This window comes from Lachnoclostridium sp. An138 (assembly GCF_002160765.1).
Classification (GTDB): Bacteria; Bacillota; Clostridia; order Lachnospirales; family Lachnospiraceae; genus Laedolimicola; species Laedolimicola faecalis.
The window spans coordinates 57672-113945 of the sequence record NZ_NFLF01000005.1 but is presented as its reverse complement, the minus strand read 5'-3'; the positions used below and the strand labels follow the sequence as shown (position 1 = coordinate 113945).

Genomic DNA, 56274 nt, shown 5'->3' with positions numbered 1-56274 from the left:
CGACCGCATCGCGGTGCTCAATGGCGGCGTAGTGGACCAGTACGACTCGCCGGAACAGATTTATCATCATCCGGCTACAGCCTTTGTGGCGCATTTTGTGGGGAAATCCAACTGGCTGTCTGACACGGAATTTTTCCGGCCGGAGGCTATGGGACTGGAAGCCCGGGAAGGCTGGCGGCATTATGAGCTGCCGGTGCAGGATATCCAGTATCTGGGAGATACCTATGAGATTACACTGTCCTATGAGGGAAAGACCTGGATGCTTCATGGCAATCACAAAGCTGTTCCGGGAGAAACACTTTCCGTTTACATAGATCCAGAACAAATCATTTCATGTGGGAAGGAGAACTAAAAAAATGAAAAAACGTGTTTTTGCTTTATTACTTGCAGGAGCTCTCTGCGCAGGACTGGCTGCCTGCGGACAGAGCATACAGGATACGACGGCTGCTGCGGATACAGCGGCAGAGGCTGACACAGAGGCGGCCGCTTCTGAGGACGCTGAGGCGGCTGACACAGAAGCTGCTGACGCTGCTGAGACTACCGGTTCCGGTAAGGTGACGGTCTATATGCCCAGCCCCGCAGGTCTGGCAGACAAGCTGGCGGAAGCATTCACAGCTGAGACCGGCATTCAGGTAGAGCAGTTCCAGGGAACGACCGGAGAGATTCTGGCCCGTCTGGAGACGGAAGCTGCCAATCCGGTGGCTGACGTAGTTATTCTTGCCTCCTGGTCTGACGGCCTTACCATGAAGGAGGACGGACAGATTATGAGCTATACGCCCGCAAACGCAGATCTGGTCAATGAAGGCTGGATCGATGAGGACAGCATGCTGTTCGGATACAGCGCTTCTGCGGTAGGCGTCATCTACAATACGACCATTTATCCGGAGCTTTCTGCTGACTGGGCTGATCTGGCCGGGGCTGATTACACAGATGATATCGCGATTCCCGATCCGGAGAAGTCCGGCGCCTGCAAGGATTTCCTGGCAGGCATGGTGACAGGACTGGATAACGGTGAGGAGATTATGCAGTCCTGGGCTGACAATGGACTGACCGTTCCTGGCGCGAACTCTGCGGCACTGGAGTCTGTAACCACCGGTGAAAAGGGAATTCTGATTGCCGGCGTAGATTACAACGCATATTCTTCCATGGCAGACGGCGAGCCCTTAAGCATCTACTATCCGGCCAGCGGCACGGTGGTAAATCCCCGTCCGGCTATGATTATGAATACGGCTCCCAACGTGGACAACGCAAAGGCATTTATCGATTTCCTGTTCAGCGATGAAGCGCAGCAGATGGTAGCAGACGCGTATCTGCTCCCGGGACGCAGCGACATCCAGTGTGATGGACGCACCAACCTGTCTGATATCCCGCAGATTCCTACAGACTGGACTGCCATGATGGATATCGCAGATGACACAGCTGCCAGACTGAATGAGATTTGCCAGTAACAGCTGAGCGGAGGAACTTATGAAACAATCGGCAACCTGGAAAAACAAAGGTATTTTATGGATACTTCTTGTAATTCTGGCCGGTCTGATCGTTTGTCCCCTGATTATGGTATTTGCCGAGGCGGTTATCATTGATGGCCGCCTCGATTTGCATCAGGCCTGGTCCATCATTGCGGACAGTGAAAACCTTCAGACTATCTGGAATTCCCTTCTTCTGGGAGTGTGCGTAGTGCTGTGCTCCACGGTATTTGCCGCTCCCACAGCCTATCTGCTGGCACGCACGCAGCTGGCCCGGTATAAATGGCTGGATATCGTGTTTATGGTGCCCTTTATGACGCCGCCTTATATTGCGTCCATGGGCTGGATTCTGTTTATGCAGAAGCGGGGACTGTTTCAGCAGCTTTTCCCGTTTACGGGCTCATTTTCCGAGGGCTTCTTCTCTTTCGGCGGCCTGGTGCTGGTCATGACGCTGAACGTATTCCCGTTCATGATGACCATCTTAAAGAATGCCATTTTGAACATTCCGGCCAGCCTGGAGGAGAGCGGAGCAGTTTTCGGGGCGGGATTCGGACTTCGGCTGCGTAAAATCTTCGCGCCTCTTCTGACCGGTAACTTTGCCATCGGAGCGCTGCTGGTCTTCGTTAAGACCCTTTCCGAGTACGGCACGCCTTATACTCTGGGACGCCGTATCGGTTTTTACGTATTTACGACGGACATTCACCGATATTCCACCACAGCCCCTGTAGATTTCGGAAAATCCGCCAGCCTGTCCTCGGTGCTGATCTGCATCTGTATGGCCCTGTGGATGCTGCAGAACTATATTACAAACAAGAACAGCTACCGTCTGGTGAGCGGCAAGGGAACCCGCCCGGCCCGGACAAAGCTGTCTAAGGGCGGCCTGGCCGGAGCCTGGTGCTGGATTGGGCTGGTGCTGGTGATCGCCATCGGCATCCCCTACTTTTCCATTATTGCCAGCTCTCTGATTAAGCTGCGCGGCTATGGCCTGGCCCCGGGCAACTTTACGCTGGCAAACTACATCGAGCTGTTCACGACGGACAGGAGTCTGAACGCCATTGGAAACAGCCTCTTTCTGGCCGTGTCTTCTGCCTGCATCTGCTCGGTGCTCGGCACGCTTGCTGTTCTGGCAGTGCGCCGCAGCAAAGGACGCCTGGGAAAGATTGTGGAAGGAGTCAGTATGCTGCCGGAGATGCTGCCGGCCATTGTGCTGGTCATCGGTATCATGCTGTTCTGGAACGCCATTTACAAGGTGATTCCCCTTTATAATACCATGGGAATCATGGTGCTGGCCTATGTGGTGCTTTATCTGCCCTACACGGTCCAGTATGTGACCTCATCCTTTACCCAGATCAACGACAGCCTGCTTCAGGCCGGCCGGACTTTCGGCGGAAGCCCCTTCTATGTGTTCCGCCGGGTGACTCTTCCCATGATTTCCAGGGGAGTTCTGGCGGGCTGGATGATGATTTTCATTATTGCTTTCCGTGAGCTGGTCACAGCCAGCCTGATCGCGCCTCCCAATGTGCTGGTGGTCTCCACCTACATCAACCGGGAATTCGAGCAGGGAAGCGTATCTCTCGGCATGGCCATGGCCGTGCTCTGCGTGCTGATTACCACCACGGCGCTGTTGATTATGAACACAGTGACGGAGAGGGAAAAGAAATAAGATATCGGAAAAACAAGAAACCGGATACCGTAAAAATCATTCATATGGGTGATTTTCACGGTATCCGGTTTCTATTTAATGGCCCTTGTGGTAGAATGATTTTGTATTCAGAAAGATTTGTGGAAGGCAATAATAAAAACGGCTGTTAATCATACAGAGGGTCTGCTATGAACAGAAAGAAAAAAATTATAAAAATTCTGCTTGCGGTAAATGCAGTGCTTTTGTGCTGTGTTTTTCTGCTTCTCACAGGTATCATCCGGGATATTCCAAACGGCATGACGGAAGCAGTCAGGGATGCGCTGGGGCGGGATGTGGAACTTGTAAACAGAGAAAATGGTATTTATACATATAAGACGGCTGTCTCCGTTCCGACGGAAGGCTCCGTCAGCTTTCAGGCCATAGATGACGAAGGACTCCGCACCAATTATACACAGCAGATGTTCCGGTACATTGGAGAAGCCTATTTTCAGGCGGATGAGATATACTGGGAAGGGGCAGAAGTCTGGGGGCTTCCCGCCTGGAAACTGACCGTTGTATATCCGGCGCAGGCCGGGCAGAGTATACAGGATTTCTGCGAATATATAGGAGAGTTTGCAGATCTTTGTATGAAAAGTGACGCCTTTACGCGAAACGGACATATGGTGAACGCATTTCCCGCTATCCGTATTCAGCTGGAGGAAAGCGGCAGCGTATGGGAATTTTCCTATAATTGCTATAGTTATCCCGGATATACGCGGGAGGCTTTTGAGGAAGAGCTATATGATTTTGTGAGCAAAAAAGCAGCGGAGACAGATCCGGAAGTCCTTGCTTCCAGAATTGAGAAAGAGCATCTGGAATGGCTGGAAAAGAGCAGAAGGTATATAGAGGAGCATCTGGACGATTATTTGAGCCGAGAAGCAGATATGGTTTTTGAACTGGAGGATGGGCGGGAATACAGAATGATTGTAACAGATTATATAATGGGGGACTGCTTTTATATTCTGCTGGGAGTAGAGGCAGATGGCACAGATGTTTTTCTGCTGAATCCGGACCCTTTCAATCAGGATATGGGTTATGTTCAGTGGATGATTTTTGTGGATGAAGAACTGGGATTTGCCTGCTTAAGCGGGGACGCGCTGGAAAGCGGGGACTTATACCGGACTGTGGACGGAGGAGAATCCTTTGAAAATATAGAATGGCCGCAGGTGGAAGGCACGATGGAGGACGGGACTGTTATCTATCCGTTTGACTTTGCGGAGGAATTGTATGAAAAAGATGGGAAATTGTATCTGATTGTGAACCAGGGCATCACGAAATCCTATCAGAATCAGGCAGGCATCAGCCCGAAAGCACTGTTTGTTTCAGAGGATCGGGGAGAAAGCTGGAGCTTTGTGGAGGAGATTGCGTGACGGGACGCGGGTTTATGTAGATGACGTCAGATTGGAAGCCAAAAGATTACAGCAGCAGAAGCAGGCGGAACTTTTTCCCGCCTGCTTCACATTTTACCGCTTCTCATAGACCAGGTCCGTAATTCCGTTATAGCTCTGGGTTTTCACAAGACGCAGCTTCTGTTCTTTTTCCAGCGGCCCGAAGAGCCGGACACCGTCTCCGAGCAGGGTCGGAATCACAGAGATGTGCAGGGTGTCAATCAGATCCGTTTCCATCAGCTGGCGGACAATACTGGCCCCTCCGCAGATCCAGATGCCATTTCCTTCTTCTTCGCGGAGTCTTTTTACCAAATCACAGGGAGACTCCGAGGTAAAACGAATCCGTTCTGTAGAAAGAATTTCCCGATGGGTGATCACAAAGCTTACCTGTTCCGGATAGACCCACTCTTCCGGCGACAGCTCCGTAATCACCTGATGATAGGTATTCCAGCCCATAATGATGGTATCGATGGTTTTGATAAATTCTGAATAAGTATCCGTATTTTCGCCGTTTTCCTCCTGGCCGTTCAGCCAGTCCACGCCTCCGTCTTTATCTGCGATATATCCGTCCAGGCTCATTGCGATAAATAAAGTTACCTTTCGCATAAATCAATTCTCCTCTCTGTGCACATACATACGAATCATTTCCGCCTCGCCGTCTCCCTGTACCATACACAGATACTCCCAGCCGTACCGTTCATAAAACGAAGTATGATCGGTAATAAGATAGAGAACGGAAATTCCTCTGCTCTTCATATCTTTGCAGGCATAGTCCAGAAGCCTGCCGGCGATTCCCTGGCAGCGGTATTCCGGTTCCACATACAGGGCGCAGAGATTCGGAGCCAGGTCCTTTCTGTCATGAAAGTCATTTTCAATGATGCCTGTTCCGGCGATAACCTTCTCCCCATCCAGAACGGCGTACCACTGGGGGACCGGCTCTTTCCCGCCGAGACACTCCTCCATGCTTTCAAGATAGGCTTCCTTCGGGATGCTCCATTTCCGGTGAAACCAGTCCGCAAGCCGGTCCTTTAAGTCCGGCCTGTCCGTCAGTGAAATAATAGAATAATCCTTCATAAAATAAGAGCAGTCCTTTCTTGTTTGTGCAGATGCTTCCATAATACAGGAATGTACTGCCTGATTCAAGGCAGGGCGGGCAAGATTTTCTCCCTTGCAAAAGCTCGAAAACTCCTGTACTATAGAAAAAGACAAAACACCTTCAGACATCAGAGATACCAGTGTCTTTGCTGCCTGAGGGCTAAGGCTGTGCGCTCTTACACTGCGCCCGGCTTTTGATATTCTGGTGCAATGCTTATACGAGAACCAGCTTTCCGCTTTTGGATATCGCAATGAAAGAGTATCTCGAGAGTCGCTCTCCGTTTTCAGATATCTCAATGCGGATTGTCTCGAGAACCAGACGGCCGGTTTCTGATATCTCAATGTACGGCCTCTTCGTGGACGCCTGTATGATTACGGCGGACTGTTTGTCCGTCCGGAAGTATACAGGCGTCCACGAAGGGACGAACATGAGATACAGAAATCCGGCATGCGTCCCTCGAAGAGCCACCCATAAAAATACAGAAAAAGGAGCCCCCACATGTACTTGATAGCAGGACTGGGAAATCCCACAAAACAATACGAACACACCCGCCACAACATTGGTTTCGACACCATCACATATCTGGCGGATCATTATCATATAAGTATGAATACAAAGAAGTTTCAGGGAATCTGCGGGAGCGGATACATCGAGGGGCAGAAGGTGCTTCTCCTGATGCCGCAGACCTATATGAATTTAAGCGGACAGAGCGTCAGCGAGGCGGCGGCTTTTTATAAACTCGATCCGGCTGCGGAAGTCATTGTGATTTATGACGACATCGCGCTGGAGCCGGGAAATATCCGTGTCCGCAAAAAAGGAAGCGCCGGCGGGCACAATGGAATCAAGAATATTATCGCTCATCTGGGAACGCAGGAATTTCAGCGCATCCGTATAGGCGTCGGTGAGAAGCCGAAGGAATATGACCTGGCGGATTATGTGCTGGGCCGTTTTTCTGCGGAGGACAGAAAGCTGGTAGAGGAAGCGTTTGCAAACGCGGCGGACGCCGTGCGTCTGATGGTGCAGGGAAAGACAGACGAGGCCATGAATCTGTACAACAGAAAGGAGCGGAGATGAAAGCCTTTCTGGAACCATTTCAGCAGCTGGGAATATATGAAGAACTGGAAAAGCACCTGAAAAAGAACAGGGGCGTTCTTTTGCTGTCCGGATGTGTGGACTCGCAGAAGGTCCACGCGACCAGCAGCCTGTGGCAGGGGTTCCCCCGGCGGGTGATCCTGACCTACAGTGAGCAGAAGGCCAGGGAAATCTATGAAGACTGCCGGTATTTTGACAGGGAAGCCGTGCTGTATCAGGCAAAGGATTTCCTCTTTTTCCATGCGGATATTCAGGGAAATCTGCTGGTGCAGCAGAGAGTGCGGGCGCTGCAGGCTCTTTTGACGAAGAAAGAAGTTACGGTCATCACCACCTTTGACGGACTGATGGACCGGCTGCGCCCTCTGGAGCGTGTGAAGGAAGAGATCCTGACGATTGGACAGGACAGCATTGTGGAGATCGAGGCGCTGGCCAAAAAGCTGGTCCGGCTCGGCTATGAGAGGACGGGGCAGGTGGAGGCGCCGGGCCAGTTCGCGGTCCGGGGCGGTATCGTGGATATTTTTGCGCTGACAGAGGAAGCGCCCTGGCGTATCGAATTCTGGGACGACGAGGTGGACTCCATCCGCAGCTTTGACGCGGAGAGCCAGCGTTCCATGGAGAATCTTGAGGAGATTGTGATTTATCCGGCGGCGGAGCCGGTGCCCGGGGAAAAAGAGGAAGCCGTCAGCTTTCTGGATTATTTTGATACGGAAGAGACCGTGTTTTTCCTTGATGAGCCCACGCGGCTTCTGGAAAAGGGAAGGACGGTCGAGAAGGAATTTGAGGAGAGTATGGCGAACCGGGCGGAGCGCGGAGAGACCCTGCCGGAGGAAGCCAGGCTTCTGTATGGAAGCGAAGAGATTGTAGCCCGCCTGAACCGGAAAAACTGTGTGGCCCTGTGCCTGATGGAGCAGAAGGCTCCGGAATGGGAAGTAAAAGAGCGGTATCAGGTGGAGGCCCGGTCTGTCAATCCCTACAACAACAGCTTTGAGATGCTGGTGAAGGATCTGAAGCGCTGGAAACGGGAAAAATATTCCGTGATTCTGATGTGCGCCTCCGGGACCAGGGCCAAAAGACTGGCGGCGGATCTGCAGGAGCAGGAGCTGAACAGCTTTTACTGCGAGGACCCGGACCGGGTGGTAAATCCATCGGAAATCATGGTGGTGCACGGAAGCCTGCACAGGGGCTACGAATACCCGCTGATCCGCTTTGCGGTGCTTTCCGAGACCGATATTTTCGGACGGGAAAGGAAGAAACGGAAAAAGAAAAAGGTCTATGAAGGCCAGAAGATACAGAGCTTTTCCGAGCTGAAGCCCGGAGACTACGTGGTCCATGAGAATCACGGCCTTGGCATCTACCGGGGAATCGAGAAGGTAGAAGTAGACAAGGTCATGAAGGACTACATCAAGATCGAGTACGCCAAGGGCGGCAACCTTTACATCCTGGCGACCCAGCTGGAGATGATTCAGAAATACGCCGGATCGGATGCCAGAAAGCCGAAGCTGAACCGGCTGGGCGGCAGCGAGTGGACGAGAACGAAATCGAGAGTCCGGGGAGCCGTTCAGGAGGTGGCGAAGGATCTGGTGCAGCTCTACGCAGCCAGGCAGCAGAAGGACGGCTACGCCTACGGGCCGGATACGGTCTGGCAGACGGAATTTGAGGAATTGTTTCCCTTTGAGGAGACGGCGGATCAGCAGCTTGCCATCGAAGCCACCAAGAAGGACATGGAAAGCACGAAGATCATGGACCGCCTGATCTGCGGCGACGTGGGTTATGGAAAGACGGAGATCGCAATCCGGGCGGCTTTCAAGGCAGTCCAGGAAAACAAGCAGGTGGTCTATCTGGTGCCGACCACGATTCTGGCCCAGCAGCATTACAACACTTTCGTCCAGCGTATGAAGGATTTCCCGGTGCGCGTGGACCTGCTGTGCCGTTTCCGGACGCCGGCAGAGCAGAAAAAAACGATAGCGGACCTGAAAAAGGGCTTTGTGGATATCGTGATTGGAACCCACAGGGTGCTGTCCTCAGACGTGGAGTTCAAGGATCTGGGACTTCTGATCATCGACGAGGAGCAGCGCTTCGGCGTGGCTCACAAGGAGAAAATCAAGAAGCTGAAGGAAAACATCGACGTGCTGACGCTGACAGCTACGCCGATTCCCCGGACGCTCCATATGAGCCTGATTGGAATCCGGGATATGAGCGTGCTGGAGGAGGCGCCCCAGGACCGTCTGCCGATTCAGACCTACGTGATGGAGTACGACAGTGAGATGGTGCGGGCGGCCATCAGCAGAGAGCTGGGAAGGGGCGGTCAGGTTTACTATGTCTACAACCGTGTCAATAATATCGCGGAGGTTACGGCGCAGATAGCGGAACTGGTGCCGGAGGCAAACGTAGCCTTCGCCCACGGACAGATGAAGGAGCATGAGCTGGAAAAGATCATGTATGACTTCATTTCCGGCGAGATCGACGTGCTGGTATCGACGACGATTATTGAGACGGGACTTGATATTTCCAATGTAAATACCATGATTATCCATGACGCGGATAATCTGGGCCTGTCCCAGCTTTACCAGCTCCGGGGCCGCGTGGGACGTTCCAGCCGGACGGCCTATGCCTTCCTGATGTACCGGAAGGATAAGATGCTCAAAGAGGTGGCGGAAAAAAGGCTGGGGGCCATCCGGGAATTTACCGAGCTGGGAAGTGGCTTCAAGATCGCCATGCGGGACCTGGAAATCCGGGGAGCCGGAAACCTGCTGGGAGAACAGCAGCACGGGCACATGCAGGCCGTGGGATATGATCTCTACTGCAAGATGCTCAATGAGGCCGTCAAGGAGGAGAAGGGAACGGCTCTTCCCGAAGACTCCTTTGAGACCATGGTGGATATGGAGCTGGACGCTTATATCCCCGATACCTATATCCGGAACGAAAGCCAGAAGCTGGATATCTACAAGCGGATTGCGGGCATCGAGTCCCGGGAAGAATGCGAAGATATGCAGGATGAGCTTCTCGACCGTTTCGGAGATCTGCCGCGTCCTGTGCAGAACCTGCTGGCGGTGGCGGATCTGAAGGTCAAGGCCCACCACGTCTATGTGAAGGAGCTGGTGGAGCGGCCGGATGAAATCCGTCTGGTGCTTTATGAGAAGGCGCGGCTGAACCCGGCAGCCTTTCCGGCTTTCATCGAAAGTTTTGGCGGCAGGATGAAATTTGTGACGGGTGAGAAGCCTGCGCTCTATTACCGCAGGAAGAAGAACAGCCGAGGGGAAGAGACAGACGCCATGAAGCTTCTGGGGGAGATTCTGGAGAACATGCAGGCGCTTTTGGAGGAAAAAGGATGATACGAAAGAAAACAGGAAAGTTTATGACAGTGCTTCTGGGAGCGGCCCTGCTGGGCACAGCCGCTTTTGCCTCCGGCTGTTCTTCCGCGCAGCCGGACAGCCAGGAAGACGGAACAGTAGTGGCCCATGTGGGAGAAAATCCGGTGTACCTTGACGAAGCCGAATTTTATACCAGGATGCTGCAGGAGCAGTGGGAAGCGGCCTATTATCAGAGTTTTGGAAGCGAAATGTGGCAGGCGGAAGCCACAGAGGACGGCCAGACGCTGGAGCAGGTTCTCAAAAGCGACGTGATGTCCCTTCTGACAGAGCTTCACCTTCTCTGCGCCCATGCGGAGGAATATGGAGTGGAACTGACGGAGGAGGAACAGGCGGTTATCGCGGAACGGGCGGAAAACTTCATGGAGAGCAATACGCCGGAGGTTCTGGAAGCTGCTGGCGCTACGGCGGAGCGTGTGGAACGTTACCTTACGCGGAACGAGTTGGCCGGGAAAACGGCGGAGCAGATTCAGAGCAGTTACGAGCCGGAGATTGACGAGGAAGCCGCCAGGGTAGGAAAGCTGACCTATTGTCTGTTCTCTGTGACAGGAACCTATGACGCGGAAGGAAACCACACGCCGTTTACTGACGAGGAGATTGCGGAGACGGGGCGGCAGGCGGAAGAATTCGCGGCGAGAGCGCAGGAGCTTGGCGATATTTCGGCGGCGGGCGAGGAAGCCTCCCGTACGCTGATAGACGCTTATTTTAACGACAGCACAAACGGCGGAACTCACGAAAAGGTGGCAGAGGCTGTCCGCGGCATGGAGACAGGCCAGGTGTCGGACCCCATCGAAACAGAGGACGGCTGGTATGTGGTTCAGCGGGTGTCAGACTATGACGAGAGCGCCACAGAGGACAATCTGGAGGCTATGGAGGTTCAGGCTAGGAAAAATTACCTTATGGAGCTGGAACAGGAGTGGCAGCAGGAGGCTCCTCTTGTGATCGAAGAGGAGGTCTGGGACACCGTGCAGATCGATCAGATGCTGACGGAAATGTGAAAATTTTATATCCAGAGCAAGAAAACCTTGCCCGGAGGGAAAAAAGCGTCTATAATAGACAATAAATGTTTTACAGATAGGAAGGATTTACAGATATGAGAAGTAAGAAATCAGCGGTTCTGATTCCGGTTCTGGCTCTGACGATTGCCCTTGGCGGCTGCGGACAGGAAGTGGTGCTGGACGGAACCGAGACGGCAGCCACTCTGGATGGCACGACAAATATGACGCTGGGAGAGTTTAATCTGCTGCTCCGGTATCAGGAGGCTCAGATGGAGACTTATTACGGCTCCATGTTCGGGACCTCCAATATTTACGCGCAGGATATGACAGGCAGCGGCACGATATACGGAGAGACGGCGAAGGAGACTCTCATTGATCAGTTCCGTGAGATGTATGTGCTGGAGGCGGAGGCGCCGAATTACGGCGTAGAGCTGACGGATGAGGAAAAGAGCGCCATTACAGAGGCGGCAGCGAAGTTCCTCGAGGATAACACCGAAGAGGTAAAGAACGATCTGGGCGTGGACCAGAATTCTGTGGAGCGTTTTCTGACGCTTGCGGCGATACAGGACAAGATGTATGACGCGCTGACAGCTGATGTGGATACGGAAGTATCTGACGAGGAGGCTGCTCAGAAGAGAATCGCTTATGTTTATATATCTGCTTCCGGAACCGAGACAGATGAAAATGGAAATACCATTGAACTGACGGACGAGGAAAAGGAAGCAATTAAGGAAGAGCTTCAGGCGATCCTTGATTCAGCTGCGGAGAGCGGCGATCTGAACGCGGCAGTGGATGAGGCAAATGAGAGCCGTGACGAAGATAACCAGCTCAGTGTCAGCGAGATTACTTATGGCGCGGACAGTACGACTCCTGTAGAGGAAGTGCGGAACGCGGCAGACGCGCTGGCGGACGGAGAGGTTTCCTCTGTGGTTGAGACAGATACCGGATATTACGGAATTCAGATGGTAAGCACCTTTGATGAAGAAGCGACTCAGACAGAGAAAGAGAATATCATTCAGGAGCGCCGCGACACTCTTTATCAGGAGCAGTGCGACGCCCTTGTGGAGCAGCATACCTTTGAGACGGTAGACAGCGCGCTGGACAAGCTGAACTTTAACAGAGTGTACTATCTGGATACGACTGCCGGAACCGAGACGGATACAAGTACGGAATCCGAGACAGATACAGGCGCAGAGAGCGAGTCTGAGGAAGACGCAGAAGCGGCCGCAGATTCCGAAACAGCGGCAGACGCGGAGTCCGGAACAGAAGCAGAGTCTGAAACAGAAGCAGCTGCAGAGTAATATACAGAAAGACAAGGAGGGGCTGGAGGCTGAAAGCAGCTTCCGGCCTCCTGTTCTTAATACTGCCTGAAGAATATACTTCCTATTTTCGCAGCGTGATCGTATTCGGCACTATGCGGATATTGGAGGATGATGGTGAAAAACGGAAGGCCGTTGAAAAGCTGGCACGGAATGAAAAAGAAAGAGCATTGCAGGTGTTCAATACTGCTCTTCTGTATTTTTGACTGTGGGGATCGTCTGCTGCTTTCTGATCGTTCTGTTTTCCCGGTATTTCTTTTCCATCTTTAATCCGGTATACACGATAAAGGCATTATCTGGCTCTGCCATTCTTTCAGTGAAGCCATAACTGCCTGCATTGCCTTTGCTTGGCTGACGAAAAGTAAAAAACAATAATTTCCGCCGTTTTTTCTGCCGCAAGGAAATGGTTGCCATCAGACAGAGACGGTGCTATAATAGTTGCAGCGGATTTATCTGAAAATTGAATGAAAACAGTTGGTGCCGCAGGAGACTGCGGAGAATAGGGAAACAGGTGAAAGGCCTGTGCGATCTCGTCACTGTATGCAGGAGCAGACTGCCAATATGTCACTGAGTAATCGGGAAGACGGCAATGTGCGCCAGACTGCGAGCCAGGAGACCTGCCAGCTGTGGTACGGGGATGACAGATTCCAGATCACGAGGTTTGATTGTACCGAAATACGCTTCCGGCCAGCAGGAGCATGTACCTGCCGGTGGAAGGCAGTTTCCTGCAATCCAACTGCTTTATGCGTTGGATTTTTGTTTTTCGTCCCTTTTTATACCGGTATCTGGTATTGAAAGGGTATTTTTTTGCCCGTTTGAGAGCAGATGCCGGAGATATCGGACAGTCCGCAAGATAAATTTCCAGGGAGGAAAAAAGGAATGAAGAAAAAAATCGTAGCTTTATTGTGTACGGCGGCGGTTACATGCACGCTGCTGACAGGCTGTGGTTCAAGTGCCGCAGATACTGCGGATACCGCGGCTGAGACGATGGAAGAGACAGCGGACGCGGCAGAAGAGACAGAAGAGGCAGATTCAGCGGACGAGACGGAAGCGGTTTCGGATCAGGAAGCGGCAGACAATGTGGCGGCGCTGATTGACGCGATCTACGTCCAGCAGAGGACGGATGAGACGGACGCACAGTGCGCTGCGGCAAAGGAAGCCTGGGACGCTCTGACGGATGCGCAGAAAGAGCTGGTGGCAGGTGAGAATGCAGATCCGGATTATTTCGGCAGGGATACCGGCGACGCATCGCTGGACGATCCCCGCAATCAGGATGAAATCGGCGAGAATGAGCTTTTGGTCGTAAGCTTCGGCACATCCTTCAACGACAGCCGCGTGGAAGACATCAAGGCGATTGAGGATGCGCTGCAGGAGGCTTATCCGGACTGGTCTGTGAGAAGGGCTTTCACAGCTCAGATTATCATTAACCATGTGCAGGCCCGGGACGGAGAAGCCATTGACAATATGGAACAGGCGCTGGAGCGCGCGGTGGCAAACGGCGTGCAGAATCTGATTATACAGCCCACCCATCTGATGCACGGCGCAGAATATGATGAGCTGGTGGAAGCTGTGGAAGCTTATCAGGATCAGTTTGCATCCGTGGCAGTGGCTGAACCCCTTCTGGGTGAGGTTGGTTCTGACGCGACTGTGATCAATGAGGACAAGCAGGCTGTGGCAGAGGCTCTGACAGCAGAGGCCGTGGCAGGAGCAGGATATGACAGCGCGGAGGCAGCGGCAGAAGACGGAACCGCCTTTGTATTTCTGGGACATGGAACCTCCCACACAGCGAACGTATCCTACAGCCAGATGCAGACACAGATGACAGAGCTTGGATATGACAATGTGTTTATCGGAACTGTTGAGGGAGAGCCGGAGGGAACAGACTGCGAATCCATTATCAGCGCAGTGGCCGAGGCCGGATATACGAAAGTGGTTCTCCGCCCGCTGATGGTAGTGGCAGGTGATCATGCGAACAACGATATGGCAGGGGAGGACGCCGATTCCTGGCTGAGCATGTTCAACGCTTCCGGAAATTTTGAAAGTGTAGACGCGCAGATTGAAGGACTGGGACGGATTGAGGCCATCCAGGATCTCTATGTGGCCCATACGGCGGCAGTAATGAGCGAGTAAGGAAGCAGGAAAAATGAAGAAAAAAATGTTGACAATCCTGTGTGCGGCCATGCTCGGCTGCGCCCTGCTGGCAGGCTGCGGTTCTGGCGGTTCAGCCCCCGCAGGCAGTGAGACAGAGACACAGGAAGAAGCTGGCACAGCAGAAGAGACAGAAACAGCAGCAGAGGCTGAGACAGCGGAAGAGGCGGAAAACCCGGCACCTCTGGAGGACGGCGTATATACGGCTGATTTTGACACGGACAGCGGCATGTTCCACGTGAGCGAGGCCTGCGACGGAAAAGGCACTCTGACGGTGGAAGACGGAAAGATGGCGATCCACATCTCTCTGGCATCAAAGAATATTGTGAATCTGTACCCGGGCCTGGCGGAGGACGCGCAGAAGGAAGACGCGGTTCTGCTGGAGCCCACGACGGACAGCGTCACCTACAGCGATGGAATCACAGAAGAAGTATATGGATTTGACGTTCCGGTGCCTGCGCTGGATGAGGAGTTTGACCTGGCGCTGGTGGGAACGAAGGGAACCTGGTACGATCATAAGGTTTCTGTGTCGAACCCGGAGCCTGCCGGTGAAGAGCAGGCAGCGCAGTAACGGCGGAAGGCTGCAGGAGGGGCTGCCGCGGACCTGAGGTCCGCGGCGGCTTCCGGCTTTTGTAAAGCTTCCGCATAGGGAGCCGCAAAGGATGGAGAGACAGATTATGGAAACGATGGAAAGCAAAAAGGAAAACGTCATCCTGCCGGAGGATGGGGAATATACGGTGGAGGTAACGCTGGAAGGCGGCTCCGGAAGAGCGCAGATCACTTCTCCGGCGGAGCTGCTCATAGAGGACGGAGAGGCGTATGCGCGGATTGAGTGGAGCAGTTCCCATTACGACTATATGAAGGTGGAGGAGGAGATGTATCTTCCGGTCAATGAGGAAGGAAATTCCGTATTTGAGATCCCGGTTACCGTCTTTGACGAGCCCGTTGAAATTCTCGCAGAGACTACGGCCATGAGCAGGCCTCATGAGGTGGAATATACTCTGACCTTTTCGTCAGAGTCGATCTCTTCCGCAGGGGGGACAGGCCTTCCGGGCGGAGTTGTCTGGGCGGCGGCGCTGATTCTTGCTGCAGCCGCAGCAGTATGTCTTGTAAAGAAGAGGAAGAAGGAAAGCTGAATGAGGAAAAGAGGGATGGTTCTGCTCTTAAGTCTGCTGCTGCTCCTTACGGCGGCCTGCAGCCCTGGAGAAGGCGGGGCAGACGAGGAGCGGAATACGGACATCAGCGCAGAGCTGGAATATGAAGACAGCATGGAACTGCTTTATGCAGAAAAGTTTTCGGTTGATTACTATACGGGAGGCTTCTCTCTGGTCACAGTCAATGGCAGCGAACGGTATCTTGTGGTTCCGGAAGGGAAGGAAAGTCCCGGAGATCTGGCAGAGGATATTACGGTGCTATACCAGCCGCTGGATCGGATCTATCTGGTGGCTTCCGCGGTGATGGATATGTTTATTTCCATGGATTCTCTGGATGTGATACGGTTTACGGGGACAAAGGCAGCGAGCTGGTATCTGGAAGAGGCCAGGGAGGCGGTGGAGACAGGGGATATCCTTTATGCGGGAAATTATTCCGCTCCGGATTATGAACAGATTCTGGCAGAGGGCTGCGATCTGGCCATTGAAAATACGATGGTATATCACACGCCCGAGGTCAAGGAGCAGCTGGAAAAGTTCGGGATTCCTGTGATGGTGGATTATTCCAGCTATGAGACAGAGCCTCTTGGAAGAACGGAATGGGTGAAGCTGTACGGCCTTCTGGCGGACCGTGAGGAAGAGGCGGCAGAGGCTTTCGCCGGGCAGCAGGAAGCCTTTGCGTCCATCGGGGATGCGGAAGACACCGGAAAGACCGTGGCCTTTTTCTATATCACCAGCAGCGGCGAAGTCAATGTGCGCAAGGCTTCTGACTATCTGCCGAAAATGATTGAGCTTGCAGGAGGACATTACGTCTTTTCGGATCTGGGGGCGGAGGATGACACGGCTTCCTCCACAGTCAGTCTGCAGATGGAGGAATTTTATGCGGCGGCCAGGGAAGCCGATTATCTCATTTACAACAGCACCATTGACGGGGAGCTCTCTTCTGTGGAGGAGCTGTTTGGAAAAAGCGAGCTTCTGGAGAATTTTAAGGCGGTCCGGGAGGGAAATGTGTACTGTACGACGAGAGATCTGTATCAGTCGTCCATGGAGCTTGGAACCATGATTGCGGATATTCACGGAATGCTGAACGGAGAGGAGGACGGCCTGACCTACCTGTACAGGCTGGATTAGAACATGAAGCAAAAACGGTATGTCCTGATATTTCTTTGCCTGGCGGCGGCCATGCTTCTTCTGATGGCTGCAAACGTGTGTATCGGCAGCGTCAATATCCCGTTTGCGGAGGTTCTGCGGATACTGGGAGGAGAACGGGGAGCAGATGTGTCGGCGGATATCGTGCTGCAGATCCGCCTTCCCCGCGCTCTGGCCGCCGCCATTCTGGGAGGAGCTCTGGCTCTCTCAGGCTATCTTCTGCAGACCTTTTTCCACAATCCGATTGCGGGCCCCTTCACCCTGGGAATTTCTTCGGGGGCCAAGCTGACGGTAGCCCTTGTGATGGTCTTTTTTCTGGAAAAAGCCCTTCGGGTCAGCTCGCTGGTGCTGATTCTGGCCGCTTTTGTGGGAGCGATGATATCCATGAGCTTCGTGCTCTTGATGTCGAGGGTGCTGAACCACATGTCCACGCTGATTGTAAGCGGCGTTATGATAGGCTATATCTGTACGGCTGTCACGGATTTTGTGGTGACCTTTGCAGATGATTCTGATATCGTAAACCTTCATAACTGGTCTCAGGGAAGCTTTTCCGGCATCAGCTGGGACAACGTGGCGGTTATGACGGTGGTAATATTTCTGACGTCTGCCTTTGTGTTTCTGCTGTCCAAACCGATCAGCGCTTACCAGCTGGGAGAGGCCTATGCGCAGAATATGGGACTGAATATCCGGCTGTTCCGGGCGCTTCTGGTGTTGCTTTCCAGCCTGCTTTCCGCCTGCGTGACCGCGTTTGCAGGCCCGGTCTCCTTTGTGGGAACCGCAGTTCCCCAGATTGTGAAAAGCCTTTTTCATACAGCCAGGCCGATCCTGATGGTTCCGGCCTGCTTTCTGGGAGGGGCTGTGTTCTGCCTGTTCTGCGATCTGCTGGCCCGCACGTTGTTCTCTCCCACAGAGCTGAGTATCAGCACGGTGACGGCAGTGTTTGGCGCTCCTGTGGTGATCGTGATTCTGCTGCGGAGCAAAAAGGAAGGAGCGTGAGGGGCTGTGGACGAATTCTACTTTTACACGAAGGGAATGACCGTGGGGTATCATGGGACGCCCCTGATCCGGAACATTGAACTGAAGGTCCGGCGCGGGGAGATTCTGACCCTGATCGGGCCGAACGGCGCGGGAAAAACCACGATTTTAAAAAGCATCATCCGACAGCTCTCCCTGCTTGGCGGCGCGGTGTATCTGGATGGCGCCGATATGGGCTCCTTTACCGGAAATGAGCTGGCCCGCAGGCTGTCGGTGGTTCTCACGGAACGGGTGAAGCCGGAGCTGATGACCTGCGAGGATGTGGTGGCCGCCGGGCGGTATCCCTATACCGGACGTTTCGGCATTCTCAGCGAAGAGGACAAACGAATCATAGAGGAGTCCATGGATCTGGTGCACATCCGGGAACTGAAGGACCAGGATTTCCGGAAGACGAGCGACGGACAGAAGCAGAGAGTGATGCTGGCCCGCGCCCTCTGCCAGGAGCCGGAGGTGCTGGTGCTGGACGAGCCCACCTCTTTTCTGGATATCCGTTACAAGCTGGAATTTCTCTCCGTCATTCAGAAAATGTCCCGGGAGAGAAAGCTGACGGTGATTCTCTCCCTCCATGAGCTTGATCTGGCGGAGCGGATCTCGGATCGGATTGCCTGTGTGCGCGGCGACTGCATCGACCGCTTCGGCACGCCGGAGGAAATCTTTTCCAAGGGATATGTCCGGGAGCTCTACGGGATGACCGCAGGGGCTTACGATGAGCTTACCGGCAGCCTGGAGCTGGAGAAAACGCCGGGAGAACCGGAGGTCTTCGTCATCGCCGGCTGCGGCGCGGGAACGCCCATCTTCCGCAGGCTCCAGAGAGAGGGCGTCCCCTTTGCCGCCGGGGTCCTGTGGGAAAACGATCTGGACTATCCGGCGGCCAGGGCCCTGGCTGCAGAGCTGGTATCTGAGAAGCCCTATCAGTCCTTTTCGGAGGAAAAAATCAGCCAGGCAAAGAAGCTGATAGACGGATGCAGACAGGTGATCTGCGCGCCCGGCCTGGAGATGGAAGGCAGCCTGGCGGAGGGACTGCGGGTTCTGGCTCGTTATGGGCAGGAGCAGGGAAAGCTCTGAACAAAAGAGGCGGTATCGGGAGGGCAGAATAAAAATCAGATTTTTCCCCGGGAATGAAAATCCTCTTCTCATAAAAAAGACAGAAAAAACAGAAAAATCAAGGAATATTCTGTTTAATTACAGAAAAGTATGCTATAATAAAGCATCTTTATTTATGAGATTGGGGGAAGAAAAATGAAAAGTGTACAGAGGAAGAAACCTGCAGGCAGAATGCTGTCGGCAGCGGTTGTGTTACTGGCGGCGGCGACCCTTTCGGGCTGCGGAGAAAAGGTGACGGCGGAAGGGTTGATGCAGGAAGCGGCGGAGAAAATGGCCGAAGTCAAATCCATGAAAGGCGTCTATGACATGGATATGACGATGGGAGTCAGCCAGTCCGGAATTTCCATGGATATGGATGTAAGCGCAAATATGGATTTTGAATCCACGGCAGAGCCGTCAGCCATGCACTGCAATATGGTGATGGATATGGGAATGCTCGGACTCAGTGTAGAGACAGAGATGTATGTGATGATGGAGGAGGATCAGGCCGTCAGCTACGTCTGTATGGGGGATCAGTGGATGAAGCAGTCGGCAGCGATGCCGGATACAGCTTCGGACACCGGTATGGTTCTGAATCTGGATACCCTGTTCGGAGAAAATGCCGCACTTACGCTTCTGGACGAGACAGAGGAGGAGAACGGAAAAGAGGTTTATGTCATTACGGGAACCGTTTCTGCGGAGGATATTGATATGGAACAGTTCAACGAGATTATGGGAAGTACGGGAGCGGCCGGACTGGATGATCTGGGACTGGATCTGTCGGGGCTGCAGATGGATGTGGCGCTCCGGCTCTATACGGACAGCCGCCTTCCGGCTTCCGTGAGTATGAAGAGCAGCGGAGACGGGGAAGTTTTCACGATGGAAATGGAGGGCGTCGAGACAACGCTGGATTCTCTTTCCTATGAACTGAAAATTGAGGAATATGACACAGTAGATGAGATTGTACTCCCGGAGGAGGCGTCCGGCGCCATCGACCTGAACTCGGAAGAATTTCAGGTGGCTCCTGCCTATGGAGCCGAGGAAATCTACTAGATCTTGTTCTCAGGTGCACCGGCGCTGAGGTAAGAAAAACAGCGATGGAAAGCGGAAACTTCGGATTCCGCTTTCTTTTGCCGTTTCTGGAAACATTTACATCGGTGTTATGTCAACATTTTTCCCTGAAAAGGTTGAAAACAAAGGAAAAGAATGATATACTACTGTGGAAAATGACTGAGAAATCACCATGAAATGTGGATAAAAAATAAGGCAGAGTGCAATGCAGGAAGAGGAGTGAAAATATGAATGGAAAAAGAGTGGGGGCAATGCTGCTCTCAGGACTTCTGATAGTGTCGATGCTCGGCGGCTGTGCTTCCGGCCAGATTACGGAAGATATGATTCCGGCAGTGACGGATCTCCGGGCGGACGAGACGGCAGCGGAGGCAAGCGCGATTGGACTTGCCATGAATAAATCCTATGTGGCGGAGCTGACCCGGCTGGACGGGGACAATACCCAGGTGGCTGTGGTAGATGAAAAGGAAGTTCCCGTGGTTCTGAAGGCTACTTCCGTAGATAAGGATCTGAAGGTAAAGATCGTAAACGAGAGAAACGGAAAGGTCATCACCGGCACAGCCTTTGAAGTGTCCGTGACGGATTCCGCAAAGAAGACAAGCAGCTATACGGACAGCGACAAGGACGGAATTATCTACATCAAATCCATGACGCCCGGAAAGTGCACTATTTCCATGAAGGCTTCCGGCAGTTATGCGGCTCCGGCGGATATTACCACAGAGGTAAAGGCGAATATCGACTACAAGGTCGTGGATATTACGGATGAGATCAAGAGCGAGAGCGAGATCAACGTAGCCAAAGAGGATTCCAATACAAACGGGAACGCGGACGCGGGAACGGCGCAGGTGCTGACGGATACCGTAGAGTATGTGGAGTCTTCCAAGACAGAGGTGAAGGAAGAGGTCAAGACCCAGAAGAAAGACGCCTGGGGACAGCTGGTGTACTCCAAGCTGCAGAAGGATGATTTCGGCAATGATATGTATGCGAAGATCATTTCAGAGCCGTCGGCTTATCATAAAGACGGCAACGGCGACAACAAGTGTGACCGCTGCGGCGCGGATCTGACGCCTGCTCATACGCATGTGTATGACCAGCAGGTTGTGACAAAAGAAGCGACCTGTACGGAACCGGGTACATATGAGATGCGGTGTGCCGCAGACAACGCGGTAGGTTCTACCGGAGAGATTCCGGCGCTGGGACATGTGGATACGAACCCGGCAGACGGTATCTGTGACCGCTGCAAGACGCAGCTTTCCCAGCCCTCTACTCCGGATGGAGAAGGCGGAGAGAACAGCGGCAGCAGCGGAGACGGCGCTGATACCGGAACGGGCGAGACCGGTGGAAATACAGGAGACGGAACGACAACCGGAGGAACAGAAAATCAGGGCTCCGCTCCGGCTGAGCAGAATCTGGAAGGAACTTCTTCTGCTGACGTGCTCACAGTCGGCATGAGAGTGCTGAAAGCGGCTTCCTCTGAAGTGATTGTATATGATACAACCAGCGCTCCTGTATACGATACAAGCAGTGAGCCTGTCTATGATATTACCTACGAGGTGACAGGATACAAGTATACCGGCTGGCAGACCATCGACGGCGCCACCTACTACTTTGACAAAGACGGCAATAAGGTGACCGGTTCCCAGGTTATCCAGGGAATTCAGTACAACTTCAGCGACGAGGGCGTGCGTTCCGGCACCATCGGTATAGATGTGTCCAAGTACCAGAGAAATATCAACTGGCAGAAGGTAAAGAACGCGGGAATCAATTTTGTTATCATCCGCTGCGGATACCGGGGCTATGGTTCCGGCGTGCTGGTTCAGGACCCGATGTTCGCGTCTCATATCACAGGCGCGAAAGCGGCCGGACTGCGCGTGGGCATCTACTTCTTCAGCCAGGCGATTTCCGAGGCAGAGGCTGTGGAAGAAGCAAGTATGGCAGTGAAGCTGGCAAATCAGTACGGCATCAACATGCCGATTGCCATCGACAGCGAGTATGCGGCCGGAGGAGCCGGACGCGCGGACGGACTGTCCAAGTCCGAGAGAACGAAGATCACCATCGCGTTCTGCAACACAGTAGCCAACGCAGGCTACAAGCCCATGGTATACGCAAGCAAGAACTGGTTCTCAGAGCATCTGAGCGTATCCCAGTTCCCGAGCAGTTACCGTATCTGGGTGGCACATTATGCCGCGACCTGCGGATACACGGGCCGTTACGACATCTGGCAGAATACTTCCAAGGGTTCTGTGGATGGCGTAAGCGGAAATGTAGATATGAATATCAGTTCCATTTAAGGACTGTTCCGAGGAGGGACAGGCGCCGCGGGAGCGGCGCCTGTTTTTTTCGTGAAGCCCCGGAACTGACGAAAATTTTAAGGAAAAAAATAAAACGGATTGACAAACTGGAAAATATCGCTATACTGAAAACATATTTTTTGGAACAAAGGCGTTTCACCTTTCGGGTGAGGCGCCTTTTCTGATCGGGAGGAGCGGCTGTTTATGATTAAGCTGGAGAATGTGAATAAATATTTTGGAGATCTGCATGTGCTGAAGGATGTGAATCTGGAGGTGAAGGAGGGGGAGAAGCTGGTTATCATCGGCCCCTCCGGCTCAGGAAAATCCACCACAGTGCGCTGCATGAATTTTCTGGAGGAGCCTACCAGCGGCCATGTATATATAGACGGCAAAGAACTGACTCATAAAAACAGGACGCATCTGGTGAGGGAGACGACCTCTATGGTGTTCCAGCAGTTTAACCTGTATCCGCATATGACAGTACTCCGGAACCTGACGCTGGCGCCCATGAAGCTGCACCATAAGAGCAGAAAGGAAGCAGAGGATACCGCTTTCCATTACCTTGATGTGGTTGGCCTGAGAGATAAGGCTCATGCCTATCCATCTACTCTGTCGGGCGGACAGCAGCAGAGAATTGCCATAGCCAGAGCGCTCTGCGCGCAGACAAAAATCATACTGTTTGACGAGCCGACCTCGGCCCTGGACCCAGAGACCATACAGGAGGTTCTGGATGTGATGATTAAGCTGGCAAAGGAAAATATTACGATGGTGGTGGTCACCCACGAGATGGGCTTCGCCCGGCAGGTGGCCGACCGGGTGGTATTTATGTCAGACGGCCAGATCATTGAGGAGGGGACGCCGGAACACTTCTTTCAGAATCCTGAAAACGAACGTGTAAAGCAGTTCCTGGGAAAGATTATCCGGTAGAAATACCGGGGAGATCTTTGAATGTTCCTGCCGGAAGGCGGGCATTTTGAGATAAATTCCAGATAAGAAGGAGGAAACGTTATGAAAAAGAAATTGGCAATTCTGCTTGCGGGAGTCATGGTATTGTCCATGCTGGCAGGCTGCGGTTCATCCGGCAGCGATACTGCGGCAGATACCGCGGAGGAAACCACAGCAGAGGAGAGTACAGAAGAAAGCGCGGAAGCGGACACAGAAGCAGAAGAGACTGCGGCAGCCGATACGGAATGGCCTGAGGATGTACAGGCGATTATCGACAGAGGCGTGCTGCGGGTGGGAGTAAAGAGCGATGTCATCGGCTTCGGATATCAGGACCCGCTGACCGGTGATTACAGCGGAATGGAAATTGATCTGGCTCAGATGATCGCAGACGCGCTGGGCGTGGATGTGGAATATACGACTGTTACGGCGGCTACCAGAGGAGAGCTTCTGGATTCCGGCGATCTGGACTGCGTGCTGGCTACTTTTACGATTACAGACGAGAGAAAGGAAAGCTGGGATTTCTCAACGCCCTATTACACTGACGCGGTTACGGTTCTGGTGGAGGATTCCAGTGGAATCACTGATTTAAGCGGACTGGCCGGCGCCACGGTGGGAGTGTCCTCCAGTTCTACTTCCGCGCTGGCTCTGGTGCAGGCCATGATCGAGCAGGGACTGATAAGCGGCGATAATTTTGATTCTGAGACCTTTGACGCCTCCACCTGGACGGAGGGCGTCAGCTTCCGTCAGTACAGCGATTATCCGGCTATCTCCACAGCCCTGAGCGCCGGCGAGGTGGACGCTTTCTGCGTAGACAGATCTATCCTGAATGCTTACAGGACGGAGGGACGCTCCTATATCGAAGATTCCTTCTCCCCCCAGGAGTACGGCGTAACGACAAAGAAGGGCTCCGGCTTCTCCAGCGTATGCGATGAGCTGATTACCGGCTGGCTGGCAGACGGAACGATCGACGGCCTGATTGAGGAATACGGACTGTAAGGGAAGGAAGGTAAACGGCAGGTCATGCGGACCTTACCGCCAATTCCGGCAAGGCCGTATAAGATGGCGGGTGTCCCGGCGCCTCAGGCCCGGGATGCTCTCCTGTCTTTTGGGACGCTTTTTATCAAAGAGCAGGAAACAGGAAAATTCCTGTTTTTTGATAAGAGGGAAATAAACAGCAGGGAGGAATTGTTATGGGAGGATTGTTTTCAGCAGACGCATGGGAGACGGTGTGGCGCTATCGGAGCACTTTTCTGCACGGTCTTGGCAACACGGTGCAGCTTGCCGTTTTTGCGCTGCTTCTCTCTCTTATGCTTGGAATTCTGTTCGGGCTCATGTCAGCCGGAGGGAAAAAAGCGCTGCGGGCCGCAGCGAGAATCTATGTGGAATTTATTCAGAACACGCCTCTGCTGCTTCAGATGTGTTTTCTGTATTATGCCCTTGCGTTTTCCGGAAACAGTATCGGAATTCTGAGGACAGGAATGATTGCGCTGGGCGTATACCACGGGGCCTACATGTCTGAGGTCATCCGGGCAGGCATTCAGGCAGTCCCGAAGGGGCAGACAGAGGCAGCCCAGTCGCAGGGCTTCGGCTATATAGGGAGGATGTATTACATCATCCTGCCCCAGAGCATTAAGATCATTCTTCCTCCCATGGTAAACCAGGTGGTGAATCTGATTAAGAATACTTCCTGCCTGTATATCGTGGGAGGAGCGGATCTGATTTCCGTCACCTACAGCTTTGTGACGGGAGCCAATACGGGCGGCGCCTACGCTCCGGCCTATATCGTCAGCGGAATCCTGTTTTTCATCGTGTGTTTTCCGCTGTCCACACTTGCCAGCGTATGGGAGATTTCCCTGAAAAAGAGGGACGCCCAGGCAAATAAAGCCGCTGTGGCCGGCGCTGCGGCCGGAGCGGAAGAAGGGATGGTGCAATAACGTATGGATACTTTGGAAGCGAGCCTGTCGATGCTGACAAATCAGGCAATTCTGACCTATATTTTCCGGGGAGTGGCATTTACGCTGGTGATTGCCGTGACTGCCGTAATACTGGGACTGCTCATCGGCTCCGTGCTTGCCCTGGTGCGCAATTACTGCAATAAGGGGACAAACCGGATTTTCAAATGGATAGCGGCTGCCTACATTGAGATCTTCCGGAATACACCGCTGCTGCTGTGGATTTTTATCTGCATTGTATTCTGTCCGGTGCCGGAACTCCTGTCTCATTCCATGTTCGGCCTGTCCTCTGTTGAAACGACTCTCCTGTACAAGGCGGTGGTGGCGCTGGTGCTGTTTACCTCGTCCGTGATTGCCGAAATTGTGCGGGGAGGGCTGAACTCAGTGGCTCACGGGCAGTTTGAGGCGGGACATTCCCAGGGGTTCGGTACTGTGCAGATCATGCTTTACATTGTACTGCCTCAGGCCTACCGGAATATTATTCCCACCCTTCTGAGCCAGGTCATTACCACCATCAAGGATTCTTCCTATCTGGCAAATGTGGCGGTGATCGAGCTGATGGCCAGAATTGGCCAGATTATGAGCGCGGCCGGCCGGTACAACGGGACGGGAACGACAAACGTGTCGGATGTATTTGTGCTGTACGGTTTTGCCAGCCTCATCTATTTTGTGATCAATTTCGCGCTGTCCTGTCTTGTGCGGTATATCCAGAAGCATAAGCTGAAAGCGCTGCCTGCGGGAACGTGAAACCATGCGCAGAATCAGGAGGGATAAAGATGAAGCCTTATGTGATTACCATTTCCCGGCAGTTTGGCAGTATGGGACGCTCCATCGCCCAGGCCCTTTCCCGGGAACTTCAGATTGATTTTTATGACCGGGATATTGTGGAGGAGACGGCAAAACGGCTGGGAATGCCGGTGTCCGTGATCAGTGATACGGAAGAAAATTCAAAATCCATCTATTTCAGACGGATGTATCCGCTTGGAATGGGGATAACGAGCTTTAAGGACGAGGTTTTTCTGGTCCAGAAAAATATCATCCGGGATCTGGCGGAAAAAGGTTCCTGTATTATTGTAGGCCGGTGCGCAGAAAGCATCCTGGCGGATAAGGGAAACCGCCTGAGCGTCTATATTTACGCGCCCTACAGCGCCCGGTTTAAAAACTGTACGGAGAAGCTTGGAATGGATGAAGCCACGGCGAAGAAAATGATCCGGGAGGTGGATCGTTCCCGGGAGCTGTACCACAGACGCTACTGTCCCGAATTCCGGGACGCCTTTACCGACCGGGATCTGATGATTGACAGCAGCCGGTTTGGCGTGGAGGGAACGGCGCAGCTGCTGGCGCATCTTGCGAGAGCAATGTTTTTGGATTAAGACAGAGTAAAAGGCCCTGTCGGAAAGCAGTATGCAGACAAAGCATGATCGGAATGCTGCTTTCTGGCAGGACCTCTTTTTTATCTCTGATATGCGTAAGTCTTTCTGGCTACGCCCAGCTCTTCATTTGCCGGGATCACATGAATCTTTACAGGAGAGCCGTCCCGGGAGATGATGGTATTGCTTCCGGTACAGTTCCGGTTCTTTTCCGGGTCCAGCAGGATTCCCATATGGCTAAGCTGCCCGCAGACCTTTTCCCGGATGTTCGCGCCGTGCTCCCCGATGCCTGCGGTAAATACCAGGTGATCAAGGCCGCCAAGCTCCGCGTAGTAGGAACCGATATAGCGGACGATGCCGTTGCAGAATACGTCGATGGCGAGCTGTGCCCGCTGATTTCCCGCGACCGCGGCTTTTTCCACATCCCGCAGATCGTTGCTGACGCCGGAAATACCCAGGAGACCGCCGTGCTTTGTCAGCCCTTCCAGCACTTCATCCAGACTCATGCCTTCTTTCTGAAGGAAGGGAACGATAAAGGGGTCGATATCGCCGCAGCGGTTGGACTGAATGATTCCCACCTGAAGGGAAATTCCGAAGCTGGTATCCACGCTCTTTCCGTCGTCAATGGCGCACAGAGAGCCGCTTCCGCCCAGATGGCAGGAGATGGCTTTTCCGGTGCTGCCGTACATTTCGGCCAGCGTCTCCGCCACATAGCTGTGGGAAGCCCCGTGGTAGCCCAGACGCTCGATCCCGTATTTCTCATACCATTCATAGGGAATGCCGTAGATTTTGCGCTCCATCGGAATTGTCTGGTGGAAGGCAGTCTCAAAGGCGCCTACCAGCATGGCGTCAGGCGTCAGCTTCTGAAACTGGCGGATGGCCTCCAGATAAGGTTTATTGTGGGCGGGAGCCACCACCATGTAATCTTCCATGCCCTGGAGCACATCGGGAGTCAGTTCATGGATGCCGTAGTGGCCCTTGGAAAGAACGGTCTTGAAGCCTACCCGCTCCAGCTCGGCCAGGCTTCCCAGCACGCCGTGTTCTGCGTCCAGAATATCGTCCAGAAAAAGCTGAATGCCTTCCGTATAGGTAGGGATAGAGAGATTTTCCTTGAAAATACGGAAGCCGTCAGGCTTTGAAAAATGGTAGATGGCTCTGTCTGTGCCCACGCGCTCTACCTTGCCTTCCGCAAGGACGGTCTCTGCGGGCATATCGAACAGCTTGAATTTCAGGGAAGTGCTCCCTGCGTTGCACACTAATAATTTCATGTAAAACCTCCAATACATTCTCAGATGAGGCGCCGGCAGCATCGGGCCATACTTTCGGGCAGGGCCCCTCCGGCAGATGTCGTGCGGCACCATATGATTCCATATCAGTATATCAGAATACCGGGTCCTGCACAATATCAAGCAGGGAAGACCTCGCTCAAGCTGCGCTGACCGGACCGCGGAGAGACGGAACCGCGCAGGGCTGCCGGATTTTAAAAATCTTCCGTCTGCTCTGTGCAGGCCTGGGCCATGATTAGACCAGGCACGGAGAGACCCAGAGTCAGGATCAGGGGAACTGTGGCAGGGAGAAGAAGAAACTGAAGAGCCAGCAGAATAAACGCGATCAGAAGGCCGGCCAGGGTCTGCTTCATCCGTGCCAGGGCATGAAGGGCCGCCGCCCGGAGCAGCGGCGTCTCCGTACCGGGCTGATTTCCTTCCCGGGAAATTTCCACGCTGTCCTCTTTGCTGTCCTCGTTCTGGCGGGTACGCATCTGAACTCTTTCCGGAAGCAGAAGAAAGAGATGGAAAGCGATTCCCAGGAAAAAGATAAGGCCCAGCAGAGAAAGCGCCATAAAGGGCACGTAAAACCAGTCTGTCATAGCCAGAGTTCCGTACCAGGAGAGCGCCAGTACAAGGATGGCTGTTCCGGCCAGCAGCGTCAGCCCCCAGGGCAGAGCTGGCAGAAAACAGGAACGGAAAGCCGCGAAATACCGCGGCAGAACCGGTTCGTCCCTTCTGCGTTTGCGTACCATGTCGGACAGGCAGGCGGTAAGGGCGGCAAGAGCGGGCCCTGTGGTAATAATGGGAATACAGGTCAGCAGAAATATGAAATTGAGCTGAACCAGCTCCCAGAGATTTTCATTTAAGATGGAGAAGAAGCGTGTGAACGCTCCCGGAGTACGCTGTTCGTCAGCCAAGAAAATTCCTCCTTTGTGTCTTGCTTCGAAAGCGCCGGTCTGTCAGGGCCTGTGTCATGCTCTGGTGTGCCGGAACTATATAATCCAAATATATAGAAAATTTAAAGGGCCTGCAAGTAGAAAATAAAATGACTTCGACAGTAGAAGTAAAAGTGCACAAAATATAGGTGAAAAATTTTGCGATTATGACGAAATTGTCAGGAAATTAAAAATAAAGCTTGCTTTTTTTGGAAAAAAGTACTATGATTAATACATAAGAACTGGAAACGTTTCCATGGAACGTTTCCAAAACGGATTTCAGCCGTAAATTCCGGGACATGTGCGCAGATGTTTCGGAAGGAGCGGCACACATGGAGTTTGGCAAAACAGGAGGAAAACAGTATGAAAAAGAAACTTTTGGCCCTGACGCTTACAGGCGCTCTGGCGATGTCTCTGCTGGCAGGCTGCGGCGGTTCATCAGATGACACGGCGACTACGGATACTACGACGACCGAAGATACAGCAGCGACAGAGGATACGGACGCAGCTGAGGCTGAGACAGCCAGCGGAGAAGGCTCCGTATATTATCTGAACTTCAAGCCGGAGCAGGATCAGCAGTGGCAGGATCTGGCGGCAGTTTACACAGAGCAGACCGGAGTTCCTGTTACCGTAGTGACAGCGGCATCCGGACAGTATGAGACGACTCTGATGAGTGAGATGGGAAAGAGCGGCGCGCCGACTCTGTTCCAGGTAAACGGCCCGGTAGGTCTGGCAAACTGGAAGGATTACTGCTATGACTTATCCGGCAGCGATATTTACGGCGAGCTGACCAGCGACATCTATGCGCTGAAGGACGGCGACAAGGTGGCAGGTATCGGATATGTAATCGAGTCCTACGGACTGATTGTAAACACTGATCTTCTTGAGCAGGCCGGCTACACCACAGATGACATTCAGTCCTTCGAGGATCTGAAGGCAGTAGCAGAGGATATCACCGCACGTTCTGACGAACTTGGATTCGCGGCATTCACCTCCGCAGGTATGGACAGCTCCTCCGACTGGAGATTCAAGACACACCTTGCAAACCTTCCGATTTACTTTGAGTATCAGGATAAGGGAATCACAAGCACGGACGCTATTGAGGGAACCTACCTTGACAACTACCGCGCGATGTGGGATCTGTATATCAACAACAGCACCTGCGATCCGGCAGAGCTTTCCGCCAAGACAGCAGACGACGCTACCAGCGAATTCCTGAACGGAGAAGCAGTATTCTACCAGAATGGTTCCTGGGAGTACGGAAATGTATCCGGTGAGGGCAAATTCTCCGATGACCAGCTGGCGATGATTCCGATTTACTTCGGCGCAGGCGATGAGGCAAATCAGGGACTCTGCACAGGTACAGAGAACTACTGGTGCGTAAACAATCAGGCAGACGAAGCTGACATTCAGGCAACTCTTGATTTCATCTACTGGTGCGTAACCTCTGAAGAGGGAACCAAGGCAATGGCTGAGGACATGGGCTTTGTCATTCCGTTCAAGTCTGCGCAGGAGCCGACCAACCTGTTCGTAAAGACAGACCAGGAAATGTTAGCAGCAGGCAAGACTCCGATCTCCTGGAACTTCACGACGATGCCGTCTGAAGAGTGGAAGAATGGCGTAGGCCAGGCACTGACCGCATATGCGGCAGATCAGACGGATGCAAACTGGGACGGCGTTGTATCCGCGTTCGTAGACGGCTGGGCTACCGAGTACGCTCTGGCGAACGGACAGTAAAACAAGCTGGCATACTGTTCCATTCAAATGTAAAATGTAAAATGAAAAGCAAGGGGCGGGCAAGTGACTTGCCTGCCCCTTTCCTATGCAAGCGGAGAATCCCGTCTGGGGGATTCTTGTATTAAAAGAGGTGAGGAACTATGGAAAAAGCGATCAAACGCTATTCTCCGATTTTCGTACTGCCGACGCTTCTGGCCTTCACCATCGGATTTATCATTCCCTTTCTCGAAGGACTGTACCTGGCCTTCTGTCAGTTTACGACGGTCCGGGACGCGACCTTCATAGGCATCGGAAATTTCCAGCGGATCTTTTCCGATACCACATTTCTGCATTCCTTTAAATTTACTGTGCTGTTTGCGGTGGCGGCTATCGTTTTTATCAATGTGATCGCTTTTGGGCTGGCGCTGCTGCTGACACGAAATCTGAAGGGAACAAACATCTTCCGTACCGTATTCTTCATGCCAAACCTGATCGGCGGTATCGTGTTGGGATATATTTGGAATATCCTGATTAACTGCGTGCTTTCCCTGGCGGGAAAACCGCTTCTGGCGCTGAATACGGCGGCCGGATACTGGGGACTGATTATCCTGATGTGCTGGCAGCAGATCGGATATATGATGATTATTTATATCGCCGGACTTCAGAATGTGTCCGACGACCTTCTGGAAGCGGCTCAGATCGACGGAGCTTCCGCATGGAAGACGCTCTGGAGAGTGAAGCTTCCCATGGTGATGCCGTCCATTACGATCTGCGTCTTCCTGACACTGACCAACTCCTTCAAGCTGTTCGACCAGAACCTGGCTCTGACCGGAGGAGACCCAAATCACATGACAGAGATGCTGGCCATGAACATCTATCAGACATTCTATGCAAGGGCAGGAGCCCAGTGGAAGGGACTTGGCCAGGCGAAGGCAGTGATTTTCTGTCTTCTGGTCATCGTGATTTCCCTTCTGCAGCTGAAGGCGACACGTTCCAAGGAGGTGCAGCAGTAAGATGGCGAAAAGAAAAAAAATCGACAATACAATCTGGACGGGTCTGCTGACTATTCTGGCCCTGCTGTATGTGTATCCGGTTGTCATGATCTTCTTTAACTCCCTGAAGCAGGAGACGGCGATCACGACAGACAGCGCGTTTGCGCTGCCTACGCCGGAAATCTTTGCAGGGCTGGCAAACTACGTTAACGCGATTGAATCCAAAGGCTTTCTGCAGAGTCTGGGCTACAGCCTTCTGATTACCATTACCTCGGTAGCGGCGATTCTTATCTGCTGCTCCATGTGCGCGTGGTTTATCACGAGAGTAAAGAGTAAAATCTCACAGGCACTGTATTTCCTGTTTGTATTTTCCATGGTAGTGCCCTTCCAGATGGTGATGTTCACCCTGTCTCAGACGGCAGACGCCCTGAAGCTGAACACGCCCTACAATATCTGGGTGATTTATCTGGGCTTCGGTGCCGGGCTTGCGGTGTTCATGTTCGCGGGCTTTATGAAATCCGTTCCTCTGGAAGTGGAGGAAGCGTCCATGATCGACGGCTGCAATCCGCTGCAGACTTTTTTCCGGATTGTTCTGCCGATGCTGAAACCCACGCTGGTATCCGTGGGAATTCTGGAGGCCATGTGGGTGTGGAACGATTACCTTCTGCCTACGCTGGTTCTGGATATTAAGAAATACAAGACGATTCCCATGCTGATCCAGTATTTCCGGGGAAGCTACGGAAGAGTGGAAATGGGACCAATGATGGCCTGTATCATGCTGACGGTCATTCCGATAGTCATTGTTTATCTTGCAGGACAGAAACATATCATCAAGGGAGTGGCAGCAGGAGCAGTTAAGGGGTAAACCATATGACGATTAAAGACATTGCAAGGGAATCCGGTTATGCGGTGGGAACCGTTTCCAGAGTGCTGAATAACCGGCCGGACGTGTCAGAGAAGGCGAGAAAAAGGGTCATGGAAGTGGTAGAGAAATACAACTTCCGGCTGAATAATAACGCCAAGCATCTGAAACAGCAGGTGAGCAGCGGAATCGTGATCATTGTAAAGGGTTCCCAGAATATGCTGTTTGCGGCGATTGTGGAAAGACTGCAGAAGCTCATTGAGGAACGGGATTACGCGTTTCTGATTTACTATATCGGAGAGCAGGACAACGAGGTGGAGCAGGCCTGGCAGATCTGCCGGGAACGCCATCCCAGCGGAATTCTCTTTCTCGGAAGCGACCTGGAATTTTTCCGGGAGCGTTTCGCCCAGATACAGGTGCCCTGTGTGCTGGTGACGAACTCCGCGCAGGAGCTTGGGTTTGAAAATCTCTCCAGCGTCAGTACGGATGACGAAGCGGCGGCTCAGGCGGCTGTGGAGCATCTGATTGCTCTGGGACACAGGAAAATCGGGGTGCTGGGCGGTTTTATGGAAAAATCACGGGCGGCCCATACCCGGTACGCAGGCTGCGTCAGAGCGTTTGCGGAGCATGGAATTCCCTTTTCCATGGAAGAGCAGTATATGCCGGCTCTGTTTGCAATGTCGGAAGGCTATGAAGCGATGGGACGGCTGCTTGACAGGATGCCGGATCTGACGGCTGTGTTTGCCATGGCAGATGTACTGGCTGTGGGAGCGATCCGGGCGGTCCGGGACAGAGGACTGCGTGTCCCGGAGGATGTGTCTGTGGTGGGCTTCGACGGAATCGAGCTGGGAAGCTATCTGACCCCCAGCCTCACGACGATCCGCCAGGATCGGGAGCAAATCGCGGACCGGAGCGTGGAGCTTCTGCTCTCTCAGATAGAAAACCGGGTGAGCCCGGAGCATGAGCTGGTGCCTTTCCGGATTATTTCCGGGGAAAGTGTCCGGAAAATATAAAAGAAAGACAGTTACTGTTTTCTGTACGTCTGCGGCGCACAGAATAAGGAGGAAGAAACAATGGCAAGTATCACCTTTAAAAATGTGGTTAAAACATATGGAAACAACAATACGGTGATTCCTGATCTGAATCTGGAAATCAAGGATAAGGAATTCATCGTGCTGGTAGGTCCTTCCGGCTGTGGAAAGTCTACGACTCTCCGGATGATCGCGGGACTGGAAGAAGTCACGGCCGGAGACCTGTATATCGGAGACAGACGGGTCAACGATGTCCCGCCCAAGGACAGAGATATCGCGATGGTGTTCCAGAGCTACGCTCTGTATCCCCATATGACCGTTTATAAAAATATGGCTTTCGCGCTGGAGAATCAGAAGCAGCCCAAGGATGAGATTGACAGAAAGGTCCGGGAGGCGGCCCATATTCTGGAGCTTGACGAGTACCTGAGCCGGAAGCCGAAGGAGCTGTCAGGCGGACAGAGACAGCGTGTGGCTCTGGGCCGCGCTATGGTGCGGAATCCTGCGGTATTCCTGCTGGATGAGCCTCTGTCCAATCTGGACGCCAAGCTGCGTACGGAGATGAGAAGCCAGATTTCCGCGCTTCACAAGAGACTTCAGACCACCTTTGTCTATGTCACCCATGACCAGACGGAAGCCATGACCATGGGGGACCGGATTGTGGTAATGAAGGACGGCGTCATTCAGCAGATGGATACGCCCCAGAATCTGTACAATTATCCCTGCAACAAGTTTGTGGCAGGCTTTATCGGTTCGCCGCAGATGAATTTCCTGGAAGCAGTGGTGGAAAAAGAAGGAGACGGCTATGTGCTGGTATTCGGCCAGAACCGGATTCCGCTTGTAAAGCCGGAGCTTGCGCCCTATGTGGGCAAAAAGGTAATTTTCGGTATCCGGCCGGAGGATATTCACGCAGAGGAATCCTTCCTTGCCATTTCTGCAGGCTCGAATGTGGAAGCAAGGGTAGACCTGGCGGAAATGATGGGCTCTGAGATTTATCTGTACCTGACCTGCAACGGTCAGAAGCTGGTGGCCCGCGTGCCTTCGCGTACCGGAATCCGGGCGGACGACCAGGTAAAGCTGGCTCTGGACGCCAATAAAATCCACGTATTTGACAGTGAGACGGAAGAAATCATCTGTCACTGACAGAAGGAGGAAGCGTTATGACAAAGCGTATGATTCTGCTTGACAGCGTGACACAAATCAAGGATTTTGTAAATTTGGTCTGCAGGTATCCCAATGATTTTGACCTGGTGTCTGGGAGGTTTACCATTGACGCCAAATCCATTATGGGCATCTTTTCCCTGGATTTGACCCATCCGCTGGAGCTCTGCATTTACGGGGACGCCTCGCCGGAGCTTCTGGAGGCCCTGACACCTTACCTGGCAGACCAGGGAAGGGTGTGATTTTATTTGAGAAGCAGTGGAATACTGATGCATCTTTCCTCCCTTCCGTCTCCTCACGGAATCGGAAGCATGGGGGAGCCTGCCCGGCGGTTTGCTGATTTTCTGCAGCAGGCCGGGCAGACCTGCTGGCAGCTGCTTCCGGTCTGCCCCACCAGCTACGGGGATTCTCCGTACCAGTCCTTTTCCACCTATGCCGGCAACCCGTATTTTATCGATCTGGATGAGCTGGAAAGACAGGGATATCTGAGGCGGGAAGAGTATGAGAACATAGACTGGGAGTGCGGGCCGGACAGAATCAATTACGGCGTGCTCTATGAAAAACGCTATCCGGTGCTTGAAAAGGCGGCAGAGCGTTTCCGGGAGAATCCCCCCGGAGATTATGAGACTTTCTGCCGGGAAAATGCCCGGTGGCTGGACGATTACGCCTGCTTTATGGCCCTGAAGGACGCCCACAGCGGAGCGCCCTGGTTTGACTGGGAGTCTGCGCTCCGGAACCGGGAAGAACAGGCGCTGGAAGAGGCGTGCGCGCGCTATGCGGAGCAGATAGAGTTCTGGAAAATCTGCCAGTATCTGTTCTTTGAGCAGTGGAAAGCGCTGCGAAGCTATGTAAATGAGCGGGGTATCCGCATTATCGGAGATCTGCCTATCTATGTGTCTCTGGACAGCGTAGACGTATGGGCGCACCCGGAACTGTTCCAGCTGGACGAAAATAAGGTGCCCCGGGAAGTATCGGGATGCCCGCCAGACGGTTTTTCCGCAGACGGACAGCTCTGGGGAAATCCACTCTTTGACTGGGAGTATATGGCCGGGGACGGCTATTCCTGGTGGGCGGACCGGATCGGCTATCTCTGCCGGGTCTACGATGTGGTGCGGATCGATCATTTCCGGGGCTTTGATTCTTACTACGCCATTCCCTATGGGAGAAAGGACGCCAGGGAAGGCCGCTGGAGAGAAGGGCCGGGCATCGAGCTGTTCCGGGCGGTGGAAGAAAAGATCGGCAGGCAGCCCATCATCGCGGAGGACCTGGGCTATCTGACAGATTCGGTACGGAAGCTTCTGGCGGACAGCGGCTTCCCAGGCATGAAGGTGATGGAATTCGCCTTTGACAGCAGGGATGGAAGCGGTTCGGAATATCTGCCGCATAATTTTATCCGCCACTGCGTAGCCTACACAGGAACTCACGACAATGATACGATCCTTGGCTGGGCTGCCTCTGTCGGACAGGAGGATTTAAGACGCGCGGCAGAGTATCTGCGGCTGTCGAGAGAGGAAGGCTATCACTGGGGAATGATGAGGGCTCTCTGGGGAAGCGTCGCGGATTTGGCCATCGTTCAGGCCCAGGACCTGCTGGGACTGGGAAGCGAGGCGCGGATGAATACGCCGTCCACGGTAGGCAGCAACTGGCAGTGGAGGGCTCTGCCCGGAAGCTTTACGGAGGAACTGGCCGCGAAGCTGCGCCATGAGATGGAGCTGTACGAGAGATTGTAAAGGAAGAAACAGGTAACTGTTCATTAGAGACTGCCATTGAAAGAAGGCCATTGAGAGACTGTCATTTTGCGGCGCAGGAAAGAACCTGCCGTTTGCCGGAAAATGGCGGTCTCCTTTTGTGTGTATGCAGATTTCAGTCTGTACTGGAAGAAGAAAATCGGGAAAAACGGCAGGAGAGGAAGCGGGAACACACATGAATCAGCCCTGCGCCTGCGAAAATCAGGCACAGATAAAGAACAATCTCCGCTCCTCTTCCGAAACGGTCCGCGACGCTGCGCAGAATCACCTGGGTAGACGGTTCCCAGGGGCTGATGTAAAACATATCGATGGAGCCTCTGGTATGGAGCAGACAGTTCAGAAGCTCCGCGATTCCTGCCAGCAGGAGAAAAAGAAGGGCAGGAGGCAGAAAGCTTTTCAGAGATTTCCTGAAGGAAAAGGAAGCAGGCTTTGCCAGGAGTTCAGACTTTACCGCAGGCTTGTCCGCCGGCGATTTGTTCACCGCAGATTTTGGGGAGCTGCCTGAAAGGTGCAGGAAAAGCCCCAGAAAGATCATGATGAAATGCCAGAGATAGCTGTGCAGAGTCAGGACAGAGAGGCTGTAATGCATGCCGGTCTGGTCTGCAAAAGCAAAAATCCCTGCCAGCAGGCTGAAGTCCGCAAGGAAGTCTGTGAGGGTCCGGCTCATGAAGACACACACCCGAGGTTTCCTGGAGCCGCTGTCCGGAACTGCGCTGCAGATACCTTTGGGGGCTTTGGTTTTCTGTGCAGTCCTGCAGCGGCTCTGTCCGGCCAGAAGAAGCTGCCGCAGGGGCAGCAGATAGAGCGGCATGCTGCAGAGCTGGAAAGGGAAATACCACCAGAGGTAAGAGCCGCCGTTTCCGGCGGTCAGCAAAAGCTGCTTCCAGATCTCGGAGAGCGGGAGCAGGATGGCGAGAATATTCAGCAGAAGATTCTGTTTTGGCTCTGCCAGGCGGCTGGCCGCGAAAGCGGCCAGCCCGGAGAAGAGAAAACCGGTCAGGAAGATGAGCATGGGATGGACCTCTTTAGATGTGATATTTATCTTGAAATACAGTATAACATATATGGAGACTGCAGGAATAAACTTTTGGAAACCATCCATAATTTTCATGGCGTATAAAAATCCACCATTTACAGAATACTATTTCCAGAGTTGAAAAAGCACTGTAAATGGAGGAATATTTTATGAAAGCTACAGGAATAGTCAGGAGAATCGACGACCTCGGCCGTGTCGTGATCCCCAAGGAAATCCGCAGAACGCTCCGTATCCGGGAAGGAGATCCGCTGGAGATCTTCACAGACCGGGAGGGGGAAATTATCTTAAAAAAATACTCCCCCATCGGAGAGCTGGGAACCTTTGCGAAGCAGTATGCAGAGAGTCTGGCACAGGTGTCGGGGCTTATGGTCTGCATTACGGATCGTGACGCGGTCATCGCGGCTGCGGGCGGAGCGAAAAAGGATTACATGGGAAAGGCCGTCAGCCAGGAGCTGGAGGATATCATCCAGGAACGGGAGAATATTCAGGCAGCTGCGGGAGACAGGAAATATGTGCGTCTGGTGGAAGAGGAGCTGGAGGACTGCTTTGCCGAAACGATCTGCCCGATTATCTGCGAAGGAGACGCGATTGGAGCGGTGGCACTGTTCAGCCGGGACCCGAAAGCGAGAATGGGAGAGGTGGAGCAGAAACTGGCTCTGGCCGCAGCCAATTTTCTCGGACGGCAGATGGAGCAATGAGGAAAAAACACCACGGAAGCAGGATCTGTTCCAAAATCCTGTTCCGTGGTGTTTTTTTCCGCGCAGGCGTATTGGGGAGTGAGATCACAGTCCCCGGGAATTAGAGCTTGTAAGGACTTGAATTTTAAGAGATAATAAGGATAGGTAAAGAAGCAGTTCAGACCAAAATACAGGGGGGATGAAGGATGAGAAGATATTTCAGGCTGTGGGCTGTCCTGTCGGCGGTCATGATGCTTTCAGCGTGCGGGGAAAAGAAAGAAGAACCGACAGTCACAGAAGAGGAAGTGCAGGAGGAAGCATCAGTTTCGGATGGAGCGGAAGCGGCGGAAGAGTCTGCGGATGAAGATTTTCCGGATACAAGGGAAAATGAATCGGGGCAGACCATGACAGACGAGGAATACCAGGAATATCTGGAACGGGCGAATTCCGCCAGATGGCTGGCCTTTGAACTGCCGGAAGGCTGGGTCCGGTACTGCGGCTGAAAGGAACAGGAGAAGATTCGACTCTTTATATGGATATTTACTGGGCGGATGATGATTATCTGTACACAGTAACGGGAATCGCGTTTTACGAAAATGCAGAGGCAGAAGAAAAAATGCGGGAGGGACTGGATGTGATCTGGGAGACGGCAGAACTGGTGCCTTCTGATAAATGGACGATGCCGCAGGCGCGGACAGGAGAATAAACCCGTCTGCATATAAGAAACAGAAATACAGGAGATACATATATGTACACATGGGAAGAAATCGAAGAGCATGTGAACAGCTGCGCAGCCTGTCCTCTCTGCCGGACCAGGAAGCATCCGGTGATGGGGCGGGGCGATCATAAGGGGAAGCTGATGCTGGTGGCGGAGGCGCCGGGCGGACAGGAGGATCTGGCCGGCCTGCCCTTTGTGGGACCGGCCGGAAAGGTCCTGGATGAGCTTCTTGCTTCTGTGGAAATCCGGCGGGAGGATATCTATATCACCAATATCCTGAAATGCCACCCGCCGGGCAACCGGGACCCGCTGGAGCAGGAAAAGGAAGCCTGCATGCCTTATCTCAAATACGAGACCTACCTGATGAAGCCCCGGATTATTGTGTGCCTGGGCCGGGTGGCTGCCCAGAGACTGATCGATCCGGGATACCGGATTACCAGACAGCATGGGACCTGGGTAGAACGGAAAGGATGCTTTATGACGGCGACGTATCATCCGTCAGCATTGCTCCGTGATCCTTCCAAAATGGAGGACGGAAAGCGGGATTTCCAGAGAATTCGTGAAAAACTCCGGGAACTGGGTTTGTAATTAAGAATGTTAACGGGGCAGCGCAGAGAATGCGCTGCCCCTTGTGCGGATTCAGTTTTTGATGAAGACCACCGGGTCGATGCCGGGTGTGGGTTCCACTGGAACAGAAAGGGAATGAATGTGTCCGTCAGCGCCGGATTCAAAACGCACAGGAAGCACTGCGTTCATAAAGGGAAGCGTCATGTCATAGCAGTCATAATGATAATGGGTGAAAAGAGCGTCAAAACCATTCCATTTTCCTGTCAGCGCTCCATCCTTTTCTTCAATGGAGAAACTTCCAAAGCCGGGATTGCTGAAGGAGCCGCAGTATTCGCTGAGAGGATGTGAGGGAGAGGTATCCGGAATTCTGGCTTCTGCGCGCTGCTTCATGCCTTCCAGAGCGCCATTCATCATACCGGTGAAGATCTCCTGATACCGGGCATTCCAGTCGGGAATTTCCCGGACACCGAGCACCTTGTCGGAGAGAAGATTGGAAAGGACATTGACTGAGAAGGAGGAGGTGGCGTTGCTTAAGGCCACCAGGCCGAAGCCGGATTCCGGAAGCAGGGTAAGCTGTGAGGAAAATCCGTTGGTGTTGCCTCCGTGGCTGACCATTTTCTTTCCACGGTAGATATCAGTAAACCAGCAGAGCCCGTAATCAGCAGACTGAAGCTCTTCAAAAGACCAGAAATACGGACTTCCGATCATCTGGCGCGTGTGCATCATATTCAGGTTTTCTCTGGAAATCAGGCGCGTGCCTTCCCATGTGCCGTCGCCAAGCTGGAACAGGGCGTATCTGGCCATGTCGGAGGCGCAGGAGACAATGCCGCCGGCGGGGGCCAGTGCGCCCAGATGCATGTATCCGGATTCTGCCTGGCCTGTGCCGGTGAATACATAGCCTTTGGAAGTGTCGTCGTATTTTGCAAGGGAAGCCATCTCAAAATCAGTGCGTTCCATGCCAAGCTTATCAAAAATCCGTTCTTTTACAAAGGATTCCCAGCTCTGTCCGGACAAGACCTCCACCAGATAACCGGCGATGGTTACCATCTGATTGGAATACTGCAGCACCGTTCGAAAATCGGCGCTTGGCTGCAGATACTGGAAGGTTTCTATCTGGGCTTTCCTGTCTTCCAGAGCGCAGAATGCCACCTGCAGGTCATAGCGGGGGATTCCGGTCCGGTGGCAGAGCAGATCCCGGACAGTTACACGTTCGGCTGTAACCGGGTCCATGAGCTTTAACCAGGGGATATAGGTGCGCACAGGTTTGTCCCAGTCCAGTTTTCCTTCATCAGCCAGCATTCCAAGGGCCAGGGCCGTGAAGGATTTGGTGATGGAGCCGATGGGCATCATGGTGCTGCCGGTCATGGGGAGATCCTTTTCCAGATCCCGTTTTCCATAGCCCCTGGCGTCAAGCAGCCGGCCGTCTTTGACCAGCGCGACGCTCATGCCGGCCACATTCCACTGCTTCAGCAGTTCTTCAAGAATGCCATCCAGTTCATGTAATAAGGTTTCCATACAGTGCCTCCTCTTTCTTTTTCTGCGGCGGAGAGGGACGAATGCCGTTCTGCCGCGCAGGTATTGGGCTTTCAGCCGCAGCAGACAGCTGAAAGAATTGACAGGTTGCATAAATATAGGATCAGGCTCCCGGGTGCCGTCGGTTGACAACAGGATGCCGGATTTTGTAAAATAAAACTGTTATGACAGAGGATCGGAGGTATCAACATGACAGGAGATATCATTCGGCGTTTCCGTCTGGAGCAGGAACTTACCCTGCGTCAGCTTGCGGAACAGGCCGGAGTGACTGACAGTTATCTTTCTCTGCTGGAAACCAATGGAGAAGAGCCGTCTCTCTCTGTTTTAAGAAAGCTTGCAAAGGTATTTGGCCGTCCGGTCACAGCCTTTTTTGAGGAACCATTTCCGGAGCCGTCGATTATCCGGGCGTCCGAGCGGAAGAGCGGGAGTCTTGGGGACAGCGGCTTTTCCTGGGTGATTCTGACGCCGGAGGATCTGAAGGGAGACGCCCACATCACGCTGGTTGAGACACGGCTGGCGCCTGGCATCGTTCTTCGCAGCGGCGGAATGCCGGAGCAGGCCTGTATCTATCTGCGAAAGGGGGCTGTCCGGATTCAGCTGCCAGACACGGATTATCTGATGAGGGCCGGAGACAGCCTTTATCTGCAGCCTTTTGTATCGTTTACAGCAGCCTGTGAGGGAAGTGAACCCGGTTCTGCGGTGACAGCTCTTTCCGGTACCGCCCTTCCCTCTGTGACGGCAGAAAGGAGCAGCCTGTGATCGGTTCCAAAATCCGCCGGTACCGCCTGAAAAAGGGTCTAACCCTGCAGGAGCTGGCAAGAAAAACGACGACAACTGCCGGGTATCTGTCTCAGCTGGAACGGGGGCTGACAGAGCCGTCCCTGGCGACGCTGCGGAAGATAGCGTCGGCTCTCGAAGTTCCGATCTTTACGCTTCTAAATGAAGAGAGCCCGGATGCCTCTCTGGTATCCGCAAGTCACAGGCATCAGATTTCCTTCTCGGATTCCAGCGTAGTATATGAGGTGCTGACGCCTCCTTCGGAATCGGCGTCCGAGGGTCCGGATTTTCTGATGATGACCTTTTTCCTTCCTTCCGGGCGGTTTGGAAGTGAGGAACGGGTGTCCCATGACGCGGAAGAATGCCTGTATCTTACCTCCGGTGTGCTGGAGGTGCTGGTGGGAGAGACTGCATACCGGCTGGAGACGGGAGACAGCATCCGCATTCCCGGGAACGCGCCTCATAATCTTTACAATCCGGGAGAAGAGCCGGCCCGGGGCATCTGCTGCCTGAGTCCGGGGATGTTTGTAAGCACGGTCCGCCCTTAGATTGCAGCCCGGTATCGGAAATCCGGTGTCCTGCTGCAGCGGGGCTGGAGCGCTGTTCAGCCCGGAGCGATTCTCAGCCAATTGCCACGGCAAACAAGCCGGAACAGGTCTCAGTCAATTGTCACGCCGATACCGGGGGTGTCTGTAAGGACTGCGCGTCCTCCTTTATGTTCAAAACCTCCGTGGGCTTTTTTGTCGGACAGAATGTATACGGCATCCAGATCCACCTCTTTGATATTGTCCAGGGCAGCGGCCACATGCATGCCTGCCACATTGGCCAGAGCGCTTTCTCCCATGCAGCCGATCATGCAGCTGACTCCAAAGGATTCTGCTACCGCGTTTATTTTTATGGCATTGTAGATACCGCCGCATTTCATAAGTTTTATGTTGATGAAATCCACTGCCTGCATGGAAGCCAGTCTTGCGGCGTCCACAGGAGTATGGCAGCTCTCATCTGCCGCGATGGGAAGACGGACGGCCTGCCTGATTTCCCGCAGTCCCTCGTAATTCCAGGCGGCGACAGGCTGTTCAATCAGGCCCACATTCAGTTTTTCCAGCTCCGGAATGACTCGAAGGGAGTCCTTGACAGTCCAGCCCTGATTGGCGTCTATCCGCAGGGCAATGGAGGGACCGGCCGCTTTCCGCACGGCCTGCATACGGGCCAGATCTGTTTCTATGTCTTCTCCCAGTTTGATTTTCAGAATCGTAAATCCTTTCTCTATCCATTCCAGGGCCTTTGCAGCCATTGCGTCAGGAGTATCGATGCCGATGGTTACATCGGAATGCACATGTCCGGACTCTCCGCCCAGATACCGGTACAGGGGCATTCCCGCGGCCTTTGCGGCGATATCGTAGCAGGCCATGTCAATGGCGCACTTGATAGCTCCGCAGCCGTTGTAAAGACTGTCCATTCTGCGGTGAATGCCGCCGATGGCTGCCGGATCGCATCCCAGAAGAGCTTTGCGCAGCTCTCTGCCTACAGCCCAGGCGGAATCCAGATTGTCGCCGGTTACAAAGGGCAGGGGAGCGGCTTCCCCGAAGCCAGACAGCCCTTCGTCTGTATCGATTTTCACCAGAAGAGTCTCTATATCTTTGATCTCCGCAAAGGCCACTTTCATGGGCTGTTCAAAACTGAAGGATACTTTTTCAAACTGAATATCTGTAATCTGCATGCTGTGCCCTCCTTTTCTTCTTAAATTTTAGCTCTGTGATTCGCGAAAGTCAATAAATACTAAAATTATTTTAATATTATTAAACAAAAAGCGGGCGGCAGGCAAAGAGTTCTTTTCTTCGTCTGCCGCCTGTTCTATTCCTCTCCAGCCATCTTCAGGCTGAAGATATGCTGTATTACATATTACAGTTCGCGGTTCATCTGATCCAGCAGTCCGGACTTGATCCGGAACAGCTTGTCCGAAAGGTCCACATAGACCTCGTGGGGATTAGTAAGACGTCTGGTCTCTTCCCAGAGCGTATCCTGCTCCTGGGCGCAGTAATCCCGAATTTCCATGACGCTGGGAGAGGTGTAGACGCATTCACCTTTCTGGAAGATGGGCACAAGCAGTTCCCGCATGTGATAGGTGCCGCCTTTGAGCTTCGTCTTCTTCCAGGTCTCGATGGAATCGAAGATCAGGAGATCCTGAGAGCAGTCAAAGCTTTCGTCAGCCAGGGAAATCAGATCGGCGCGGATCTTGCCGGTCTCGTTGTCGTAAATGCGGAAAATAGTCTTGTTGCCCGGGTTCGTGATCTTTTCCGTGTTTTCGGAAAGCTTGATCTTCGGAACGAATTCCCCTTCCTCATCCAGCACGGCTGCCAGCTTGTACACGCCGCCGAAGGCAGGGCAGTCGCTGGAGGTGATCATGTTCGTGCCGACGCCCCAGGAGGTGATGGCCGCGCCCTGGTCCTTCAGACTTGTGATCAGATACTCGTCCAGATCGCTGGAGGCGGAGATGACAGCGTCCGGGAAGCCGGCTTCATCCAGCATCTTCCGGGCTTTCTTTGACATATACGCCAGGTCGCCGCTGTCCAGACGGATGCCGTAGAAGGTCAGCGGGATGCCGGCCTCCCGCATCTCAGTGAAGACGCGGATGGCGTTGGGAACGCCGGACTTCAGGGTGTCGTAGGTGTCCACAAGAAGAATACAGGCGTCCGGATAGAGCTCAGAATATTTTTTGAAGGCCGTGTATTCGTCCGGGAAGCTCATGATCCAGCTGTGGGCATGGGTTCCCTTGACGGGTACGTCAAAAAGCTGACCTGCCAGCACATTCGAAGTGCCGATGCAGCCGCCGATCATGGCGGCGCGGGCTCCGTAGATACCGGCATCCGGACCCTGGGCCCGGCGCAGGCCGAACTCCATGATGCCGTCGCCCTTGGCTGCGTGTACCACCCGGGCCGCCTTGGTGGCGATGAGGCTCTGGTGGTTTACGATAGTCAGAATGGCCGTCTCTATAAGCTGGGCTTCCATAATCGGTGCGATGACCTTGAGAAGGGGTTCCCGCGGAAAGACGACCGTACCCTCGGGAATCGCATAGATGTCGCCGGAAAACCGGAAGCTGCTCAGGTACTCCAGGAAATCCTCGTCAAACAGCTTCAGGCTTCTCAGATAATCGATATCTTCTTTCTGAAAGGTCAGGTTTCTGATATAGTCGATGACCTGGTCGAGGCCGGCTGCGATGGCGAAGCCGCTGCCGGAGGGATTCTTCCGGTAAAAGACGTCGAAGACTACAGTTTCATTGTTCTGGTTTTTGAAATAACCCTGCATCATGGTCAGCTCGTAGAGATCCGTCAGCAGGGTCAGTCTCATGGTACTCATAATATTCACGCTCTCCTTTACAAGTACAGCAGGCGGGAACCGGGAAATCTTCCGGTCCCGTCAGCTGTCTTGACAGTTATGTTTCAATTAAGGGTAGCATATTTACATAAAAATAACAAGCGGAAGAGGCAGTTTTTCGCTTTTTTCATCATACATCTCTTTCCAGTTTTGAAAAATTATTTAAAATGAAAAATTCTTTGCTGAAAATAGTTTGATAAAGATGCTCCGGATAGGAAAACTGCGCAAAAAGACGGCCTCAGAACTCCAGATTAATTTTGGAGAAAAAGCAGGAAATATTTGTTGACAAATCAACATATTGGTGCTATTATCCAGTTTGTTGACAAATCAACATAAAAAACGGGCGTCTGCCGGGATGGGCGGCGCTTCACGAAAATCTGGAGGATTTTATCATGGTATTTGAGACGATTGCAAAGCTGCTGGCTGACAGACTGGACTGCGAGGCTTCTGCTATTAAGGCAGATGATACATTTCACGATCTGGGAATCGATTCCCTGGATACGGTAGACCTTCTGATGAATCTGGAGGATGAGCTGGGAATCAGCATCGAGCTGGACGAGAAGGTTGAGACCGTAGGAGAGCTGGCAGAGCTGATCGAGAAGAAGCAGCAGGAGCAGGCTTAAGAGACATAAGCCGGAAGAGGAAAGGAAAATTGATATGTTAAAGACGCCGATTTGTGAGATGCTGGGAATTCAGTACCCGGTATTTCAGGGCGGCATGGCATGGATTGCGGACGGCCGTCTCGCGGCCGCAGTGTCAAATGGCGGAGGCCTTGGCATTGTAGCTGCGGGAAACGCGCCGGCTGACGTGGTAAGGGAGGAGATCCGCACGGCGAAATCTCTGACGGATAAGCCCTTTGGCGTCAACATCATGCTCATGAGCCCCTTTGCAGATGAAATTGCAGAGCTTGTATGCGAAGAAAAGGTTGCCGTAGTGACTACAGGAGCCGGCAATCCTTCTAAATATATGAAGGCCTGGAAGGAGGCGGGAATCCATGTGATTCCGGTAGTGCCTTCTGTGGCCATGGCGAAGCTGATGACGAGACTGGGAGCAAGCGCGGTCATCGCCGAGGGCGGCGAGAGCGGCGGCCATGTGGGCGAACTGACGACTATGGTGCTGGTGCCCCTTGTGTGCGACGCGACGGATCTCCCCGTGATCGCGGCAGGCGGCATCGCGGACGGCCGGGGCGTGGCTGCGGCCTTTATGCTGGGAGCCTGCGGCGTTCAGGTAGGAACCCGTTTCTTAAGCGCGAAGGAGTGTTCCATCCATCCGACTTATAAGGACAGAATCCTGCACGCGACGGACCTGTGCACCACCGTGACAGGAAAGCGCCTGGGCCATCCGGTGCGCAGTCTGCGGACACAGTTCGCAAGAGATTACACAAAGGCAGAGTTCGGCGGAATGCCGGATGACGAACTGGAGCAGCTCGGCGTGGGAGCTCTCCGGAAGGCTGTCAAGGAAGGCGACATGGAAAAGGGCTGTTTCCTGGCAGGCCAGGCGGCGGCTTTCGTGAAGAAAGAACAGCCGGCGGCGGAGATTGTCCGTGAGCTCATCGAGGGAGCGGAGCCGGTTCTGAAGGGAGCCTGCAAATGGGTAAAATAGCGTTTGTATTTTCCGGACAGGGCGCCCAGCACACAGGCATGGGGAAGGAGCTTTCCGAGCAGAATCCCGCAGCGGCAGAGATTTTCCGGAAGGCGGATGCCATCCGTCCGGGCACCTCAGAGCAGTGCTTTGAGGGAAGCGATGAGATTTTAAGTGTAACAAAAAATACGCAGCCCTGCCTGTTTGCCATGGAAATGGCGGCGGCAGCGGCTTTAAAGGACGCCGGAATCCAGGCGGACATGGCGGCCGGCTTTTCCCTCGGAGAGCTTGCCGCGCTGGCCTTTGCCGGAATGGCGGATTTTGAGACCATGTTTTCCCTGGTCTGCAAAAGAGGAGAACTGATGCAGGAGGCTGCGGAGCGCACGCCTGCTGCCATGGCGGCTGTCGTAAAGCTGACCGCGGATCAGGTAAAGGAAATCTGCGGCGGTTTTTCTGAAGTCTATCCGGTGAACTTTAACTGTCCGGGTCAGGTGTCTGTATCAGGAAAGGCAGAAGAGATGAAAGCCTTCGGCGAGGCGGTGAAAGCAGCCGGGGGACGCATGATTCCTCTGAAGGTAAAGGGCGGCTTCCACTCCCCGTTTATGGAGACGGCCGCGAAAGCTTTTAGGGAAGAGCTGTCCGGAATTTCCGTGAAAGCGCCGGAGATTCCTGTATACGCCAACCGCACAGCGGCCCCCTATCCGGGAGAAGGCCGTGAGACGGAAATGAAAGAGCTTCTGGCCGGACAGATCATTTCTCCGGTACAGTGGGAGCAGACTATCCGCAGCATGATCGCTGACGGGGCCGATACTTTTGTGGAAATCGGGCCGGGAGAGACTCTCTGCGGGATGATTAAGAGAATTGATAAAAATGTGAGAACCTTCCCGGTGGAGGATATCAAAGGAATAAAAACAATGGAGGCAGCTGTATGTTAAAGGGAAAGATCGCGATTGTGACAGGCGGTTCCCGCGGAATCGGCGCCGCAGTGGTGCAGGAGCTGGCTTCTCAGGGAGCGGATGTGGCTGTCATCTATGCGGGGAACCAGGAGCTGGCGGAGAAGGTCTGCCAGGATTGCCGTGACAGGTACGGCGTGAGAGCCGGAAGCTACTGCTGCAACGTGGCGGACTTTGAGGCGGCGAAGGAGACAGTCGCTAAGATCAAAGAAGATTTCGGCAGGGTGGATATCCTGATCAACAATGCGGGAATTACGAGAGATAAGCTGATCCTCATGATGAAGGAAGAGGATTTCGACGCTGTTCTGAATACGAACCTGAAGGGCGCGTTCAACATGATCCGGCACTGCAGCAGTCTCTTTATCCGGAATAAGGGCGGAAGAATCGTGAATGTATCTTCTGTGGTAGGACTTCACGGAAACGCCGGCCAGAGCAATTACGCCGCGTCCAAGGCAGGCATCATCGGCCTGACCAAATCTGTGGCGAAGGAGCTGGCCGCAAAGAATGTGCTCTGCAACGCGGTGGCGCCCGGTTTTATTGAAACCGATATGACGAAGGAACTGTCTGGGGCAGAGGAGTCCTGGATGAGCATGATTCCACTGGGAAGGGCCGGGGCTGCCCGGGAAGTGGCGAAGGCTGTGGTCTTCCTGGCGGACGCGGATTATATCACAGGAGAAGTGCTGCGGGTAGACGGCGGCATGGGTATGTAAAGAGGAGCAGAAGTTATGAATCAGATAAATCGCAGAGTGGTAGTCACCGGACTTGGAGCCATCTCCCCTGTGGGAAATGATGTGAAAACAAGCTGGGATAACCTGGTTTCCGGCGTGCACGGAATCGGGCCGATTACCCGTTTTGATACGACAGAATATAAGGCAAAGCTGGCGGCTGAGGTAAGGAACTTCGATGCCAGACAGTACATGGAAAAGGCGGAGACCTTAAGAAGCGATCTCTATGCCCAGTACGCCCTTGCTTCCGCCTGCCAGGCAGTGGAGGAGAGCGGCATCCTGGGAACGGTGGACCCGGAGCGCTTTGCCGTCTATTTTGGTTCCGGCATCGGAGGAATCAACACCTTTACCAGAGAACACAAGAAGCTTCTGGACCGGGGACCGTCCAGGGTATCCCCGTATTTCATCCCGATGATGATTGCAAATATGGGGGCGGGCATGATTGCCATCCGTTTCAACTGCCAGGGAGCGGCCCTTCCGGCTGTGACGGCCTGTGCTTCCGGCTCCAACGCCATCGGCGAGGCAGTGCGCGCCATCCGCCACGGCTATGCGGACGCAGTGATTTCCGGAGGAGCAGAAGCTTCCATCAATGAGTGCGGCGTGGCGGGCTTTATCAATATGCAGGCCCTTTCCGTATCAGACAATATCGACGCGGCTTCTCTGCCCTTTGACAGGCGGCGCGCAGGCTTTATCATCGGTGAGGGAGCAGCGGCCCTGGTGCTGGAGGAGTATGAACATGCGGTAAAACGCGGCGCGAAGATCTATGGAGAGATCAGCGGTTACGGTTCCACCTGCGACGCTTATCATATTACAGCGCCCCTTCCGGACGCGGCAGGCGGAGCAAGAGCCATGAAGCAGGCTCTGGAGGAGTCTGGCTATACGGGTGAAGAGAAGCTTTATATCAATGCCCACGGCACGGGAACCCCTCTGAATGATTCCGGTGAGACCATTGCCATCAAGACGGCTCTGGGTGAGGAGAAGGCCCGCGCTTCCTATGTGAGCTCTACGAAGTCCATGACGGGACATATGCTGGGCGCGGCCGGAGCCATGGAGGCTGTCGTCTGCCTGAAGGTTCTGGAGACAGGCATCATTCCGCCTACGCTGAATCTTCTGGAGCCGGACCCGGCCTGCGACCTGAATTATGTGCCGAATCAGGCGGTGAAGGCTGATATTGATCTGTGTCTTTCCAATTCTCTTGGTTTTGGCGGACACAATGCATGTCTTGCGTTTAGGAAGGTGTAAGTTATGAATGAAGCAGAGATCAGAAAATACGCGTCCCTGATGAGGGAACTGGATCTGACAGGAATAGAGATTGATGAAAAGAACGGCGTTATCCGCCTGGAAAGAGAGAAGGATTCCGCAGAGAGCGGTTCCTTCTTCTCCGGCGCGGGAGCTGTTTCGGAAAGCGGAATGGCTTCCGGAGCGCAGGGATATGCCGGAGCGCCTGCGGCTGCAGGCTCCATGGCGGCGCCGGAGAACGGAAGTCCGGCGGTATCTGCTGCCGGGGCCGGTGAGCATCCGGGCATGGGAATTCTGGACAGCGTGAAATCCCCCACGGTGGGCGTCTTTTACGCGGCTCCCGCAGAAAACGCGGACCCCTTTGTGAAAGTGGGAGACGTGGTGCATAAAGGAAGCGTGCTGTGCATCATTGAGGCTATGAAGCTGATGAATGAGGTAGTGGCTGAGAAGGACGGCGTGATTGAGGCAGTCTGCGCGGAAAACGGCCAGGTAGTGGAATACGGAACGGAGCTGTTCCGGATAAAGGAGCTGAGCGCATGACAAAGGAAGAGATTAAAACAATTCTGCCCCACAGGGATGCCATGCTGCTTCTGGACGAGGTGGTTCAGGAAGATGACACCGCGGTGGGAAGCCTCCATATTAAGGGAGACGAGTGGTTCCTTCAGGGGCATTTCCCGGGAAATCCGGTGGTGCCGGGGGTGATTCTCTGCGAAATTCTGGCCCAGTCCTCCTGTATTCTGTTAAAGGATGAGATGACGGAGGAAAAGCTTCCCATGTATACGGGAATGAATCATGTCAAATTCCGTTCTCCCGTAAAGCCGGGAGATACGTTTACCACCCGCTGTCGCATTAAGCGGTCCAAGGGCCCCTTCTATTTTGCGGAGGGCAGCGGTTATGTGGATGGAAAGCTCTGCGTGCAGGGCGAATTTTCCTTTGCGGTAGTGCCAAAGGAAAAGGCCTGAGAGCGTTCAGGCCGCTGTGAGTGAAGTGAACAGTAACCATTCGGGAGGAGCAGCTATGTTTACAAAGATATTGATTGCCAACAGAGGCGAGATAGCCGTCCGGATCATCCGGGCCTGCAAGGAAATGGGAGTGGCGTCGGTGGCGGTCTATTCGGAGGCCGACCGGGAGACGCTCCATACGGCTCTTGCGGATGAAAGTATCTGCATCGGCCCGGCATCCGCGTCAGACAGCTATCTGAACGCGGAACGGATTATCAGCGCGGCTCTGGCCACGGGTGCGGCTGCCATCCACCCGGGCTATGGTTTCCTGTCGGAAAACAGGGAATTTGCCCAGCTTTGTGAAAAGAACGGCATTGCTTTTATCGGTCCGTCTGTTGAGACGATGAAAGCCTTAAGTGACAAAGCCGAGAGCAAGGCCATGATGAAAAAAGCAGGACTTCCGGTTATTCCGGGCACAGAAGCCTTAAGCGGCCTGGAAGAGGCCCTGAAAGAAGCGGAGTCCATCGGGTATCCTGTAATGCTGAAAGCCCGCTCCGGCGGAGGCGGAAGAGGAATCCGCGTAATCCGCACACCGGAGGAGCTGGAGAAGGCTTACGCCACGGCGGAGGCCGAGAGCAAGGCCGCCTTTGGAGACGGGGCCCTGTATCTGGAGAAATATATATATCCTGCCCGCCATATTGAGGTGCAGATTCTGGCGGATGAATCGGGACAGGTACTCTGCCTGGGCGAGCGGGACTGTTCTGTGCAGAGACGCCACCAGAAGCTGATTGAGGAATCGCCCTCTCCGGCGGTGGACGCGGCTCAGAGAGAAAAGCTGACTGCCCTGGTGCGGGAGTCGGTTCCGAAGATTGGATATGTGGGAGCGGGAACTCTGGAGTTTCTGCTGGACCCGCAGGGAAATTTCTGGTTCATGGAGATGAATCTGCGCCTTCAGGTAGAGCATGGCGTGACGGAAATGCTTACCGGCGTAGATCTGGTAAAATGGCAGATCCGCACGGCGGCCGGAATCGCCCTGAAACAGAAGCAGGAAGAGATTCCCATGTCCGGTTCCTGTATCGAGTGCCGGATTAACGCCCGCTCCACAGGCAGGATTACGGCGCTTCATATACCGGGCGGACCCTTTGTGCGCTTTGATACCTACCTGGTGCAGGGAGTGGAGATTACGCCTTTCTATGATCCTCTCCTGGGCAAGCTGATTGTCTATGCGGGAACCCGAGAGGAAGCTGTGAGAAAGATGAAGGCGGCTCTCTGCGAGCTGGTGATTGAGGGAGTGGAGACAAACCTGGAGGAACAGCTGGCCCTTGTAGGCGAGGCGGAATTCTCCGATGGAACCTATGATTTACGCTTTATGGAAAGCAGGTGAGACCGAATATGCCTATCTTAAATTTCAGACGCCGTCCTCAGAATGAGCTGGAAAGAGGGGGACGTTCCAGAGCGCGGGCCGACCAGACAGATCCGGAAAGCTCATGCCCCAACTGTCACAGATCCTGGCCGGTCAGCAGCGTGTGGGCCAATTTTAATACCTGTCCCGGCTGCGGCTGGCATTACCGGACGGGGGCCAGACAGAGAATCAGCTTCACGGTGGATGAGGGCTCTTTTGAGGAGATGTTTTCAGATATCGTATCCACGGACCCGCTGAAATTTCCGGGTTACGCAAAGAAGCTGTCTGTGGTGCGGGCAGCCAGCAATGAAAAGGAAGCGGTGGTCTGCGGTACGGCTTCCATAGGAAGGCAGAAATGCTGCCTGTTTGTAATGGAGCCTCAGTTTATGATGGGGAGCATGGGAGCAGCCGTAGGTGAGAAAATCACCCGGCTTTTTGAGTATGCCACGGAGCAGGGGCTGCCGGTGGTAGGATTTACCGTGTCCGGAGGAGCCCGGATGCAGGAGGGCCTGTTTTCTCTGATGCAGATGGCAAAGACCAGCGGCGCTGTCTTAAGGCACAGCGAAGCGGGACTTCTGTACATGCCGGTTCTCACGAGCCCTACGCTGGGAGGCGTGACGGCCAGCTTTGCCATGGAAGGGGATATTATTCTGGCGGAGCCGGGAGCTACTGTTGGCTTCGCGGGCGCCAGGGTTGTGGAGCAGACCACCCGCAAAGCCCTGCCCAAGGGTTTTCAGACGGCGGAGTCCATGCTGGAGCACGGCTTTGTGGACGCAATTGTGCCCAGAGACAGGCAGCGTAAGGTTATCGCCCAGCTTCTGAGGCTTCACACAGGAGGCGCGAAATGAACAGAACAGCCTATGACAGTGTAAAGATTGCCCGGGGAAATAACCGTCCCACAGGGCTTGACTATATCAAAGAGATTTTTACAGAGTTTTTTGAACTGCACGGGGATCGGCGCTTTGCGGATGATCCGGCTGTGACGGGGGGCGTAGCGCGCCTTTCCGGCCGTCCTGTGACAGTGATTGCCATTGAGAAAGGCCATACCGTGAAAGAGCGGGCGGCCCGTTTCTTTGGAGCGCCGGGGCCGGAGGGATACCGGAAGGCTCTGCGTCTGATGAAGCAGGCGGAAAAATTCGGCCGTCCCGTGATCTGCTTTGTGGATACCTCAGGAGCATACTGCGGAGTGGGAGCGGAAGAGCGGGGACAGGGCCAGGCTATCGCGGAAAACCTGATGACGATGATGAGTCTTTCCGTTCCGGTGATTTCCGTTCTGATCGGAGAAGGCGGAAGCGGCGGAGCGCTGGCTCTGGCTGTGGCAGACAGGGTCTGGATGCTGGAAAATGCCATCTATTCGGTGATTTCTCCCGAGGGCTGCGCAAGTATCCTCTGGAAAGACGCAAAGAAAGCAGGGGAAGCCGCGGCCTGCCTGAAGCTGACGGCTCAGGACGCGCAGAAATTCGGATTTGTGGAAGAAGTTATTTCAGAGGAACAGCTTGGACAGCCGCTTTTCTACGCGGATCTTGGCCGGAAACTGAAGGAAGAGCTTGGAAAGCTGTCTGAGCTGGAGGTGTCCGGCTTGAAAGAACAGCGCTATGAGAGATTCCGGGCTTTTGGAAGGAGCAGTTTATGAGTATTGCACAGAACTTTTTTAAGGAAACGATAGATGAAAACGGCTGCCTGACAGACATTCAGGCGCACTGGCCGGAGAATTTCAATTTCGGCTATGACGTGGTGGATGCGATTGCGCAGGAGACGCCGGATAAGCGCGCCCTGGTCTGGTGCAATACGGAGAATGAGGAGCATATTTTCACGTTCGGAGATATCCGGGAGCAGAGCAGCCGCGCTGCATGCGCGCTTCTGAAAGCGGGAGTGAAGAGAGGTGACCGGGTGATGCTGGCGCTGAAGCGTCATTACGAATACTGGTTTATCTCCATAGCCCTTCACAAGATAGGGGCCGTGATGATACCGGTGACCCATATGCTGACCACGGAAGACTTTATCTACCGGATTCGCAGCGCGAAGGTAAAGGCTGTGATCTGCACTCCGATGGATGAGGTGCCGGAAAAGGTAAAAGCGGCTGTGGAGGAATTGAACGCGGACTGTCTGCTGTGGACAGTGAAGGAGACGGTTCCCGGCTTTGAAAACTTTTCAGAGGCCTGCAGGACAGCCTCCCCAGAGCTGGAAAGACAGGAGACAAAAGCAACAGACCATATGGTGATGTACTTCACTTCCGGAACCTCCGGCTATCCCAAGGGAGTCATTCACGACTTTACGTATCCGCTGGCTCATTATGTGACGGCCCGCTACTGGCAGCAGGCCGAGGACGGAGGCCTTCATTTTACCATTTCCGAGACAGGATGGGCAAAAGCCTCCTGGGGAAAGCTGTACGGACAGTGGCTTGCAGGCGCGGCGGTCATGGTTTATGACTTTGACAATTTTGAGCCGAAGCAGCTGGCATCCGTCATCAACCGTTATGGGGTAACATCTTTTTGTGCTCCGCCCACGGTTTACCGTTATCTGACGAGAAAGGACGCCCCTGCCGTTCCGGGTCTGAAGCAGGCTGTGACTGCAGGCGAGTATCTGAGTCCCGAAGTATTCGAAAAATTCCGGGATCAGACAGGACTCACTCTCCGGGAGGGCTACGGACAGACGGAGACCACGCTTCTGCTGGCCAATTTCCGCGGAGAGGATTCCAGGGCCGGTTCCCTGGGAAAGCCCTCGCCCATGTACGAGATTGCGCTGCTGGGAAAAGACGGAAAGCCCGTTCCGGATGGAGAAATCGGGGAAGTGTGCGTGGTTCCCAAGGATGGAAAGCGGCCCCTTGGAATTTTCTGCGCATACCTGGACAATGAAGAGAAATACCGCGAGGTCTGGAGAGGCGGCGTGTACCACACAGGCGACGCGGTTTGGCGGGATGAAGATGGATATTTCTGGTTTCACGGACGCTTTGATGATATCATCAAGAGCGGCGGATTCCGTATTGGGCCTTATGAAGTGGAAAATGTACTGATGAAGCATCCGGCTGTGGCCGAGTGCAGCGTCATCGGCGTTCCCGACAAGCTCCGCGGGCAGGCCATCAAGGCGATCATCGTTCCTGCCTCCGGTTATGCGCCATCCAGACAGCTGGATAAGGAAATCCGGGAATTCTGCAATTCGGAGCTGGCCGAGTACAAATGGGTGCGGCTGATTGAGTTTGTGGATGAGATGCCGAAGACCATCAGCGGCAAGATCCGGAAGGCGAAGCTTCGCGAGGAAAGCGCGAAAGCAGCCGGTTGAAGAGCCGGGAAAAGGGTGTTATAATAAAACTGCTCCTTGTACACTGACGCTATGGAGGGTTCTGCGGCTCCGGACGGAATGGAAAGGACCGCTTTGTGAAAACAGGAAGGTACATTTGCAGTATGAGAGACAGGTTTGAGCTTTTTACGATGGCAGTTACGCGCGCTTACAAGTATGTTCAGCAGATCAAAAAGCATGAGAGCGCCACCTTTGGGATCAAGGGAATCCATGTGATGTGCATGGTGGCTCTGGGAAAGAGCGAAGAAGGGCTCACTGTAACAGAGCTTTCCGCCAGGTGCTGCGAAGATAAGGCCGCCATTTCCAGGACAGTGGACAATCTTGCGGAAAAAGGATATGTCGCCTACGAAGAGACGGAAGCGAAGCGCCGGTGGCGCACCAAGGTCACGCTCACTGACAAAGGCAGAGAGATTGCCAAAGGAGTAGATGAGCTCATAGAGGATATTGTAACAAAAATAAGAGGCGACCTCACGACAGAACAGGAGGCGGCCTTTTACAGAGTGTTTTCTGCCATCAATGACAGGCTGGCAGAGTATTGTGAAATGCTGGAAGCGAGGTGAAGGCACCCCGCTTCCTTTTTTATAACTGTGCGTTTTCAGGCGCGGACCGGGCGCTTGAGACCTGTCTGAAAAAGGGATATACAGAAGAATGGGAGAAGCATGGTGTTCAGAAAGGAAGAGAGTACGCGATACTGACGGACGAAATATCCCGTGCCTGGTCAGGTATGACCACAAGGGAATGTAAGAACCTGAAGGGACTGAAGAAAGAAAATCTCCGCGACAATAAGAGCGATATGGAGCTGGCCATGTTTGCTGAGGCTTCCGCAAGAGACATTTCCAAAGCCGAGAAGCCGGAAGGGCTTCCGGCTTCGCTGGAGAATTTTCAGGAACATTTTCCTGAGATGTTACAGTTCACATTCGGACCCCTCTGATTCTGGCCCGAGTGTGACTTGTAACGTTTTATCAAAAACAACGGAATATGCCGGAAAAGGCGTCATTGCGCCTCCCGTCCTGACGTAGTAAAATGGAACCAAACCACGGCAGGAAGGGAGGCGTATTGTATGGCATGGAAACCGCTGCCGATATGGGTGGACAATTTTGAAGAGTTGATTACAAAAGACTATTTCTTTGTAGATAAAACCCT

General features: G+C 53.6%; 55 protein-coding genes, 2 pseudogenes and 1 riboswitch (2 of these 58 running past the window's edge). Of the genes and pseudogenes, 49 read left to right on the top strand and 8 right to left on the bottom strand.

From position 1 onward, the window contains the following. The 4 genes from B5E82_RS06065 to B5E82_RS06050 all read left to right on the top strand — a co-directional run. On the top strand, positions 1-352 hold the 3' end of the coding sequence (locus B5E82_RS06065) for an ABC transporter ATP-binding protein (RefSeq protein ID WP_087306675.1). It extends 614 nt beyond the left edge of the window; 352 of the gene's 966 nt are visible here — the last part of the coding sequence; its start codon lies off the left edge, out of view; its stop codon occupies positions 350-352. A gap of 4 nt (positions 353-356) precedes the next feature. After that, a complete protein-coding gene (locus B5E82_RS06060) occupies positions 357-1448 on the top strand; it encodes an ABC transporter substrate-binding protein (RefSeq protein WP_087306674.1) in 1092 nt (363 codons plus the stop codon). A 19-nt stretch (positions 1449-1467) separates the two neighbouring features. Beyond that, positions 1468-3129, top strand: a complete 1662-nt coding sequence (locus B5E82_RS06055) for an ABC transporter permease (protein WP_087306673.1) — start codon at positions 1468-1470, stop codon at positions 3127-3129. Between the two features lie 167 nt (positions 3130-3296). Then, the gene (locus B5E82_RS06050; protein ID WP_087306672.1) at positions 3297-4517 is read left to right on the top strand and encodes a hypothetical protein; all 1221 of its coding nucleotides are present in this window, start codon (positions 3297-3299) and stop codon (positions 4515-4517) included. Positions 4518-4610: 93 nt separating this feature from the next. Here B5E82_RS06050 and B5E82_RS06045 read toward each other — a convergent pair whose 3' ends face one another. After that, positions 4611-5141, bottom strand: a complete 531-nt coding sequence (locus tag B5E82_RS06045) for a dihydrofolate reductase family protein (RefSeq protein WP_087306671.1) — start codon at positions 5139-5141, stop codon at positions 4611-4613. A 3-nt stretch (positions 5142-5144) separates the two neighbouring features. Continuing rightward, entirely contained in the window at positions 5145-5609 is a 465-nt protein-coding gene (locus B5E82_RS06040; protein ID WP_087306771.1) for a GNAT family N-acetyltransferase, read from the bottom strand. A 520-nt stretch (positions 5610-6129) separates the two neighbouring features. Here B5E82_RS06040 and pth point away from each other — a divergent pair. From pth to B5E82_RS05940, 18 genes and pseudogenes are all read left to right on the top strand, one after another. Further along, positions 6130-6705, top strand: coding sequence for an aminoacyl-tRNA hydrolase (pth, locus tag B5E82_RS06035; protein WP_087306670.1), 576 nt, complete (start codon positions 6130-6132; stop codon positions 6703-6705). Next, entirely contained in the window at positions 6702-10055 is a 3354-nt protein-coding gene (gene mfd / locus B5E82_RS06030; RefSeq protein WP_087306669.1) for a transcription-repair coupling factor, read from the top strand. Before pth ends, mfd begins: the two co-directional genes overlap by 4 nt. Further along, positions 10052-11089 (top strand): peptidylprolyl isomerase, encoded by a 1038-nt coding sequence (locus B5E82_RS06025; protein ID WP_087306668.1) that lies wholly within the window; start codon positions 10052-10054, stop codon positions 11087-11089. The genes mfd and B5E82_RS06025 overlap by 4 nt, the downstream gene beginning before the upstream one ends. Positions 11090-11184: 95 nt before the next feature. Beyond that, positions 11185-12390: a peptidylprolyl isomerase gene (locus tag B5E82_RS06020; protein ID WP_087306667.1), complete on the top strand. Its 1206-nt coding sequence runs from the start codon at positions 11185-11187 to the stop codon at positions 12388-12390. Positions 12391-12449: 59 nt separating this feature from the next. Next, positions 12450-12554, top strand: a pseudogene (locus B5E82_RS18945) (5-nitroimidazole antibiotic resistance protein); the annotation flags it as partial. A gap of 312 nt (positions 12555-12866) precedes the next feature. Then, positions 12867-13047: riboswitch (cobalamin riboswitch) on the top strand. Positions 13048-13287: 240 nt separating this feature from the next. Beyond that, the gene (locus tag B5E82_RS06005; RefSeq protein ID WP_087306665.1) at positions 13288-14538 is read left to right on the top strand and encodes a sirohydrochlorin cobaltochelatase; all 1251 of its coding nucleotides are present in this window, start codon (positions 13288-13290) and stop codon (positions 14536-14538) included. Between the two features lie 13 nt (positions 14539-14551). Then, the gene (locus B5E82_RS06000) at positions 14552-15127 is read left to right on the top strand and encodes a hypothetical protein (protein WP_087306664.1); all 576 of its coding nucleotides are present in this window, start codon (positions 14552-14554) and stop codon (positions 15125-15127) included. 106 nt (positions 15128-15233) lie between these two features. Continuing rightward, positions 15234-15692, top strand: coding sequence for a hypothetical protein (locus tag B5E82_RS05995; RefSeq protein WP_242966253.1), 459 nt, complete (start codon positions 15234-15236; stop codon positions 15690-15692). Next, on the top strand, positions 15693-16838 hold the full coding sequence (locus B5E82_RS05990; protein ID WP_087306662.1) for an ABC transporter substrate-binding protein: 1146 nt from the start codon (positions 15693-15695) through the stop codon (positions 16836-16838). Positions 16839-16841: 3 nt separating this feature from the next. Further along, positions 16842-17852, top strand: coding sequence for a FecCD family ABC transporter permease (locus B5E82_RS05985; protein ID WP_087306661.1), 1011 nt, complete (start codon positions 16842-16844; stop codon positions 17850-17852). A gap of 6 nt (positions 17853-17858) precedes the next feature. After that, positions 17859-18956, top strand: a complete 1098-nt coding sequence (locus B5E82_RS05980) for an ABC transporter ATP-binding protein (protein ID WP_164488684.1) — start codon at positions 17859-17861, stop codon at positions 18954-18956. A 174-nt stretch (positions 18957-19130) separates the two neighbouring features. After that, entirely contained in the window at positions 19131-20027 is an 897-nt protein-coding gene (locus tag B5E82_RS05970; protein ID WP_087306659.1) for a DUF6612 family protein, read from the top strand. A 245-nt stretch (positions 20028-20272) separates the two neighbouring features. Further along, positions 20273-22333 carry a GH25 family lysozyme gene (locus B5E82_RS05965; RefSeq protein ID WP_087306658.1) on the top strand — a complete coding sequence of 687 codons (2061 nt, stop codon included), beginning with the start codon at positions 20273-20275 and terminating at the stop codon, positions 22331-22333. A gap of 204 nt (positions 22334-22537) precedes the next feature. Then, a complete protein-coding gene (locus B5E82_RS05960) occupies positions 22538-23260 on the top strand; it encodes an amino acid ABC transporter ATP-binding protein (RefSeq protein ID WP_087306657.1) in 723 nt (240 codons plus the stop codon). Positions 23261-23341: 81 nt separating this feature from the next. Then, positions 23342-24274: a transporter substrate-binding domain-containing protein gene (locus B5E82_RS05955; RefSeq protein ID WP_087306656.1), complete on the top strand. Its 933-nt coding sequence runs from the start codon at positions 23342-23344 to the stop codon at positions 24272-24274. A 194-nt stretch (positions 24275-24468) separates the two neighbouring features. Beyond that, the gene (locus tag B5E82_RS05950; RefSeq protein ID WP_087306655.1) at positions 24469-25212 is read left to right on the top strand and encodes an amino acid ABC transporter permease; all 744 of its coding nucleotides are present in this window, start codon (positions 24469-24471) and stop codon (positions 25210-25212) included. A 3-nt stretch (positions 25213-25215) separates the two neighbouring features. Then, positions 25216-25977, top strand: coding sequence for an amino acid ABC transporter permease (locus B5E82_RS05945; RefSeq protein WP_087306654.1), 762 nt, complete (start codon positions 25216-25218; stop codon positions 25975-25977). A 29-nt stretch (positions 25978-26006) separates the two neighbouring features. Beyond that, positions 26007-26603: a cytidylate kinase-like family protein gene (locus B5E82_RS05940; protein ID WP_087306653.1), complete on the top strand. Its 597-nt coding sequence runs from the start codon at positions 26007-26009 to the stop codon at positions 26601-26603. Positions 26604-26683: 80 nt separating this feature from the next. On the opposite strand, the gene B5E82_RS05935 is transcribed toward B5E82_RS05940, so the two are convergent. Together B5E82_RS05935 and B5E82_RS05930 are read right to left on the bottom strand one after the other, a co-directional pair. Next, positions 26684-27868: an acetate/propionate family kinase gene (locus B5E82_RS05935; protein WP_162610724.1), complete on the bottom strand. Its 1185-nt coding sequence runs from the start codon at positions 27866-27868 to the stop codon at positions 26684-26686. 212 nt (positions 27869-28080) lie between these two features. Then, positions 28081-28785: a YesL family protein gene (locus tag B5E82_RS05930; protein WP_162610723.1), complete on the bottom strand. Its 705-nt coding sequence runs from the start codon at positions 28783-28785 to the stop codon at positions 28081-28083. 381 nt (positions 28786-29166) lie between these two features. Here B5E82_RS05930 and B5E82_RS05925 point away from each other — a divergent pair, with 381 nt between their 5' ends. The 7 genes from B5E82_RS05925 (at position 29167) to malQ (ending at position 36292) form a co-directional block, all read left to right on the top strand. After that, positions 29167-30540: an ABC transporter substrate-binding protein gene (locus tag B5E82_RS05925; RefSeq protein ID WP_087306650.1), complete on the top strand. Its 1374-nt coding sequence runs from the start codon at positions 29167-29169 to the stop codon at positions 30538-30540. Positions 30541-30680: 140 nt separating this feature from the next. After that, on the top strand, positions 30681-31532 hold the full coding sequence (locus B5E82_RS05920) for a carbohydrate ABC transporter permease (RefSeq protein WP_087163440.1): 852 nt from the start codon (positions 30681-30683) through the stop codon (positions 31530-31532). A gap of 1 nt (position 31533) precedes the next feature. Continuing rightward, a complete protein-coding gene (locus tag B5E82_RS05915; RefSeq protein ID WP_087163441.1) occupies positions 31534-32376 on the top strand; it encodes a carbohydrate ABC transporter permease in 843 nt (280 codons plus the stop codon). Positions 32377-32381: 5 nt separating this feature from the next. Next, on the top strand, positions 32382-33386 hold the full coding sequence (locus B5E82_RS05910; protein WP_087306649.1) for a LacI family DNA-binding transcriptional regulator: 1005 nt from the start codon (positions 32382-32384) through the stop codon (positions 33384-33386). Positions 33387-33446: 60 nt separating this feature from the next. Further along, on the top strand, positions 33447-34544 hold the full coding sequence (locus tag B5E82_RS05905; protein ID WP_087306648.1) for an ABC transporter ATP-binding protein: 1098 nt from the start codon (positions 33447-33449) through the stop codon (positions 34542-34544). A 17-nt stretch (positions 34545-34561) separates the two neighbouring features. After that, positions 34562-34804 carry an HPr family phosphocarrier protein gene (locus tag B5E82_RS05900; protein ID WP_087306647.1) on the top strand — a complete coding sequence of 81 codons (243 nt, stop codon included), beginning with the start codon at positions 34562-34564 and terminating at the stop codon, positions 34802-34804. 6 nt (positions 34805-34810) lie between these two features. After that, complete coding sequence (gene malQ / locus B5E82_RS05895) at positions 34811-36292, top strand: 4-alpha-glucanotransferase (protein ID WP_087306646.1); 1482 nt, start codon at positions 34811-34813, stop codon at positions 36290-36292. 133 nt (positions 36293-36425) lie between these two features. On the opposite strand, the gene B5E82_RS05890 is transcribed toward malQ, so the two are convergent. After that, positions 36426-37322: a TMEM164 family acyltransferase gene (locus B5E82_RS05890; protein WP_087306645.1), complete on the bottom strand. Its 897-nt coding sequence runs from the start codon at positions 37320-37322 to the stop codon at positions 36426-36428. Between the two features lie 173 nt (positions 37323-37495). Between B5E82_RS05890 and spoVT the strand changes: the two genes are divergently transcribed. The 4 genes from spoVT to B5E82_RS05875 all read left to right on the top strand — a co-directional run bounded on the left by spoVT (position 37496) and on the right by B5E82_RS05875 (position 39329). Continuing rightward, positions 37496-38044 (top strand): stage V sporulation protein T, encoded by a 549-nt coding sequence (gene spoVT, locus B5E82_RS05885; protein WP_087306644.1) that lies wholly within the window; start codon positions 37496-37498, stop codon positions 38042-38044. 185 nt (positions 38045-38229) lie between these two features. Beyond that, entirely contained in the window at positions 38230-38526 is a 297-nt protein-coding gene (locus B5E82_RS05880; protein ID WP_087306643.1) for a hypothetical protein, read from the top strand. Positions 38527-38555: 29 nt separating this feature from the next. Continuing rightward, complete coding sequence (locus B5E82_RS18100; RefSeq protein WP_162610722.1) at positions 38556-38729, top strand: hypothetical protein; 174 nt, start codon at positions 38556-38558, stop codon at positions 38727-38729. 42 nt (positions 38730-38771) lie between these two features. Next, positions 38772-39329 carry a uracil-DNA glycosylase gene (locus B5E82_RS05875; RefSeq protein WP_087306642.1) on the top strand — a complete coding sequence of 186 codons (558 nt, stop codon included), beginning with the start codon at positions 38772-38774 and terminating at the stop codon, positions 39327-39329. A 51-nt stretch (positions 39330-39380) separates the two neighbouring features. Here B5E82_RS05875 and B5E82_RS05870 read toward each other — a convergent pair whose 3' ends face one another. Then, positions 39381-40823, bottom strand: a complete 1443-nt coding sequence (locus B5E82_RS05870) for a serine hydrolase (protein WP_162610721.1) — start codon at positions 40821-40823, stop codon at positions 39381-39383. Positions 40824-41030: 207 nt separating this feature from the next. On the opposite strand from B5E82_RS05870, the gene B5E82_RS05865 reads away from it, so the two are divergent. Beyond that, a complete protein-coding gene (locus tag B5E82_RS05865) occupies positions 41031-41600 on the top strand; it encodes an XRE family transcriptional regulator (RefSeq protein ID WP_087306640.1) in 570 nt (189 codons plus the stop codon). After that, positions 41597-42166, top strand: coding sequence for a helix-turn-helix domain-containing protein (locus B5E82_RS05860; RefSeq protein WP_087306639.1), 570 nt, complete (start codon positions 41597-41599; stop codon positions 42164-42166). Before B5E82_RS05865 ends, B5E82_RS05860 begins: the two co-directional genes overlap by 4 nt. Before the next feature lie 110 nt (positions 42167-42276). Here B5E82_RS05860 and B5E82_RS05855 read toward each other — a convergent pair whose 3' ends face one another. Together B5E82_RS05855 and B5E82_RS05850 are read right to left on the bottom strand one after the other, a co-directional pair. Beyond that, complete coding sequence (locus B5E82_RS05855) at positions 42277-43338, bottom strand: mandelate racemase/muconate lactonizing enzyme family protein (RefSeq protein ID WP_087306638.1); 1062 nt, start codon at positions 43336-43338, stop codon at positions 42277-42279. Between the two features lie 182 nt (positions 43339-43520). Then, positions 43521-44975, bottom strand: coding sequence for a nicotinate phosphoribosyltransferase (locus tag B5E82_RS05850; RefSeq protein WP_087306637.1), 1455 nt, complete (start codon positions 44973-44975; stop codon positions 43521-43523). A 410-nt stretch (positions 44976-45385) separates the two neighbouring features. On the opposite strand from B5E82_RS05850, the gene B5E82_RS05845 reads away from it, so the two are divergent. The 14 genes and pseudogenes from B5E82_RS05845 to B5E82_RS05780 all read left to right on the top strand — a co-directional run. Continuing rightward, complete coding sequence (locus B5E82_RS05845) at positions 45386-45616, top strand: acyl carrier protein (RefSeq protein WP_087306636.1); 231 nt, start codon at positions 45386-45388, stop codon at positions 45614-45616. Positions 45617-45650: 34 nt separating this feature from the next. After that, a complete protein-coding gene (gene fabK / locus B5E82_RS05840) occupies positions 45651-46595 on the top strand; it encodes an enoyl-[acyl-carrier-protein] reductase FabK (protein ID WP_087306635.1) in 945 nt (314 codons plus the stop codon). Next, positions 46583-47509: an ACP S-malonyltransferase gene (gene fabD / locus B5E82_RS05835; RefSeq protein ID WP_087306634.1), complete on the top strand. Its 927-nt coding sequence runs from the start codon at positions 46583-46585 to the stop codon at positions 47507-47509. The genes fabK and fabD overlap by 13 nt, the downstream gene beginning before the upstream one ends. Next, complete coding sequence (gene fabG, locus B5E82_RS05830; RefSeq protein ID WP_087306633.1) at positions 47503-48237, top strand: 3-oxoacyl-[acyl-carrier-protein] reductase; 735 nt, start codon at positions 47503-47505, stop codon at positions 48235-48237. Before fabD ends, fabG begins: the two co-directional genes overlap by 7 nt. Positions 48238-48261: 24 nt before the next feature. Beyond that, on the top strand, positions 48262-49494 hold the full coding sequence (gene fabF / locus B5E82_RS05825; protein WP_206415643.1) for a beta-ketoacyl-ACP synthase II: 1233 nt from the start codon (positions 48262-48264) through the stop codon (positions 49492-49494). Between the two features lie 3 nt (positions 49495-49497). Beyond that, positions 49498-50031 carry an acetyl-CoA carboxylase biotin carboxyl carrier protein gene (locus B5E82_RS05820; protein WP_087306631.1) on the top strand — a complete coding sequence of 178 codons (534 nt, stop codon included), beginning with the start codon at positions 49498-49500 and terminating at the stop codon, positions 50029-50031. Beyond that, positions 50028-50453, top strand: a complete 426-nt coding sequence (locus B5E82_RS05815) for a 3-hydroxyacyl-ACP dehydratase FabZ family protein (RefSeq protein ID WP_087306630.1) — start codon at positions 50028-50030, stop codon at positions 50451-50453. Before B5E82_RS05820 ends, B5E82_RS05815 begins: the two co-directional genes overlap by 4 nt. Before the next feature lie 55 nt (positions 50454-50508). Then, complete coding sequence (locus tag B5E82_RS05810; RefSeq protein ID WP_087306629.1) at positions 50509-51816, top strand: acetyl-CoA carboxylase biotin carboxylase subunit; 1308 nt, start codon at positions 50509-50511, stop codon at positions 51814-51816. 8 nt (positions 51817-51824) lie between these two features. Beyond that, entirely contained in the window at positions 51825-52682 is an 858-nt protein-coding gene (locus B5E82_RS05805) for an acetyl-CoA carboxylase carboxyltransferase subunit beta (RefSeq protein WP_087306628.1), read from the top strand. Continuing rightward, entirely contained in the window at positions 52679-53467 is a 789-nt protein-coding gene (locus tag B5E82_RS05800) for an acetyl-CoA carboxylase carboxyltransferase subunit alpha (protein WP_087306627.1), read from the top strand. The genes B5E82_RS05805 and B5E82_RS05800 overlap by 4 nt, the downstream gene beginning before the upstream one ends. Continuing rightward, a complete protein-coding gene (locus tag B5E82_RS05795) occupies positions 53464-55113 on the top strand; it encodes an AMP-binding protein (RefSeq protein ID WP_087306626.1) in 1650 nt (549 codons plus the stop codon). The genes B5E82_RS05800 and B5E82_RS05795 overlap by 4 nt, the downstream gene beginning before the upstream one ends. A gap of 122 nt (positions 55114-55235) precedes the next feature. After that, positions 55236-55691 carry a MarR family winged helix-turn-helix transcriptional regulator gene (locus B5E82_RS05790; protein ID WP_087306625.1) on the top strand — a complete coding sequence of 152 codons (456 nt, stop codon included), beginning with the start codon at positions 55236-55238 and terminating at the stop codon, positions 55689-55691. A 44-nt stretch (positions 55692-55735) separates the two neighbouring features. After that, positions 55736-55993: pseudogene (locus B5E82_RS18830) on the top strand (phage antirepressor protein); the annotation flags it as partial. A 198-nt stretch (positions 55994-56191) separates the two neighbouring features. Then, positions 56192-56274, top strand: the 5' portion of a protein-coding gene (locus B5E82_RS05780; protein WP_087306624.1) for an AAA family ATPase. Its footprint extends 1639 nt past the window's final position; only the first 83 of its 1722 coding nucleotides appear in the window; its start codon is at positions 56192-56194; the stop codon falls past the right edge of the window.

What these genes read in the sequence shown, in the direction of transcription:
- B5E82_RS05865 (WP_087306640.1), top strand. Translation starts at nt 41,031, where the DNA reads ATGACAGGAGATATCATTCGGCGTTTCCGTCTGGAGCAGGAACTTACC.
- B5E82_RS05800 (WP_087306627.1), top strand. Translation starts at nt 52,679, where the DNA reads ATGAACAGAACAGCCTATGACAGTGTAAAGATTGCCCGGGGAAATAAC.
- B5E82_RS05935 (WP_162610724.1), bottom strand. Translation starts at nt 27,868, where the DNA reads ATGAAATTATTAGTGTGCAACGCAGGGAGCACTTCCCTGAAATTCAAG.
- B5E82_RS05795 (WP_087306626.1), top strand. Translation starts at nt 53,464, where the DNA reads ATGAGTATTGCACAGAACTTTTTTAAGGAAACGATAGATGAAAACGGC.
- B5E82_RS05875 (WP_087306642.1), top strand. Translation starts at nt 38,772, where the DNA reads ATGTACACATGGGAAGAAATCGAAGAGCATGTGAACAGCTGCGCAGCC.
- B5E82_RS05845 (WP_087306636.1), top strand. Translation starts at nt 45,386, where the DNA reads ATGGTATTTGAGACGATTGCAAAGCTGCTGGCTGACAGACTGGACTGC.
- B5E82_RS06025 (WP_087306668.1), top strand. Translation starts at nt 10,052, where the DNA reads ATGATACGAAAGAAAACAGGAAAGTTTATGACAGTGCTTCTGGGAGCG.
- B5E82_RS05960 (WP_087306657.1), top strand. Translation starts at nt 22,538, where the DNA reads ATGATTAAGCTGGAGAATGTGAATAAATATTTTGGAGATCTGCATGTG.
- spoVT (WP_087306644.1), top strand. Translation starts at nt 37,496, where the DNA reads ATGAAAGCTACAGGAATAGTCAGGAGAATCGACGACCTCGGCCGTGTC.
- B5E82_RS06005 (WP_087306665.1), top strand. Translation starts at nt 13,288, where the DNA reads ATGAAGAAAAAAATCGTAGCTTTATTGTGTACGGCGGCGGTTACATGC.
- B5E82_RS05880 (WP_087306643.1), top strand. Translation starts at nt 38,230, where the DNA reads ATGAGAAGATATTTCAGGCTGTGGGCTGTCCTGTCGGCGGTCATGATG.
- pth (WP_087306670.1), top strand. Translation starts at nt 6,130, where the DNA reads ATGTACTTGATAGCAGGACTGGGAAATCCCACAAAACAATACGAACAC.
- B5E82_RS05870 (WP_162610721.1), bottom strand. Translation starts at nt 40,823, where the DNA reads ATGGAAACCTTATTACATGAACTGGATGGCATTCTTGAAGAACTGCTG.
- B5E82_RS05995 (WP_242966253.1), top strand. Translation starts at nt 15,234, where the DNA reads ATGGAAACGATGGAAAGCAAAAAGGAAAACGTCATCCTGCCGGAGGAT.
- fabG (WP_087306633.1), top strand. Translation starts at nt 47,503, where the DNA reads ATGTTAAAGGGAAAGATCGCGATTGTGACAGGCGGTTCCCGCGGAATC.
- B5E82_RS05970 (WP_087306659.1), top strand. Translation starts at nt 19,131, where the DNA reads ATGAAAAGTGTACAGAGGAAGAAACCTGCAGGCAGAATGCTGTCGGCA.
- fabK (WP_087306635.1), top strand. Translation starts at nt 45,651, where the DNA reads ATGTTAAAGACGCCGATTTGTGAGATGCTGGGAATTCAGTACCCGGTA.
- mfd (WP_087306669.1), top strand. Translation starts at nt 6,702, where the DNA reads ATGAAAGCCTTTCTGGAACCATTTCAGCAGCTGGGAATATATGAAGAA.
- B5E82_RS05965 (WP_087306658.1), top strand. Translation starts at nt 20,273, where the DNA reads ATGAATGGAAAAAGAGTGGGGGCAATGCTGCTCTCAGGACTTCTGATA.
- B5E82_RS05815 (WP_087306630.1), top strand. Translation starts at nt 50,028, where the DNA reads ATGACAAAGGAAGAGATTAAAACAATTCTGCCCCACAGGGATGCCATG.
- B5E82_RS05790 (WP_087306625.1), top strand. Translation starts at nt 55,236, where the DNA reads ATGAGAGACAGGTTTGAGCTTTTTACGATGGCAGTTACGCGCGCTTAC.
- B5E82_RS06040 (WP_087306771.1), bottom strand. Translation starts at nt 5,609, where the DNA reads ATGAAGGATTATTCTATTATTTCACTGACGGACAGGCCGGACTTAAAG.
- B5E82_RS05910 (WP_087306649.1), top strand. Translation starts at nt 32,382, where the DNA reads ATGACGATTAAAGACATTGCAAGGGAATCCGGTTATGCGGTGGGAACC.
- B5E82_RS05810 (WP_087306629.1), top strand. Translation starts at nt 50,509, where the DNA reads ATGTTTACAAAGATATTGATTGCCAACAGAGGCGAGATAGCCGTCCGG.
- fabD (WP_087306634.1), top strand. Translation starts at nt 46,583, where the DNA reads ATGGGTAAAATAGCGTTTGTATTTTCCGGACAGGGCGCCCAGCACACA.
- B5E82_RS05855 (WP_087306638.1), bottom strand. Translation starts at nt 43,338, where the DNA reads ATGCAGATTACAGATATTCAGTTTGAAAAAGTATCCTTCAGTTTTGAA.
- B5E82_RS05920 (WP_087163440.1), top strand. Translation starts at nt 30,681, where the DNA reads ATGGAAAAAGCGATCAAACGCTATTCTCCGATTTTCGTACTGCCGACG.
- B5E82_RS05805 (WP_087306628.1), top strand. Translation starts at nt 51,825, where the DNA reads ATGCCTATCTTAAATTTCAGACGCCGTCCTCAGAATGAGCTGGAAAGA.
- B5E82_RS06020 (WP_087306667.1), top strand. Translation starts at nt 11,185, where the DNA reads ATGAGAAGTAAGAAATCAGCGGTTCTGATTCCGGTTCTGGCTCTGACG.
- B5E82_RS05955 (WP_087306656.1), top strand. Translation starts at nt 23,342, where the DNA reads ATGAAAAAGAAATTGGCAATTCTGCTTGCGGGAGTCATGGTATTGTCC.
- B5E82_RS05945 (WP_087306654.1), top strand. Translation starts at nt 25,216, where the DNA reads ATGGATACTTTGGAAGCGAGCCTGTCGATGCTGACAAATCAGGCAATT.
- B5E82_RS05850 (WP_087306637.1), bottom strand. Translation starts at nt 44,975, where the DNA reads ATGAGTACCATGAGACTGACCCTGCTGACGGATCTCTACGAGCTGACC.
- B5E82_RS05905 (WP_087306648.1), top strand. Translation starts at nt 33,447, where the DNA reads ATGGCAAGTATCACCTTTAAAAATGTGGTTAAAACATATGGAAACAAC.
- B5E82_RS18100 (WP_162610722.1), top strand. Translation starts at nt 38,556, where the DNA reads ATGGATATTTACTGGGCGGATGATGATTATCTGTACACAGTAACGGGA.
- B5E82_RS05950 (WP_087306655.1), top strand. Translation starts at nt 24,469, where the DNA reads ATGGGAGGATTGTTTTCAGCAGACGCATGGGAGACGGTGTGGCGCTAT.
- B5E82_RS06055 (WP_087306673.1), top strand. Translation starts at nt 1,468, where the DNA reads ATGAAACAATCGGCAACCTGGAAAAACAAAGGTATTTTATGGATACTT.
- B5E82_RS06060 (WP_087306674.1), top strand. Translation starts at nt 357, where the DNA reads ATGAAAAAACGTGTTTTTGCTTTATTACTTGCAGGAGCTCTCTGCGCA.
- B5E82_RS05890 (WP_087306645.1), bottom strand. Translation starts at nt 37,322, where the DNA reads ATGCTCATCTTCCTGACCGGTTTTCTCTTCTCCGGGCTGGCCGCTTTC.
- B5E82_RS05900 (WP_087306647.1), top strand. Translation starts at nt 34,562, where the DNA reads ATGACAAAGCGTATGATTCTGCTTGACAGCGTGACACAAATCAAGGAT.
- B5E82_RS06045 (WP_087306671.1), bottom strand. Translation starts at nt 5,141, where the DNA reads ATGCGAAAGGTAACTTTATTTATCGCAATGAGCCTGGACGGATATATC.
- B5E82_RS06000 (WP_087306664.1), top strand. Translation starts at nt 14,552, where the DNA reads ATGAAGAAAAAAATGTTGACAATCCTGTGTGCGGCCATGCTCGGCTGC.
- B5E82_RS06050 (WP_087306672.1), top strand. Translation starts at nt 3,297, where the DNA reads ATGAACAGAAAGAAAAAAATTATAAAAATTCTGCTTGCGGTAAATGCA.
- B5E82_RS05940 (WP_087306653.1), top strand. Translation starts at nt 26,007, where the DNA reads ATGAAGCCTTATGTGATTACCATTTCCCGGCAGTTTGGCAGTATGGGA.
- B5E82_RS05925 (WP_087306650.1), top strand. Translation starts at nt 29,167, where the DNA reads ATGAAAAAGAAACTTTTGGCCCTGACGCTTACAGGCGCTCTGGCGATG.
- B5E82_RS05985 (WP_087306661.1), top strand. Translation starts at nt 16,842, where the DNA reads ATGAAGCAAAAACGGTATGTCCTGATATTTCTTTGCCTGGCGGCGGCC.
- B5E82_RS05990 (WP_087306662.1), top strand. Translation starts at nt 15,693, where the DNA reads ATGAGGAAAAGAGGGATGGTTCTGCTCTTAAGTCTGCTGCTGCTCCTT.
- B5E82_RS05820 (WP_087306631.1), top strand. Translation starts at nt 49,498, where the DNA reads ATGAATGAAGCAGAGATCAGAAAATACGCGTCCCTGATGAGGGAACTG.
- B5E82_RS05915 (WP_087163441.1), top strand. Translation starts at nt 31,534, where the DNA reads ATGGCGAAAAGAAAAAAAATCGACAATACAATCTGGACGGGTCTGCTG.